Origin of the sequence: Streptomyces canus 299MFChir4.1 (assembly GCF_000383615.1) — a bacterium.
GTDB lineage: Bacteria > Actinomycetota > Actinomycetes > Streptomycetales > Streptomycetaceae > Streptomyces > Streptomyces canus_C.
In genome coordinates this window covers 171,097-224,229 of the sequence record NZ_KB911595.1, presented here as the reverse complement: position 1 = coordinate 224,229, position 53,133 = coordinate 171,097, and the positions used below count along the sequence as shown (strand labels likewise).

51 protein-coding genes and 2 riboswitches (1 of these 53 only partly in view) are annotated in these 53,133 nt (G+C 69.9%); of the genes, 32 read left to right on the top strand and 19 right to left on the bottom strand.

Annotated elements, in window-relative coordinates; all coding sequences use genetic code 11:
• Positions 1-200 precede the first annotated feature (200 nt).
• The 4 genes from H293_RS0127905 (at position 201) to H293_RS0127890 (ending at position 3,731) form a co-directional block, all read left to right on the top strand.
• Positions 201-968, top strand: a complete 768-nt coding sequence (locus tag H293_RS0127905; protein ID WP_020121121.1) for an enoyl-CoA hydratase/isomerase family protein — start codon at positions 201-203, stop codon at positions 966-968.
• Between the two features lie 157 nt (positions 969-1,125).
• Positions 1,126-1,734 (top strand): ATP-binding protein, encoded by a 609-nt coding sequence (locus H293_RS0127900; protein WP_078612680.1) that lies wholly within the window; start codon positions 1,126-1,128, stop codon positions 1,732-1,734.
• Positions 1,735-1,776: 42 nt separating this feature from the next.
• Entirely contained in the window at positions 1,777-2,523 is a 747-nt protein-coding gene (locus H293_RS0127895; RefSeq protein WP_028808256.1) for a polysaccharide deacetylase family protein, read from the top strand.
• Positions 2,523-3,731, top strand: a complete 1,209-nt coding sequence (locus H293_RS0127890; RefSeq protein WP_020121118.1) for a YncE family protein — start codon at positions 2,523-2,525, stop codon at positions 3,729-3,731. Before H293_RS0127895 ends, H293_RS0127890 begins: the two co-directional genes overlap by 1 nt.
• Here the strand turns inward: H293_RS0127890 and H293_RS50090 are convergent.
• On the bottom strand, positions 3,702-4,382 hold the full coding sequence (locus tag H293_RS50090) for a GNAT family N-acetyltransferase (RefSeq protein WP_020121117.1): 681 nt from the start codon (positions 4,380-4,382) through the stop codon (positions 3,702-3,704). The two genes, H293_RS0127890 and H293_RS50090, sit on opposite strands and share 30 nt — an antisense overlap.
• A gap of 173 nt (positions 4,383-4,555) precedes the next feature.
• Between H293_RS50090 and H293_RS0127880 the strand changes: the two genes are divergently transcribed.
• The gene (locus tag H293_RS0127880) at positions 4,556-4,774 is read left to right on the top strand and encodes an EF-hand domain-containing protein (RefSeq protein ID WP_020121116.1); all 219 of its coding nucleotides are present in this window, start codon (positions 4,556-4,558) and stop codon (positions 4,772-4,774) included.
• A gap of 47 nt (positions 4,775-4,821) precedes the next feature.
• On the opposite strand, the gene H293_RS0127875 is transcribed toward H293_RS0127880, so the two are convergent.
• Both H293_RS0127875 and H293_RS0127870 read right to left on the bottom strand, forming a co-directional pair.
• On the bottom strand, positions 4,822-5,616 hold the full coding sequence (locus H293_RS0127875) for an ABC transporter ATP-binding protein (RefSeq protein ID WP_020121115.1): 795 nt from the start codon (positions 5,614-5,616) through the stop codon (positions 4,822-4,824).
• On the bottom strand, positions 5,613-7,238 hold the full coding sequence (locus H293_RS0127870; protein WP_051138166.1) for a 2-isopropylmalate synthase: 1,626 nt from the start codon (positions 7,236-7,238) through the stop codon (positions 5,613-5,615). Before H293_RS0127870 ends, H293_RS0127875 begins: the two co-directional genes overlap by 4 nt.
• 246 nt (positions 7,239-7,484) lie before the next feature.
• Between H293_RS0127870 and H293_RS0127865 the strand changes: the two genes are divergently transcribed.
• Entirely contained in the window at positions 7,485-8,162 is a 678-nt protein-coding gene (locus H293_RS0127865) for a FadR/GntR family transcriptional regulator (protein WP_020121113.1), read from the top strand.
• On the opposite strand, the gene H293_RS0127860 is transcribed toward H293_RS0127865, so the two are convergent.
• Complete coding sequence (locus H293_RS0127860) at positions 8,159-8,701, bottom strand: MOSC domain-containing protein (RefSeq protein ID WP_020121112.1); 543 nt, start codon at positions 8,699-8,701, stop codon at positions 8,159-8,161. The two genes, H293_RS0127865 and H293_RS0127860, sit on opposite strands and share 4 nt — an antisense overlap.
• A 27-nt stretch (positions 8,702-8,728) precedes the next feature.
• A complete protein-coding gene (locus H293_RS0127855) occupies positions 8,729-9,286 on the bottom strand; it encodes a glycoside hydrolase family 25 protein (protein WP_020121111.1) in 558 nt (185 codons plus the stop codon).
• Between the two features lie 1,351 nt (positions 9,287-10,637).
• Between H293_RS0127855 and H293_RS0127850 the strand changes: the two genes are divergently transcribed.
• The 3 genes from H293_RS0127850 (at position 10,638) to H293_RS0127840 (ending at position 13,515) form a co-directional block, all read left to right on the top strand.
• Positions 10,638-11,513 (top strand): aminotransferase class I/II-fold pyridoxal phosphate-dependent enzyme, encoded by an 876-nt coding sequence (locus tag H293_RS0127850; protein WP_158694443.1) that lies wholly within the window; start codon positions 10,638-10,640, stop codon positions 11,511-11,513.
• Positions 11,514-11,715: 202 nt separating this feature from the next.
• Positions 11,716-12,792 (top strand): amidohydrolase family protein, encoded by a 1,077-nt coding sequence (locus tag H293_RS0127845; RefSeq protein WP_199790204.1) that lies wholly within the window; start codon positions 11,716-11,718, stop codon positions 12,790-12,792.
• Positions 12,793-12,870: 78 nt separating this feature from the next.
• Positions 12,871-13,515, top strand: coding sequence for a hypothetical protein (locus H293_RS0127840; RefSeq protein WP_020121108.1), 645 nt, complete (start codon positions 12,871-12,873; stop codon positions 13,513-13,515).
• 35 nt (positions 13,516-13,550) lie between these two features.
• Here H293_RS0127840 and H293_RS50085 read toward each other — a convergent pair whose 3' ends face one another.
• Together H293_RS50085 and H293_RS0127830 are read right to left on the bottom strand one after the other, a co-directional pair.
• Positions 13,551-14,099, bottom strand: coding sequence for an HIT family protein (locus tag H293_RS50085; RefSeq protein WP_020121107.1), 549 nt, complete (start codon positions 14,097-14,099; stop codon positions 13,551-13,553).
• Positions 14,100-14,124: 25 nt separating this feature from the next.
• Positions 14,125-15,225: a mannose-1-phosphate guanylyltransferase gene (locus H293_RS0127830; RefSeq protein ID WP_020121106.1), complete on the bottom strand. Its 1,101-nt coding sequence runs from the start codon at positions 15,223-15,225 to the stop codon at positions 14,125-14,127.
• A 165-nt stretch (positions 15,226-15,390) separates the two neighbouring features.
• On the opposite strand from H293_RS0127830, the gene H293_RS50080 reads away from it, so the two are divergent.
• Entirely contained in the window at positions 15,391-15,972 is a 582-nt protein-coding gene (locus H293_RS50080; protein ID WP_020121105.1) for a class I SAM-dependent methyltransferase, read from the top strand.
• Positions 15,973-16,001: 29 nt separating this feature from the next.
• A complete protein-coding gene (gene pgk, locus H293_RS0127820; protein ID WP_020121104.1) occupies positions 16,002-17,402 on the top strand; it encodes a phosphoglycerate kinase in 1,401 nt (466 codons plus the stop codon).
• Here the strand turns inward: pgk and H293_RS0127815 are convergent.
• From H293_RS0127815 to gcvT, 7 genes are all read right to left on the bottom strand, one after another.
• Positions 17,380-21,474, bottom strand: a complete 4,095-nt coding sequence (locus H293_RS0127815) for a HEAT repeat domain-containing protein (RefSeq protein WP_020121103.1) — start codon at positions 21,472-21,474, stop codon at positions 17,380-17,382. The genes pgk and H293_RS0127815 overlap by 23 nt on opposite strands.
• A gap of 485 nt (positions 21,475-21,959) precedes the next feature.
• On the bottom strand, positions 21,960-22,259 hold the full coding sequence (locus H293_RS0127805; protein WP_028808252.1) for a hypothetical protein: 300 nt from the start codon (positions 22,257-22,259) through the stop codon (positions 21,960-21,962).
• 76 nt (positions 22,260-22,335) lie between these two features.
• A complete protein-coding gene (locus H293_RS0127800; protein WP_020121100.1) occupies positions 22,336-22,845 on the bottom strand; it encodes a nucleoside-diphosphate kinase in 510 nt (169 codons plus the stop codon).
• Between the two features lie 285 nt (positions 22,846-23,130).
• On the bottom strand, positions 23,131-24,498 hold the full coding sequence (locus H293_RS0127795) for an L-serine ammonia-lyase (RefSeq protein WP_020121099.1): 1,368 nt from the start codon (positions 24,496-24,498) through the stop codon (positions 23,131-23,133).
• A gap of 56 nt (positions 24,499-24,554) precedes the next feature.
• Positions 24,555-25,835, bottom strand: coding sequence for a serine hydroxymethyltransferase (gene glyA, locus H293_RS0127790; RefSeq protein ID WP_020121098.1), 1,281 nt, complete (start codon positions 25,833-25,835; stop codon positions 24,555-24,557).
• Between the two features lie 14 nt (positions 25,836-25,849).
• Positions 25,850-26,227, bottom strand: coding sequence for a glycine cleavage system protein GcvH (gene gcvH, locus H293_RS0127785; protein ID WP_007384830.1), 378 nt, complete (start codon positions 26,225-26,227; stop codon positions 25,850-25,852).
• Between the two features lie 98 nt (positions 26,228-26,325).
• The gene (gcvT, locus tag H293_RS0127780) at positions 26,326-27,444 is read right to left on the bottom strand and encodes a glycine cleavage system aminomethyltransferase GcvT (RefSeq protein WP_020121097.1); all 1,119 of its coding nucleotides are present in this window, start codon (positions 27,442-27,444) and stop codon (positions 26,326-26,328) included.
• A gap of 51 nt (positions 27,445-27,495) precedes the next feature.
• Positions 27,496-27,598, bottom strand: a riboswitch (glycine riboswitch).
• Positions 27,599-27,695: riboswitch (glycine riboswitch) on the bottom strand. It lies immediately after the preceding riboswitch.
• Positions 27,696-27,877: 182 nt separating this feature from the next.
• Between gcvT and H293_RS0127775 the strand changes: the two genes are divergently transcribed.
• The 10 genes from H293_RS0127775 to H293_RS0127730 all read left to right on the top strand — a co-directional run bounded on the left by H293_RS0127775 (position 27,878) and on the right by H293_RS0127730 (position 39,190).
• Complete coding sequence (locus tag H293_RS0127775) at positions 27,878-28,546, top strand: AAA family ATPase (RefSeq protein WP_020121096.1); 669 nt, start codon at positions 27,878-27,880, stop codon at positions 28,544-28,546.
• 67 nt (positions 28,547-28,613) lie between these two features.
• On the top strand, positions 28,614-29,408 hold the full coding sequence (locus H293_RS0127770; protein WP_020121095.1) for an enhanced serine sensitivity protein SseB: 795 nt from the start codon (positions 28,614-28,616) through the stop codon (positions 29,406-29,408).
• A gap of 157 nt (positions 29,409-29,565) precedes the next feature.
• A complete protein-coding gene (locus H293_RS0127765) occupies positions 29,566-30,360 on the top strand; it encodes an enhanced serine sensitivity protein SseB C-terminal domain-containing protein (RefSeq protein WP_020121094.1) in 795 nt (264 codons plus the stop codon).
• Positions 30,361-30,695: 335 nt separating this feature from the next.
• The gene (locus tag H293_RS0127760) at positions 30,696-31,694 is read left to right on the top strand and encodes an ABC transporter permease (protein ID WP_020121093.1); all 999 of its coding nucleotides are present in this window, start codon (positions 30,696-30,698) and stop codon (positions 31,692-31,694) included.
• A gap of 60 nt (positions 31,695-31,754) precedes the next feature.
• Positions 31,755-33,503: an ABC transporter substrate-binding protein gene (locus H293_RS0127755; RefSeq protein WP_033415721.1), complete on the top strand. Its 1,749-nt coding sequence runs from the start codon at positions 31,755-31,757 to the stop codon at positions 33,501-33,503.
• Positions 33,504-33,572: 69 nt separating this feature from the next.
• Complete coding sequence (locus H293_RS0127750; RefSeq protein WP_020121091.1) at positions 33,573-34,580, top strand: ABC transporter permease; 1,008 nt, start codon at positions 33,573-33,575, stop codon at positions 34,578-34,580.
• Entirely contained in the window at positions 34,577-35,668 is a 1,092-nt protein-coding gene (locus H293_RS0127745) for an ABC transporter ATP-binding protein (RefSeq protein ID WP_020121090.1), read from the top strand. Before H293_RS0127750 ends, H293_RS0127745 begins: the two co-directional genes overlap by 4 nt.
• On the top strand, positions 35,665-37,020 hold the full coding sequence (locus H293_RS0127740; protein WP_020121089.1) for an ABC transporter ATP-binding protein: 1,356 nt from the start codon (positions 35,665-35,667) through the stop codon (positions 37,018-37,020). Before H293_RS0127745 ends, H293_RS0127740 begins: the two co-directional genes overlap by 4 nt.
• 98 nt (positions 37,021-37,118) lie before the next feature.
• Complete coding sequence (locus tag H293_RS0127735; protein WP_020121088.1) at positions 37,119-38,510, top strand: M1 family metallopeptidase; 1,392 nt, start codon at positions 37,119-37,121, stop codon at positions 38,508-38,510.
• A gap of 23 nt (positions 38,511-38,533) precedes the next feature.
• Complete coding sequence (locus tag H293_RS0127730; protein ID WP_020121087.1) at positions 38,534-39,190, top strand: trimeric intracellular cation channel family protein; 657 nt, start codon at positions 38,534-38,536, stop codon at positions 39,188-39,190.
• On the opposite strand, the gene H293_RS0127725 is transcribed toward H293_RS0127730, so the two are convergent.
• Complete coding sequence (locus H293_RS0127725) at positions 39,099-40,319, bottom strand: alpha/beta hydrolase (protein ID WP_020121086.1); 1,221 nt, start codon at positions 40,317-40,319, stop codon at positions 39,099-39,101. The genes H293_RS0127730 and H293_RS0127725 overlap by 92 nt on opposite strands.
• A gap of 146 nt (positions 40,320-40,465) precedes the next feature.
• Between H293_RS0127725 and H293_RS0127720 the strand changes: the two genes are divergently transcribed.
• The 3 genes from H293_RS0127720 to H293_RS0127710 all read left to right on the top strand — a co-directional run bounded on the left by H293_RS0127720 (position 40,466) and on the right by H293_RS0127710 (position 42,871).
• Positions 40,466-41,320, top strand: coding sequence for a thioesterase family protein (locus tag H293_RS0127720; protein WP_028808249.1), 855 nt, complete (start codon positions 40,466-40,468; stop codon positions 41,318-41,320).
• A 72-nt stretch (positions 41,321-41,392) separates the two neighbouring features.
• The gene (locus H293_RS0127715; protein WP_020121084.1) at positions 41,393-42,397 is read left to right on the top strand and encodes a helix-turn-helix transcriptional regulator; all 1,005 of its coding nucleotides are present in this window, start codon (positions 41,393-41,395) and stop codon (positions 42,395-42,397) included.
• 114 nt (positions 42,398-42,511) lie between these two features.
• The gene (locus H293_RS0127710) at positions 42,512-42,871 is read left to right on the top strand and encodes a hypothetical protein (RefSeq protein WP_020121083.1); all 360 of its coding nucleotides are present in this window, start codon (positions 42,512-42,514) and stop codon (positions 42,869-42,871) included.
• Positions 42,872-42,942: 71 nt separating this feature from the next.
• On the opposite strand, the gene H293_RS0127705 is transcribed toward H293_RS0127710, so the two are convergent.
• Complete coding sequence (locus H293_RS0127705; protein WP_020121082.1) at positions 42,943-43,569, bottom strand: TetR family transcriptional regulator; 627 nt, start codon at positions 43,567-43,569, stop codon at positions 42,943-42,945.
• 132 nt (positions 43,570-43,701) lie between these two features.
• Here H293_RS0127705 and H293_RS59280 point away from each other — a divergent pair, with 132 nt between their 5' ends.
• From H293_RS59280 to H293_RS0127690, 3 genes are all read left to right on the top strand, one after another.
• Positions 43,702-43,866, top strand: a complete 165-nt coding sequence (locus H293_RS59280) for a hypothetical protein (RefSeq protein ID WP_007384847.1) — start codon at positions 43,702-43,704, stop codon at positions 43,864-43,866.
• A gap of 35 nt (positions 43,867-43,901) precedes the next feature.
• Positions 43,902-44,168 (top strand): hypothetical protein, encoded by a 267-nt coding sequence (locus tag H293_RS0127695; protein ID WP_020121081.1) that lies wholly within the window; start codon positions 43,902-43,904, stop codon positions 44,166-44,168.
• Between the two features lie 66 nt (positions 44,169-44,234).
• Positions 44,235-45,404: a cysteine desulfurase family protein gene (locus H293_RS0127690; protein ID WP_020121080.1), complete on the top strand. Its 1,170-nt coding sequence runs from the start codon at positions 44,235-44,237 to the stop codon at positions 45,402-45,404.
• Positions 45,405-45,440: 36 nt separating this feature from the next.
• Here the strand turns inward: H293_RS0127690 and H293_RS0127685 are convergent, their stop codons facing one another.
• Positions 45,441-46,112, bottom strand: a complete 672-nt coding sequence (locus H293_RS0127685; protein ID WP_020121079.1) for an N-acetylmuramoyl-L-alanine amidase — start codon at positions 46,110-46,112, stop codon at positions 45,441-45,443.
• A 60-nt stretch (positions 46,113-46,172) separates the two neighbouring features.
• Between H293_RS0127685 and mnmA the strand changes: the two genes are divergently transcribed.
• Positions 46,173-47,297: a tRNA 2-thiouridine(34) synthase MnmA gene (mnmA, locus tag H293_RS0127680; RefSeq protein ID WP_028808248.1), complete on the top strand. Its 1,125-nt coding sequence runs from the start codon at positions 46,173-46,175 to the stop codon at positions 47,295-47,297.
• A 97-nt stretch (positions 47,298-47,394) separates the two neighbouring features.
• On the opposite strand, the gene H293_RS0127675 is transcribed toward mnmA, so the two are convergent.
• Together H293_RS0127675 and H293_RS0127670 are read right to left on the bottom strand one after the other, a co-directional pair.
• On the bottom strand, positions 47,395-48,177 hold the full coding sequence (locus tag H293_RS0127675; RefSeq protein WP_020121077.1) for an alpha/beta fold hydrolase: 783 nt from the start codon (positions 48,175-48,177) through the stop codon (positions 47,395-47,397).
• Positions 48,178-48,214: 37 nt separating this feature from the next.
• Positions 48,215-48,538 carry a DUF427 domain-containing protein gene (locus H293_RS0127670; RefSeq protein WP_020121076.1) on the bottom strand — a complete coding sequence of 108 codons (324 nt, stop codon included), beginning with the start codon at positions 48,536-48,538 and terminating at the stop codon, positions 48,215-48,217.
• A gap of 50 nt (positions 48,539-48,588) precedes the next feature.
• Between H293_RS0127670 and H293_RS0127665 the strand changes: the two genes are divergently transcribed.
• From H293_RS0127665 to ligA, 4 genes are all read left to right on the top strand, one after another.
• Positions 48,589-49,128 (top strand): LOG family protein, encoded by a 540-nt coding sequence (locus tag H293_RS0127665; protein WP_020121075.1) that lies wholly within the window; start codon positions 48,589-48,591, stop codon positions 49,126-49,128.
• Positions 49,129-49,151: 23 nt separating this feature from the next.
• Entirely contained in the window at positions 49,152-49,841 is a 690-nt protein-coding gene (locus H293_RS0127660; protein ID WP_020121074.1) for an SDR family oxidoreductase, read from the top strand.
• Between the two features lie 98 nt (positions 49,842-49,939).
• Positions 49,940-50,941, top strand: a complete 1,002-nt coding sequence (locus H293_RS0127655; RefSeq protein WP_020121073.1) for a methionine synthase — start codon at positions 49,940-49,942, stop codon at positions 50,939-50,941.
• A 15-nt stretch (positions 50,942-50,956) separates the two neighbouring features.
• Positions 50,957-53,133, top strand: partial view of an NAD-dependent DNA ligase LigA gene (ligA, locus tag H293_RS0127650; RefSeq protein WP_020121072.1) — the 5' portion only. 16 nt of this gene lie beyond the right edge of the window; 2,177 of the gene's 2,193 nt are visible here — the first part of the coding sequence; its start codon is at positions 50,957-50,959; its stop codon lies beyond the right edge, outside the window.

Here is a 53,133-nt window from a genome sequence, read left to right as displayed (position 1 = left end):
CCCGCCACGCGTCGTCAGCTCCCGTGCTGTGTCGGGGTCGGGGGCAACCTTCGGGCCCCGGACGGGTGTGGGCGACTGTTCCCCGCCGCGTCCCGATGGGCTCCTGTGCTGCCTCGGGGCCGGGGGCAAGCCTAGGGCCCCGGCCGGGTGTGAGCGACCGCACCCCGCCACGTCCCGTTAGCCCCCGTTAACCTGCTGGCATGACCGTGAATCTCGAAGTCGCCGAAGGCGTCGGCACCATCCGTCTCGACCGCCCGCCCATGAACGCGCTGGACGTGGCCACCCAGGACCGGCTCAAGGAGCTCGCCGAGGAGGCGACCCGGCGCGAGGACGTGCGCGCCGTGATCGTGTACGGCGGGGAGAAGGTGTTCGCGGCCGGCGCGGACATCAAGGAGATGCAGGCCATGGACCACACCGCGATGGTCCTGCGCGCCCGCGCCCTCCAGGACTCGTTCACGGCCGTGGCCCGCATCCCCAAGCCGGTCGTCGCGGCCGTCACCGGATACGCCCTGGGCGGCGGCTGCGAGCTCGCGCTGTGCGCGGACTTCAGGATCGCCGCGGAGAACGCCAAGCTGGGGCAGCCCGAGATCCTGCTCGGTCTGATCCCCGGCGCGGGCGGCACCCAGCGCCTCGCCCGGCTGGTCGGCTCGTCCAAGGCGAAGGACCTGATCTTCACCGGCCGTATGGTCAAGGCCGACGAGGCGCTGACGCTAGGCCTCGTGGACCGGGTCGTACCCGCAGACGAGGTGTACGCCGAGGCGCACGCCTGGGCGGCGAAGCTCGCGCAGGGACCGGCGATCGCGCTGCGCGCCGCGAAGGAGGCGATCGACACGGGTCTGGAGACCGACATCGAGACGGGCCTCGCGGTGGAACGCAACTGGTTCGCGGGCCTGTTCGCCACGGAGGACCGAGAGCGGGGCATGAAGAGCTTCGTCGAGGAGGGCCCCGGCAAGGCGAAATTCCTCTGAACCACTTGCAATTGACACGATGTCTGATCCGGGTCCCTCGATGGGGCGGATTATGGGAGCCTTAAAGCAACCTTAAGTCTGCCTTGTCGAGGGAGTCCGTCGATTGCCTCCCAGTGAGCCTCCGCCGCAGGTCAGAAGGGCTGTTGAGGCCGCCGAAGTGCCTTTGGCATATGCCGATCGGTCCCTTCGGAGCGGCGCATTCCGGGGGGCGTATTCGTCAGGAACGGCCCCGGAGAACGCTGTGGGCGGCCATGATGGGGGCATGGCGGGGCTGGAGGGTTTCGAACAGCCGCGGGGAGACAACCGTCTGACGGCGGCACGCTGGTCTCCGGCGGTCGAGGACGAGCACGCACTGAAGGCGCTCGAACTGTTCGGAAACCCCACCGAGGCCGAGGTCCCGCTGCCGTCCCGCCCGGAGTCCGCGGCGACCGCGCGCCGCTTGACCCAGGTGATCGTCCTTCGGCACTGGGGGCTCACCCCGAAGATGACCGAGGACGCGGTGTTGCTCGTGTCCGAACTCGTCGGCAACGCGGTGCGGCACACGGGGGCGCGGGTGTTCGGTCTGCGGATGCGACGCCGGCGGGGGTGGATCCGGATAGAGGTCCGTGACCCCTCGCGCGGACTGCCCTGTCTGATGCCGGTGCAGGAGACGGATGTCAGCGGGCGGGGACTGTTCCTCGTGGACAAGCTGTCCGACCGCTGGGGCGTCGACCTGCTGCCGCGCGGCAAGACGACGTGGTTCGAGATGCGGGTGGCCGAAAGGTAGCCGGTGGGTCGGTCAGCGGCAATCACCGGCATAACCCCTTAAATGGGGCGCGTGACCGCTACCGAACGTCGAGCCGTGCTGCTCGCCACCGCCGGGCTGGCGTTGGCCGCCGGATGTGCGACCAGGAACGCCGTCGCCCCTCCCGTGCACGCCTCCAGCAGGGCTCCGGCCCCGCCCGCGCCGCCCGCCCAGCCCGCCCAGCTCACCCACGGTCCCCGCGACCGTCCCCGGGTCGCCCTCACCTTCCACGGCGGCGGCGACCCCGCCACCGCCCGCGCCCTGCTCACCGAGGCCGAGAAGCACGGGGCGCGCGTCACCGTGCTGGCCGTCGGGACCTGGCTCGACGCACACCCCGACCTCGCCCGCCGGATCCGCGACGGCGGCCACGACCTCGGCAACCACACCCTCCGCCACCTCGACATCAACGCGATGTCCGAGGCCGAGGCCAGAGCGGAGATCGCCGGGTGCGCGGAGCGGCTGAAGCGGCTCACCGGGTCGGTGGGGTCCTGGTTCCGCCCCTCCCGTACGCCCACCGCCTCCCCCCTCGTGACGCGGCTGGCCCAGGAGGCCGGCTACCCCCACGTCCTCTCCTACGACGTCGACTCCCTCGACTTCACCTCGCCCGGCGCCGCCGCCGTCGCCCGCAAGGTCCTCGCCGAGATCCGCGAAGGATCCGTGGTGAGCCTGCACTTCGGGTACGACGACACGGTCGCCGCCCTCCCCGTCGTACTGGAAGAACTCGACCGGCGCGGCCTGGCCGCGGTGACCACCACGGAGTTGTTCAGCTGATGCCTCCCACCCCACTGCAGCGCACCCTCGTCAAGAGCACCCTGATCGCGGGCGCCGCGTTCCTCGCCCTCGCCGCCTGCGGCACCGGGGCCAAGGACGGGGCGGACCAGGCCCGTGGCACCAAGGCGGCCGTCCCCGCCCCGGCGAAACCGGCGAAACCGGTCAAGGCACAGGTCCACGGGCTGCCCGGGATGCCCCCCGTCCTGGACCCGCGGGACGTCTACGCCGCCGACCGCCCGAACAAGCTGTCACCGGTGGTCAAGGACTTCCCGTCGCGGGTCTACGTGCCCAACACCGAGTCCGACACCGTCTCCGTGATCGACCCGAAGACGTACGAGATCATCGACACGATCCATGTCGGGCGGCAGCCCCAACACGTCGTGCCCTCCTGGGACATGAAGACCCTCTGGGTCAACAACGACCGCGGGAACACCCTGACCCCGATCGACCCGAGCACCGGGAGGGCGGGCAAGCCCGTCGAGGTGCACGACCCGTACAACCTCTACTTCACGCCGAACGGCAGATACGCCGTCGTGATGGCCTCCCTCGACCGTGAACTCGTCTTCCGCGACCCGCACACCATGGAGCGGAAGAAGACCGTTCCGGTCAGCTGCTACGGCGTCAACCACGCCGACTTCTCCCTGGACGGGAGGTACTTCATCGTGTCCTGCGAGTTCAGCGGAGAACTGCTGAAGGTCGACACCGAGAAGATGAAGGTGATCGGGCAGCAGAAGCTCCCCTTCGCCGGGGCCATGCCGCAGGACGTCAAGGTCTCGCCGGACGGGAAGCGGTTCTACGTCGCGGACATGATGGCCGACGGGATGTGGGTCCTGGACGGCGACACCTTCGGCAAGCCGACGCTGCTGCCCACCGGCAAGGGCACCCACGGCCTCTACATCAGCCGCGACTCCCGCGAGATGTACATCTCCAACCGCGGCGAAGGGACCGTCTCCGTCTTCGATTTCGCCGAGAACAGGCTCACCAAGAAGTGGCGCCTGCCCGGCGGCGGCAGCCCCGACATGGGCGGCGTCTCCGCCGACGGCAAGGTCCTGTGGCTGTCCGGCCGCTACAACGCCGAGGTCTACGCCATCGACACCCGCACCGGCGCCCAGCTCGCCCGCGTCAAGGTCGGCAGCGGACCGCACGGACTCGCGGTGTACCCCCAGCCGGGGCGGTACTCACTCGGCCACACCGGCATCTTCCGCTGAGCCGTCGACGCCCCGCGGGGCCGGGGCCAGCAGCACCGCCTCCGCGCCCACCGGACGGTAACCGGCCGCCTGGAACGCCCGCATGCTGCGGGCGTTCCCCGGGGAGACCTGGGCCCACAGCGGCTCCGCGACCAGATGCCTGGCCGCGGTCACCAGCGCCCGCCCGAGCCCCCGGTGCCGTACGTCCTCGTCCACCTCGACCGAGACCTCCAGCCGGCCGCCGACGCCCCGCCCCGTCACCAGCACCCCGCCCTCCGCCGTCCAGGCGCGAACGTCGTCGCGCCGTCTGCGGGCGTACGCGATGCGGGGATGGTTCGCGTCCTCGATCTCCCGCAGCGCGAACGGCGGTCCGCCCGGGAGCGGGTCACCGACCAGCATCGCGTCGACGGTCTCCGACCTGCGCCCGGTCCGGTCCAGGAAGGCGGTCAGGAACCGCGGGTTCAGGGTCGCGGCCAGCGGGTCGCAGTCCAGGCCGCGCAGGGTGGCGTGGACCCACGCGGGATCCTCGTCGGTGAACACGACCGAGTGCGCCGTGAAGGACAGCACGCCGGCGTCCCGGTGACACGCCTGCGGTACGACCGTCGTGCCGCCGTCCGCGGGCGGGAACACCCCGCGGGCCGCCGCGTCGAGAATGTCCCGCAAGGTCTCCATCACACCGCTCCCCGAGTCCGCGCCCTTTGGAAGGCCCACAGTCGCAGACATGATCGAGCACGGCACCGCCGTTTCCCCGGTGGGCGCCGCACCGGAGGTCGGGCCGGGCCGCTAATCTGACCTGCGGCAGCAAGCCAGCAGGACACGACAAAGGCAAGAAAAGGGGCGGACCGGTGGCGCACATCGACATCGAGGAAGCACGCAAGCAGTTCGAGCGGATCGATGCGGACGGTGACGGCACCATCACCGCCGCCGAGTTCAAGTCCGCCCTGGCCCAGGGCGGCGACTGGAACGTGACCGAGTCGGTCGCCGAGGCGATCATCAAGAGCCGCGACCTGAACGGCGACAAGCTCCTGTCGTTCGACGAGTTCTGGGCCTTCCTGAACAAGTAGGGCCGACGCGGAAGGGGGCGCCCCGAAGCCGAAGGGCGCCCCCTTCGTCATGCCCGGCCCCGGCTCCGCAGCCTGACCGTCCAGCGGCCGTCGTGGCGCTCCAGGACCAGCGGCAGGTCGAAGCACTTGCCGACCTGGTCCCCGGTGAGCACCCGGGATGCCGGGCCCCGCGCGAGGACCCGGCCCTCGCGCAGCAGCATCGCGTGGGTGGTTCCGGGCGGGAGTTCCTCCAGGTGGTGGGTGACCAGGACCGTCGCCAGCGTCGGATGCCCGCGGCGCAGGGCATCCAGAGCGTCGATCAGCTGCTCGCGGCCCGGCAGGTCGAGGCCGGTCGCCGGTTCGTCGAGCAGCAGCAGTCGCGGCTCCGGCATCAGCGCGCGGGCGATGAGCGCACGGCCGCGCTGCCCGTGCGAGAGGGTCGGCCAGCGGGCGTCGGCGAGGTCGCCGAGGCCGAGGGTGCCGATGAGCCGGCCGGCCCTGTCCCGCTGTTCCTGCGTCGGCCGCCAACGGGGGAGCGGGGCCACGGAGTTGGTCAGCCCGGTCAGGACGACGTCCCGGACCCGCAGAGGTGCGGTGAGCGGATGACGCGGATCGACATGACCGACCTGGGCGCGCAGCTCCCGCAGATCGACCCGGCCGAGCCGGCGGCCCAGTACCTCGACCGTGCCGCGGGTGGGGTGCACCAGGGCGCCCAGCAGGCTGAGCAGCGTGGACTTGCCCGCGCCGTTGGCACCCAGCAGCGCCCAGTGCTCGCCCGCCCGGACGGTCAGCGAGACCTCCTGGAGGATCGGCCTGCCGTCCCGGACGACGTGCACGTCCTCGGCGCGCAGGACCTCCCTCACCGCAGCGCCCGGTTCGTCGCGGACAGCACGGCCCGGACGGCGGCGGCCGGGCCCACACCGGCGCCCCAGGCCGTCCTACGGCCGTTGACGCGGCACTCGGCGTAGGCCGCCGTGCCGTCCTCGGCGAAGTCGACCACCTCGACGGCGTACCCGGCACCGGCGAGCGCGTCCACGAAGGCCGAGAGCGCACTGCCGCCCGTGCCCTCGTGGTCGCCGACGCGGTCGTCGCACTCCAGGGTGCCGACGAAGCGGTGGACGCCGGGCGCCTCCTCGTACGCCGTCGCGTCGCGCAGCCGGACCTCGCCCTCCGTGAGATAGCGGGCCCGGAACAGCTCGTACAGCTCCTTCGGGTTCATCTCCCGGCCGCTCGTGTCGGTGGCCTCCTGGACGGCCCGGGAGAAGTCGGGGCGCATGCGGGGCGGCAGGTCGAGGCCGTGGCAGGTGCGCAGCAGATACGCCGCCCCGCCCTTGCCCGACTGGGAGTTGACGCGGATGACCGCCTCGTAGGTGCGCCCGATGTCGGCCGGGTCGATCGGCAGGTACGGGACCTGCCAGGGCTCGTCCGGGTGCTCGTCCCGGCGGGCGAGCCCCTTGCTGATGGCGTCCTGGTGGGTGCCGGAGAAGGCGGTGTGGACCAGGTCGCCGGCGTACGGGTGGCGGGGGTGCACCGGCAGCCGGTTGCAGTGCTCGACGGTCGCCTTCACCGCGTCGATGTCGCCGAAGTCGACCATGGGGTCCACCCCCTGGGCGTACAGGTTCATCGCGAGGGTCACCAGGTCGACGTTGCCGGTGCGCTCGCCGTTGCCGAACAGGCAGCCCTCCACCCGCTGGGCGCCGGCCAGCACGGCGAGTTCGGCGCAGGCGACGCCGGTGCCGCGGTCGTTGTGCGGGTGGACGGAGAGGATCACGCTGTCGCGGCGGGCCAGATGGCGGTGGACGTACTCGATCTGGTCGGCGTAGACGTTCGGGGTGGCGATCTCGACGGTCGCGGGCAGGTTGTGGGTGACGGGCCGGTCCGGGCTCGCGTCCCACAGCTCCGTCAGCCCGTCGCACAGCTCCAGGACGAAGTCCGGCTCGGTGAGGTTGAAGGTCTCGGGGGAGAACTGGAAGCGCACGGCTGTGCCGTGGAGCCGGTCGGCCCGCCGTGCCATGTGCGCGGCCGCCTTCCGCACGGTCCGCCACACCTGCTTCCGGTCCCGGCCGAGGACCACGTCCCGCCACACCGGTGAGGTCGCGATGTACAGATGGACGACGGCACGCGGCAGGCCCGCGATCGCGTCGAAGGTCCGGTCGATCAGGTCGGGGCGGGCCGGGGTGAAGACGACCGGAGTGACGTCGTCGGGGACGGCGCCGCCGGTCACCAGGTGCCGTACGAAGTCGAAGTCGGTGCGGCTCGCGGAGGGATAGCCGACCTCGATCTCCTTGAAGCCGGTGCGCACCAGCAGCTCGAAGAAGCGGCTCTTGCGGGCGGTGTCCATCGGCTCGGCGAGGGCCTGGTTGCCGTCGCGCAGGTCTACGGGGACCCAGAGGGGGGCGCGCTCGATGCGGGCGCAGGGCCAGGCGCGGTCGGTGACGGGGACGTGGACGCGGTCCTGGAAGGGGAGGTAGCGGTGGAACGGCATGGGGCTGGGGCGCTGGGGGTTCCAGACGGAGGTCACGGGGTGTCCTTCGGCTCGGTCGCTCGACGGAGACCGGCAGCACGGCGTCCCGCGGCGGGGTGCCGGTCGCGTCAGGCCCCGCCGCGGCAGCCGAGGAGAAGGAGACCGCGGAAGATCACGGGAGGTAGGCTAGTCACTCCTCAGGTCCTCAGACAAGTGACAATTGACGGAGTTCCCGTTTTTCGCCCCGCACGAGTTGGTGAACCAGAGATGCCGCTAGGCCCCGTCCGTCCCAGCCCCCTGGTCGAACAGGCCGCCGAGCGGCTGCGCGCGCAGATCACCGCCGGGCACTGGCCCGTGGGCGCGAAACTGCCGGGCGAGACGACGCTGGCGAAGGAACTCGGCGTCGGCCGCTCCACGGTCCGCGAGGCGCTGCGGGCGCTGGCCGGGGCGGGGCTGGTGCGGCCGCGCCAGGGCGCGGGGGTCTTCGTCACCGCGACGGAGGCGGTGGCGGACTGGCCCACGCGGCTGCGCCGGGCCGCGGTCACCGACGTCTACGAGGTCCGCATGGCGGTGGAGGTCCACGCGGCCCGCCTCGCCGCGCGCCGCCGTACCCCCGAGGACGTGGCGGTGATGGAACGCGCGCTGGAGGGCCGGCGGGCGGCCTCCACGTCCTCCGACGCGGACTTCGTCGACGCGGACATCACCTTCCACGCGGCGGTGGTCGCCGCCGCGCACAACCCCGTACTCGCCGACCTGTTCAGGGAGTTCAGTCCCGTCCTGCGCGAGGGCCTGGTCGAGCTGCTGGCCCTGACCGGCCTGCGCGACGACGACCCCAATACCGCGGACGAGGCCCACGCGGCACTGGTCCGCGCGGTGGCGGACGGGGACGCGGAGGGGGCGGCGGAGATCCTGCGGGCGGAGCTGGAGGATCCGTTCGCGGGCTAGACGATGTCCAGCGGCTGGTGCGGCCCCTCGGGCAGCTCGACCCCCACGGCATCCCCGGCCCGCACCACGCCCCCTCTGACCACGACACTCATGATCCCGGACCGGAACAGCGCCCGGCCGTCCTCACTCCGGCCCACGACCTGCTTCATCAGCCCCTTCTGGAACCGGTCGATCTGCGCGCACGGATTCCGCAGCCCGGTCACCTCGACGACGGCCTCGCCGCCCAGGTGCAGCAGGGTCCCCGTCGGCAGCCCCAGCAGATCGACGCCACGCGTCGTCACGTTCTCCCCGAGCTCCCCGGCCGCCACCTCGAAGCCGGCCCGGCGCACCTCGTCGAACAGTTCCTCGTGCATGAGGTGCACCTGCCGGAGGTTCGGCTGCGAGGGGTCCTTCCTCATCCGGAACCGGTGCTTGACCGTCGCCCCGCCATGAACATCCCCCTCCACCCCGAACCCGGCGAGCAGGGTGATGCTCTCCCGGTTCGGCTTCGTGAAGGAGTACGTCCCGTTGCTGCTGACCGCAGTGATCTTCCCGCCCATGAGGCAAGCCTACGAGCGGGGCGCGGGTCAGGCGTCGGTGGCCCACTCGCGCAGGGCCGCCTTGCTCGCGAAGTCGGCGACGTTCTTGTCCACCGGGTCGTCGGTGTACTGGTGGAAGCGCCACTTCGCCTTGATACGGGGCTTGCCCGCCGTGACGTAGTCGGCGATCCAGAGACCGTCGCCGGCGTACGAGGTGGTGTCGACGTTCAGCCAGAAGTGCCGGTTCGTGTAGAGAACGACCCGGTTGTTCGGGCGGAGCTGCCGCACCTTGCGGATGAAGGAGTCCTTCTCCGCGTTGCTCGCGTGGGTGCCGTCGCCGGTGGTCTCCCAGTCGACCGCGAGGATGTCGCCGCCCTTCTCGGGGGCGTGTTTGACGAAGTACTCGGCCTGCGCGGTGAGGTTGCCGGGCCACAGGAAGTGGTAGAAGCCGACGACCAGCCCGGCGTCACGGGCGTGCTTGGTCTGCGCAGAGAACTTCGGGTTGGTGTAGGAGCGGCCCTCCGTCGCCTTGATGAAGGCGAAGGAGAGCCCTTCGGTGCTGAAGGCGGAGGACTGGTAGGCGCTGACATCGATGCCGCGGAGCATGTGGGGGCTCCCTGAAGTGAGAGTGGGGGAACGGGAGTTGATGATGCCCCACTTGCCCGGCCCGGGAACCACGACCGCGCCCGTGCCCCGGTCCGAGCGACCCGGCAGCCTCGCCGACCTCAGCATCCGTGCGGTCGGAGGAGGAGAATACGGGGGACACGCCGTAAAGGTCTGTCATGCCCGGAGTACGGCGAATGAACGCGGGGCAGCACGACGTGATCGTGCATGGATCGACGCGCGGAGTGCTCGGCGTGGGCGGGCAGGACACGAATTGCTGGGTTCCTGCACACCCTGGGGGAGGAGTGGACCGACGCACCCCTGGATCTGCGTTCATGGTGCCGCAGTATCCGGTTTGGGGGTTGAGGGCTCGGATGTGTTGAAGTCTTTCGGGGTGGGTGATGCCCGGAATGTCATTCTGGGACTCTTCGGATGGCGCGATGATGCATATGCCGGTTTCCTATGAGCGGTCGCGACCTCGACTGAAACGGTGGCAAGCCGGCGGGAGCTGATGCGGTTTCGCAGTACTCCCCTGGCTCCGCGTCCCGGCCACGAGCCGACCCTGAGGCCATTGCCGCGCTCGTGGAACTTGTGGCCCTGGTCGCGGCGTCCCGCAGACCGCGGGACACAGCAGCGTCCGCAAACACGATGGCCCACGGATCGTAGGGCGCGACGGGATCGGCGAGTTCGTCCAGCGCCTCCTCCAGCTGCGCGGGCGGAGACCGCGACATCTGCGGGAGCGCCATCCGGTCGCGGCGCTGTCGGTCGTATGTCCCCGCTCCCTTCGAGAATTGCGGCCGCGTCGCCGCCACCCCCTCCGCGACCTGGACAGCGCCGGCGTCCCGACCCGCCAGGACACACTGAGGACCGTGCATCTGACTCGGCTGTCCGTATGAGAGGCGTCCGCCGTCTCTGGCAGTCCCGCGGGGGCAGTCGGACACCTCGGTGAACTGGTGATGGTCGACATGGACACGGTTGTCCTGCGCATCGTGCGCGTTGACCGCCGCGACAACTCGACTCCCTGTACAGGGCTTTGGGATGCCGAAACGGTCGCTGGGAGCCCTCTCGTGCCCCACATGCCCGCTAAACTTCGCACCGGTCCGGTGACGAGGAGGGGGCCTTGACCGCAACGTCAGGCAACAACTCCACGGAGCGGACGGGCGAGCCCGTGCGACTGCCGATGGATCTGTGCGACAACGCCCCTGACTGGCACCGGTGGGTCGCCCAACAGGTAGGAGCAGCTGGTGGCGGTGCGCGGGACCCCGAGGCGGCGCTCCGCGCCTTCGTGGCAGAGCGGTTCGGCCCCGACGTCCTTGACACACACGACTGGGCCTACACACCAGGCAGCGGCCGTATGCTCGATCACCTGCTCGGATCGGTACCCAGGACACAGCGCGGCGCGGTTCTCCCGACATATCAGCGGGTGGCCGGCGCGCTGCCGGACGGCGCTCCGGTCACCTCGATCGACGTCGCCGCGCCCGACTGGTCCCGGGCTCACTTCACACCACCGACTCACGAGCCGCGCCTCCTTGTCGTCAACGCCTTGCACTCCAACCCCCTTGCGTCCAGCCTGTCGCCCGGGTTCCTGACCGACGTCGCGGGGTATGCCCAAAGCACGGGGCTGCTGCTGGTGGAGGACGATCCGTTCCGTGGGATAAGCCCGCGGGACGACCGGTGGCCGACACTGCTGTCGCTACATCCGCGGGGCACCGTCTATCTGGGCAGCTGGACGAAGGTACTGGGGTGGCCGGCCAAGATCGGTTTCGTCGGTTGGCCGCGTGGCTGCCACGGCGCCGAGAAGCTGCGTGCCGCCGCGCCGACTGCCGAAGCGTCCGCTCTCGTCGATCTCGCGGCGGTGCTGGCGACTGACCGGGCGGTCGGGATCCGTCGCCGACGCGATGCCCTGCTCACGTCCCGCCGCGCCGCCTTGGCCGCGATCCTGCGCAGGCTCGACTGGCCATTCGTTCAGCCGAGCGGCGGCGCCCATCTCGCGCTGCTCACCCGACAAGACGTGCGGTTGCGAGACATCCTGGCGGCCGAACGGATCGGCGGGCTGGACGCCGTGCAGTTCTATCCGCGGTCCGCCCCACGGCCGTCCCGACCCTTCCTTCGGCTAGGGCTGTCCAACGTGACCGAGCAGGACTGGGACGACCTGATGGCCGCTCTGGAACGCGTACTGGCCCCCTTGGAGGCCGACTTCCGCGATTTCGGTTCGGTGGACGACCAGTGAGCGAGAGCGCTCGAAGTGAGCGCCGGGGCTGACCGCTCCACCTGCTACGGCCGCCCTTCATCCGACGGAGGAAGCGATGATGGCATTACGTGCAGCCCGCCTGTTCGACGGAGTCAGGGGCGTGTACCTGAGGTCCCCGCTCATCGTGGTCGAGGACGGTGTCATCGTCGCGGTGGACGAGTGCGGGGCTTCCCCGGCCGGGATGCCGGTCGTCGACCTGGGTGAGTGCACCCTCCTGCCCGGTCTCGTCGACGCCCATGTGCACCTTGTGCTGCCCGGGGTGCCCGATCCTGTCGCCGCGGCTGCTGTACCGGAGGCCACGTTGCTCATGAACGCCCGCCGTGCGGCGGCAACTTGCCTCGACGTCGGGATCACCACGGTCCGCGACCTCGGAGACCGCGACTACGTGACCCTCCGGATCCGGGAAGAAATCGCACTCCGTCCTGATACGGGGCCGCATCTCATGGTGTCCGGACCGCCGATCACCACCGCTCGGGGCCACTGCTGGTTTCTCGGCGGTGCGCTGGAGAGCCCTGCCGGACTGACCGAGGCCGTCCGGGTCCGTGCAACGCGTGGCGTCGACCTCATCAAGATCATGGCCAGCGGCGGCGAGATCACCCCCGGGAGCCGCTCGTGGCAGCCGCAGTACACGGCAGCCGAATTGCGATCGGTGGTCGTCGAGTCGCACCGGCTGGGGCTTCCGGTAGCCGCCCACGCGCACGCGGTCGACGCCATGGAGCGGGCGTTGGCGGCCGGTGTGGACACCGTCGAACACGGCACGTTCCGTACGCCGACCGGCGTGGAGCCGGATCGACAGCTGATCGAGCGCGTCGCCGAGGCGGGTCTGCCTGTGACCGTAACCACGGGGTTCTCTCCGGCTGGCCCGCCGCTCGACGAATCGGCCCGCGTGCGGATCGTGCAGACTCTCGCAGCGGCCGTCGACATGCGGGACGCCGGCGTGCGGATCGTGTGTGCCAGCGATGCCGGCATTTCCGACCAGAAGCAGCACGGGCTGCTGCCTCACGGAGTCATCCGGCTGGTCGAGGCCGGCTTTTCGCCGGCGGAGGCGCTACGGGCCGCCACATCGACCGCTGCTGAAGCGTGTGGTCTCGCACGGAAGGGACGTGTTGCCCGCGGCTTTGACGCGGATCTCCTCGCGGTGACCGGTGACCCGCTCAGCGACATCACCGCGATCCTGGCCGTCGCGGCCGTCTACCGCGGCGGTCGGCGTGTGCGGTGCTTCGGGTCGAAGAACACTCCAGAATTCCGCTTCCAATAGGCCCGAACCTCTCTGGAGTTAGATCTCCTGCAAGTGTACGCTCATTCCAACGCTGGAACGGAAAGGGGATCTTCGTCCGTGATTGTTTCCTATCGGCACGATTTCGTCTTTGCCTCGAACCCCAAAGCCGCGTCGACCAGTATTGAGACCGCCCTCGTCGCCTTCCAGGAGCGAGCCGACCTGGACGCGATCGAGTGCCCGGGTTACTACACGGCACGACATATGCCTGCGGTGGAAATACGAGAGCGGATTGGTCCGAGCCAATGGGACCGCATGTTCACCTTCGGGGTGGTACGCCATCCCTGTGACTGGTTGGTGTCCCAGTTGACGTACAACTACCGCCGCCTGGGTCTTCCGGTGCCGCACGGGCGTCGGCTGACGGACCGTGACGTACGGCACGTCCACGCCATTCTGACCGACAGGCGGGGCCAGCCGGCCAGCGCCAGCGGGAGCCAGTGGGCATTCCTGTGCTCGGAGGCCCGCGCCCCGGTTGTCAGTGCCGTCGTCACGCTCGAGAGTCTCGACGAGGGCTGGTCCGGGCTGCTGGACCGGGTCGACGCTGCGATCCCGCCGCTTGAGCGGCTGAATCGGACCGGTCATCCGGACTGGACCGACTGGCTCGACAGCAGCGCCCGCCGAGCCGTCGAGGCGCTGTGGGAAGACGATTTCGACCTGTACCGGCAGGCCGGAACATCGAAGATGGTGGACGGGCGCAGCGCCTGATTCCCTCTTCGTCCGTTCCCGCCGTAGTCACCGTCTCAGTCCTCCTGTGACAGGGCCTGTGCGACGGCCTCGCCCGCGCCCTCCACCTCGGTCGGCGAGCGCGATTCCAGGATTTCGGCCCAGGTCGGCAGGAACGAACCGCGGAACTGCTGGAAACCCAGCGGCCGGGCATGGAACCAGACATGGAAGTGAGCGTGCCCGTCCCCGGACCGATAGAGATGAACGCGACCGACGTTCCCGAGTCCGAGGATCGCTCGCTCTATGCGGGCGCACAACGGCCCGAACTCGGAGATCAATTCGCTCGGCATATCGGCGAACGATTCCCAGTGTGCTCGAGTATGCAGAATTACGGTGCCCGGAAACGGCGTGGGTCGACGCAATCGGAGTCGCCAATTCCGGTCGGTCCAGATGAATTCCTTCTCCGGGGCCGCGCAGAATTCACAGTTCTCCGGTCCCGACTCGCCCGGCCGGACGAGCTCCACGGCCTCGCCGACGAGGTCCTGGGGAAACACCGGCGACTTGAACGGAAACGTGGGAAACGCTGTGATGCCCGTCAGGTCGTCCTTGGGTCGGAACTGCGTCATGGCAAAGAATCCTAGACCGGCTCGCTCACCGATACAGCTCTTCGACCTCGGCCAGTCGAGCCACCACGGCGCGCATCTGCTGGAGGTCGTCGCGCCGTGCCACCATCAGGGCGTCGTCGGTGTCCACGACGATGCTGTCGGTGATACCGACGAGCGCGATCGCCCGCGGAGAGGTCTGAATGACGAGGTTGCGCGCGCTGTCCGTGGTGACGATAAGGCGGGTGTCCGGGACCACCACGACGTTTCCAGCGTCGTCCGTCGACCGTGCGGCCAGGACTGTGTACAGCTGGTCCCAGCTCCCGAGGTCGCTCCAGCCGAACGATGCGGCCACCACGAGGAGGTTGCGTGCCCGCTGGGTCAGCGCGTAGTCGATCGAGACCGCTTCGGCGTCGGCGTACACCTCGTCGACGAACGCCTGCCCGGTGCCGTCGGCAGGCCACAACAGACCGCTGAGTCGTGGGACGTGCGTCGCGAGGCCGGTCTCGAACGTGTCGACGTGGAACGTGTAGTAGTTGGCGTTCCAGAGGTACCGGCCCGACGCGACGAACGAACGTGCCAGACCTCTGCTGGGCTTCTCCGTGAAGCTCAGAGCGCGGTGGACCGTGGGCCCACCGGCTTCCCGGCCGCCGTCCCCCAGTTCGATATAGCCGAAGCCGGTGTTGGCCGATGTCGGCACGACTCCGGCCACCACGATGACGGGCCGGGCGGCGGCGCAGGTCGCTGCGGCCATGACCATCGCGCGGAACTCCGCCGCCTGCCCAACATAGTGATCAGACGGCAGATTGACGATCACGGCGTCAGGGCGGCGCGCCCGGATCAGCGCGGCCGCTACGGCCATGGCCGGCGCGGTGTTGAGCGCTCGTGGTTCGACGAGCAGATTCTCCGGCGGCAGTTCGGGAAGCTGTGCGCGCACCAGACCGGCGTACCGCCGACCCGTGACGACGATGACCCGCTCGATCGGCACCAGGCCGTCGAGCAGTAGGACGGTTTCCTGCAGCATGGTGCGGCCGCTGCCGGTCAGATCCAGAAACTGCTTGGGCCGCTGGGAGGTCGACAACGGCCACAGCCGTGTCCCGGACCCCCCCGCCAAGATGATTGCGTGCAGTGCGTCCAAGTCGAACCTCATGCCGTCCACCGTCCTCACCCGAATGGAGGGACTCGCACACAACGGTCAAACGTGCCACGCAAGTTGGGTCCGGGCGGTACCCTACAACGGCGGTTTCGAGCCCTGCGGTGATTCTCACCCAGGCCCGTCGAACCGCTGGGCCCGCCGCGTCGAAGGAGTCGTTCCATGCCCGAGCACCGCGACTACGACTACAACGAAGAGGCGCGGAACTACGACGCGACCCGGGGCGGCGACGCCCGCGCGACCGCCGCGGCGAACGCCGTTCACGAGCTCTTGCCGGCCGGATCGCGGATCCTCGACATCGGCGGTGGCACCGGCCTTGTGGCGAACTTCCTGCTCAAGCTTGGCCACGAGGTCACGGTCATCGACTCCTCCGCCGAGATGATTCGGATGTGCGAGGCCCGCGGAACCGTGCCCGCGGTGCACGCCGACGCGACCTCATTGCCCTTCCCCTCCAGCAGCATCGACAATGCGATCATGATCTGGCTGCTGCACATCGTCGAGGACCCGGCCCCGTTCATTGCGGAGATGGCGCGGGTGCTGAAGCCCGGCGGACGGTTTGTCACCACGGTGGACAAGCTCCAGAGCAGCAAACCGGGCCACACCCGGGCGCGGACCGACGCTCCTGAACTCATCTCCCGGCTGTGCCAGGAAGCCGGCTTGGCCGAACAGGCGCCGTCGAGTTTCGTCGGCTACGGCCAGCAGGGCGAACCGGTGTACCAGCTAGCGGTCTTCGAGCGTATCTAGAGCGCGCCGCGACGGCGTACGGACCGACGATGATCAGTCATGAGGCGCATCCAGGTCGGCCCTGGAGCGACGGCCTGCCATCGAGCAGCGGCCTGCGGACCCTGGATGACTTGGGCAAGGACACGCTTGGCGGCAGACGCGTTCTCATTACCGCTGACATTGACGTGGCCCGTCGACAGACGAGCAACGAATCGCACTTCAAGATCGCGCGACTGGCCGAAACGGTTGAGTATCTGTTGCAGCGCAACGCCGCCGTCCTGGTGCTGGGCGCTCAGGGCGGCACATCCGTGCGGGTCCTCGAACCTGGGAACACCCAGGGCCTGGAGTGGCACCGCAAGGCGCTCGCCCGCGCTCTGCCCGACGGCCGGGCCGTCACCCGCTTCGACCGGCTAGACGATCTCTCGGCTGTAGCCCCCGCCCCTGGCACGGTTGCCCTGCTACCTAACCTGGTCGAGCTGAGCCGGGAGGACGACGTTCCTCCGTCCGGTGAGAACGCCCTCGACGAGGCGCTGCTCCCCACGCTGCTGCGGAGCCACTTCGACGTCTTCGTCCTCGATGACTTCAGGTCCACCGTCCGGGCACTGCCCTCCAACGTCGGGCTCGCCGCCCACAAGCCCCGCGCGGTGGGCCTCGGTCTCCAGGGCGACCTCGACAGCCTGGCGCGGCTGGTGGCGCGCAGCCGCGCCCTACGTGACGACAGTGGGTTGAGCCGGGTCTGCTTCATCGGCAGCTCTCGTCCCGAGGACGTCACCGTGGCCCGCTCCCTGCTCACCGCTGATGTGTTCGACCGGATCGTGCTGGGGCCGATGCCGTCACTGACGGTTTATCAGGAACTGGGTTATGCCTTGGGGGCGGGGCCGACCGCGGATCTCGAGTCCCTCGTTCGGACCCACAGGGCTGTGGTGGCACCCGGCGCGGTACCCAGCTTCGCGCCGGACCACCACGACCGCCTCGTCCTGCCGACCGACTTCATGGTGGCGAACCGGGCCGGGCGGGGTAAGGCGCGCCGCGTCACCCCGGAGGGCTTGGGCGAACTCGCGGAGGACGACCGCATCATGGCGATCGGCCCTGAGACTCTGAAAGCCTTCGCCGAGGAGACGCGCCAAGCCGGGCTGATCTTCCACTTCGGCATGATGAGCGCGGGCCAACGCCCGTACGTCGCCTACACCGAGGCGGTGATTCGCGCCAACCTCGAGTCGAAGGCCGAGGTCTACATGGCTGGCGATCACATCCTGGAGATCGCTTACGACATCGGGCTGGCGTCGGCGCTGCGCGGTCGTAGCACCGGTGCCCAGACCGCCAGTTCGCTGCTGAGTGGCGTACGGGTGCCTGGGCTGGCGCCGTTTCGGAAGACCGATGCCGATGGCGTGCCGAGCGACCACGACAGGACTGGGGACCCGGACAGGACTACCCCCACGTCAGGCCGATGACCTCCGCCGCCACCCGGCGCACCGTCGGGTCCGGGTCATCGGTCGCACTCCGTGCCACGAGCGGGCGGGTATCGGTGTTGTCCGGCCAGAAATAGGCGAGGGTCTCCACGGCCGTCAGCCTGACAGAGGCATGCGGATCGTTCACGGCCAGGTCCGCAACCAGCCGGAAGGTCTCTCCGGGGTCGCCACAGCCTGCCGCCAGTCCGCGCAGGGCGGCCCCGCGTACGGACGCGGCGGCATCCGTACGGGCCAGCTCCGCAAGGCCTGCGGCGACGCGCGGATCCGACGGATGTCCGATGGCCAGTGCCTGAACGGCGCTCTGCCGGACACCGAGGCTCTGGTCGCGCACCGATCGGTCCAGAACCAGCGGTACCGTCTCGGCGCGCTGCGGCCAGGCCTGTGTCAGCAGAAGCACGGACACCTGGCGGACGGCCCAGTCCGAATCCTGTTCGGAGGCCGCAGCCACCAGCTGTCGTACACCGGGGTCGCTGGGCCAGGTGGCAGCCAAAGCCCGCAGTGCCGCTCGCCGGATCGACTCCTCTGGGTCCTCGGCGGCGTGAGCCCGAAGCACCCGTCGGGTGTTGGGATCATCGCGCCAACCGGAGGCCAGACAGCCGAGGGCGGCGCGGCGGACGATGTCGCTGTCGTCTGACTCGGCCAGGTCGATGATGAGGCGGTGGGTCTCCGGCAGATCCGACCAATTCCGGGCGATGCAGGAAAGCGCAGCGCGGCGTACGTCCTCGTCGTGGTCCTCGGCGGCTCGCACAAGGACGACTTCGTGTACCGCCGCGTCGTCCGGCCACTGCACGCCGAGCGTTTCGATGGCGTGCGCGCGTACCGCCCAGTCGGCGTCGTCGATTGCCCACCGCAGGAGACCGGCCCGAGTGGCCGCCTCGTCGTCCTCGGTGTCGGCCAGCATGGTCACGATCGCCTGACGTACCGAAGGGCTCGGATCCGTCGCATACGCCGTGAACAGCAGCTCATAGGCGTCCGGGTGGTCCACCAGCGGCGAACTGGCTCCGAGGAGCGCCGCGATCCGCACGTCCTCGTCGTCGTCGCCGGTGGCGCGTTCCACCAACAACGGCAGGGTGTCAGGGTGGTGCGACCATACGCCAGCCAGAGACTTGAGCGCGGCTCCACGGACAGTCCAGTGCGCGTCGCCAACTGCGCGGCCGATGAGCAGGTTCCGGGTGCGGCCGGCCCCCGGCCAGGCGGTGACCATTCCCTCCAGCGCCGCTTTACGCACCCCGGCGTCGCCGTCGTCGACGGCACGTCCGGCGAGCACGTCCCGGACGTCGGCGCCACCCACCGCGAGCACCGAAAGCGCGCGGACGGCGGACTGCCGGACAGCCCGGTGAGGATCCTCGGTCGCGCGCTCCACGATGAGGGCGAGGGACTCCGCGCTGCCATGCGCGGTCGACGCGATGCCGTCGACGGCGGCCCTGCGCACAACGGCGTCGGCGTCCTCCTGCAGGCGGTCGCGGACAAGGGCTTCGGCCTCCGGGTCGGCGCCGAACCCGTTGGACAGGGTGGTCACTGCCGCCGCTCGCACCCTCGAGTCGGCGTCCAGCTCTGCCCGTCGCAGTACGACAGCCCGAAACTCGGGATGGACCGGCCACAAGCCGTCCAGGAGTTCTACGCAGGCCCGCCGAACCATCGGCTCCGGGTCGGTTTCGGCGCGGTGTTCCAGCAGGGTGCGGACAGTCGGCTCGGCCCACCAGCGGGAGACCAGTGCGTTGATGCAAGTGCGGCGCACCTCGCCTGCCGGATCGGTATCGGCACGCTGTACCAACTGCGCGTACACCGCGGCGTCGCGTTCCCAGTGGTCTGCCAGGACCTCGGCCGCGGCGGCGCGGACGAGCGGATCGTGATTGAGACGGGTATCCCGGGTCAGTTCGGCCTTGTCGCCCAGCGGCGCGTTCATCCGGGCGGCCAACTGGGCCACGGGACCCGAGAGAGACTTGCCCGCTCCGGCGTACCAGGTGCGGAAGAGCCGTGCACCGAACCATCGGTGACCGAGCGCCGTGAAGGTAGGCAGGGCTGCCTCCTGCAACGCCGCTTGGAGCGCGCCGTCGGGGTTCGCGTCGAGCATCAGCAGCAGTTCGAAGATCCTCGCCATGACGGCGTCGACCTGGGCTGCCAGCCGTACGCTCGGCCGGACCTCGTGCAGGGCACGGATTGCCAGCAGGCTGCCGGCGGGCATGTGAGCCTCGTCGAAGCGCCAGGCCTGGTCCGCGGTGAGTAGCCGGCCGATGATCGCGGCCGCGAACCGCTCCTTCATCCGGACGACGAGCAGGAGGACCTCCGACCAGGCCGGGTCGGGGCCATGTTCCTCGAACAGCGTCAGGAGGTCCTTTTCGTCCATGAGCCGGTCGTCGAACCGGGTAACGATGTCGAGGGCGGCGAGGTACTCGAGGAAGGCGCGGTGGACGAAACCGTACATTCCGGCGCCGAATCGGGACAGGATGTAGTTGCGGGTGCGCAGTTGGTCGATCATCGAGTGGGCGGCGGTTCGGGCAACCGGCCGCTGGTAGCCGCGCTCGTCTCGAAGGTAGATCTCGAACGCGTCTTGGAGGTCCTGTTCGGTGATCCGGTTGCCGCCGATGCTCGCTTTGCCGAGCAGCATGGTGCGTGCCAGGATCCGCAGGAGGTCGAGTTTGTCGTCATACAGCAACCCCTCCTGGTTGGGGAAGCTGTGTGCCTCCACGTCCCAGTGCTCCACCAGCAGTGAGACCGCGAACTCGTAGACGTGCACGCGATCGCGCGGCAGCTCGCGGCGGCGTCCCATGATGCAGAGCAGCGTGAGCAGCAGGGGGTTTCCGGCGAGTTCGTGCACAGCCGACGAACTGCCCACGGCCGAGATCAGACGGCCTTTCAGCCGCTCACCCTCGGCGCGGTCGTCGGCGCAGGCGATCTCGTACCAAGCGGTGACGAACGAGGAGATCTGGCCGACGTCGAGGTCCTGCAACTGGTACAACTCGAAGCCGGCGTCGTCGAGAGTCTGGCGGTGGTAGCCGACCGGCCGGGACGTGACCACCGTGCGCGCGTTGGGATAGCGGCGCGCGAACTCGCGGATCTCGCGGCACACGGCGTTTCTCCGGTCCCGGTCGAACACCTCGTCGAGTCCGTCGAAGACGACGACCACGGGGCGGCCACTTTCCAGGTACGGATTCAGCACGGACGCTGGCAGCCCTAGCCCCTGGGTGCGATGGAGTTGGTTGATGAAGTCGACGAACGAGGTGAGGCCGGTGGCGCTGTAGATCCGGAGTTCTACCAGGAGGGGCAGGGTGCCGGCCAGCGCGGGCAACGGATCGACGGCGACGCCGATGTGGCCGGTCACGGCGGCCGAGTGGAGTTCAGCCAGCCTGAGGACCAGATAGCGGGCGATCGTCGACTTTCCCGATCCGGGATCGCCGAGCAGCACCAGGTGTCGGTGGTCCGGGCCCGCTATCAGGCCGAGCACGGGGCGGGTCGGCTGCCACTGGTCGGTGAGCGCAGAGCCGAGGATCTCCGACTCCAGATCCCGCGGCATGCCACGCGGATCGGCCTCCTCGCCGAGGAGGAGACGCCGGCGGAACTCCCTGGGCAACTCGACTGCGGGCGGGTCTGCGCGGGCCAGCGGCGGGGTGAAGACCTCCTGGAGCGGCACCCGCAGACGGTCCTCGACGTTGGTCATGGTCAACAGCATCTCCAGGTTGAGCTGCTGGTAGTACTCCTGGATGCGCCGCAGGTAGTCGCCCAGTCGGTGGTCCTGAGGCGACGGGGTCTCGGGGTCCGGTGCGTCCGCGGACGGGAGGGCCGCCGTGCGGGCCCGCTCCCACGCGGCCAGCCACTGGGCCACGTCGGGGCCGGCGACCTGGCACACGGCGAGAAACGTCAGCAGCTTCCCCCGGCCCGGCAGGCGCTTGCCGGTGACGATCTCACCGACGGTGCTTTTGCCAAGGGACTCCCACGCAGGCCCGTCCTGCCTGCGTGGCAGGCTCTGCGCGATCCTGTCCATCGCCTCGTACGACAGGCCGCGACGCAGCCTCAGTCCGTCCAGGCAGATGGCCAGCTGGCCAGGTGTGTTCACTCTCGAGGGATCAACGCCCGGAACCGGCGCCGGCTGGTTCATGAGCCCTCCCGTTCTGCCCTCCGACGCTCCCATGCCCCTCCGGTACACGGCCCGGAAGGCCTCTGGCCGACCGTACATCGTTGCAGCTCACCGGAGGCAACGTAGCTGCACAGACTCCGAGTTGCTCCGACGCCGTACCGGAGGGCCGGGTCGGAACCGTCCACTGGACACGTCCACCCGGGGTGCAGGCGCCAGCCCCCTGACGTCACCAGGAGATCCCGATGCAGCAGTGGCTCGATGTCCTTTCCGTAGTAGGCGATGCGCTCAACCTAGTAGCTGTGCTGACCGACCTGGTCACGGCGGTGCTCGACAACCGCATGCGCCGCAGGACGGACGGCTGATCCGCACGTCCCGGTCTCGCACCGGGTGCCGCGAGGGTGGCGTGGACGACTTCGGAAGTCCACGCCACGGCGCGGAGGGCGGTCAGGCCAGAGTCGGATCCGTCAAGCCGGGGTCCCGAAGCGTCCGCGTACGACCCCGTCGTGCAGGTAGGTAGGCAGCGGAACACCGCCTGCCGTGAGGCGCTTCGTGGCCACCTGCTCCTCGGTGTCGCTCGGGAAGCCGTCCAAGAGGTGGAGGCACTGCTTCACCCATTCGCGTGACCGATTCCAGTTGCCGAGTTCGCGGTGGAGCACGGCGAGCGCGTAGGCGGTCTCTGTGGCGGCCCATCGATCGTCGCCCATTTCGCGCAGGAAGCCGGCCTCCAGCTCATCGATGGAGGCGACGCGGGTCTCGCTGGTCATGGTGCCCTCTTTCATACGGTGAACTCCCGGTGAGGTTCAACGCAGTGACAGTCCGAGGGTGACGCTCCCTCGCGGCTTAATAAGTGAAGACCTCGGCGAGGGTGCGGTAGTCGTGCAGTTCGCCCTTGTCGAACCAAAGCCCTACTTCCATGTCCGCCTCCTCCTTGTTCCCGGACGCGTGGACCAGATTCGCCACGGCCTTGCCGGAGGCGAGGCTGGCCGACCTGCTGTAGTGGGAGAAGTCGCCACGGACCGTCCCGGCCGCCGCCTCGTTCGGGTAGGTGCTGCCGACGATCTTCCGCACCGTGGCCACTGCGTCGGCGCCCTCCAGGACGAGCGCGATGACGGGAGTCTGCTGCATGAACGTGGAGGTCATCCCATACACCTGTGGGCCGAGTCGTTCCTCGAGGTCGAAGTAGTGGCGCCGGGTGAACTCGGCGTCCATCTGCTTCATCTTGACACCGACGATTTTCAGCGCCGCATCCTCGAACCTGGAAATGATCTTCCCTGCGAAGCCGCGTACCACAGCATCCGGTTTCAGCAGTACGAGAGTGCGCTCCACCGGCTGCTCCTGCATCTGGCCCATGGCTTCCCTTTCAGCTTTAGAACAGGCGACTTGACGGACGCTCAGAGCGCCACCGGTCCTGAGGCTACCGGCGCCCGGAACGCTGTCTGCCGGACATGCGAAGATCCTCGATCTCGGAGCGCGTCAGATCGGTGCATGAGCTACGCGCAGGCAGAGGCGCGCGCCGCCGCGTGAGCGCGTACCAGGAATGACAGTTGCAGGGTTCTCGCCCGGTCGCTGACGTCAGCCGGTCAGGGGGTCGAAGAGCGCCGAAGGTTACGAACGCCCTGCTCAGGGCCCGCCCCCTCAGCACTCGATGATGTTCACCGCGAGCCCGCCCCGCGCCGTCTCCTTGTACTTCACGCTCATGTCCGCCCCGGTGTCCTTCATCGTCTTGATGACCTTGTCCAGGGACACCATGTGCGAGCCGTCCCCGCGCAGCGCCATCTTCGCCGCCGTGACCGCCTTCACCGCGGCCATGCCGTTGCGCTCGATGCAGGGGATCTGGACCAGGCCGCCGACCGGGTCGCAGGTCAGGCCCAGGTTGTGCTCCATGCCGATCTCGGCCGCGTTCTCGACCTGTTCGGGAGAGCCGCCGAGGACCTCCGCCAGCGCGCCCGCCGCCATCGAGCAGGCCGAGCCGACCTCGCCCTGGCAGCCGACCTCGGCGCCGGAGATGGAGGCGTTCTCCTTGAAGAGCATGCCGATGGCGCCGGCCGCGAGGAGGAAGCGGACCACGCCGTCCTCGTCCGCGCCGGGAACGAAGTTCATGTAGTAGTGCAGGACCGCGGGGATGATGCCGGCCGCGCCGTTCGTCGGGGCCGTCACCACCCGGCCGCCGGCCGCGTTCTCCTCGTTGACCGCCATCGCGTACAGCGTGATCCACTCCATGGAGTGGGCCAACGCATCGCCCTCCGCCCGCAGTTGACGTGCCGTCATGGCGGCGCGGCGGCGTACCCGCAGGCCGCCCGGCAGGATGCCCTCCTGGGACATGCCCCGGGACACACAGGACTGCATCACGCGCCAGATCTCCAGCAGCCCGGCCCGTATCTCGTCCTCGGTGCGCCAGGCGCGCTCGTTCTCCAGCATCAGGGAGGAGATCGACAGGCCGGTCTCCTTGGTCAGGCGCAGCAACTCGTCACCCGTGCGGAAGGGGTACTTCAGCACCGTGTCGTCGAGCTTGATGCGGTCCTCGCCGACCGCGTCCTCGTCCACGACGAAGCCGCCGCCGACCGAGTAGTACGTCTTGGAGAGCAGTTCCGCGCCCGAGGCGTCGTACGCCCACACGGTCATGCCGTTCGCGTGGTACGGGAGTGCCTTGCGGCGGTGCAGGACCAGGTCGTCGTCGAAGGAGAACGGGATCTCGCGTTCGCCGAGCAGCTTCAGGACGCCCGCGGCCTTGATCTCCGCCACCCGGTCGTCCGCGGTCGCCACGTCCACCGTGCGCGGGGACGCCCCCTCCAGGCCGAGCAGCACCGCCTTCGGGGTGCCGTGGCCGTGGCCGGTCGCGCCCAGGGAGCCGTAGAGCTCGCAGCGGACCGAGGCGACGGCCGGCAGCAGGTCCTCGTTGCGCAGGCGGCGGGCGAACATGCGGGCCGCGCGCATCGGGCCGACCGTGTGGGAGCTCGACGGGCCGATGCCGATCGAGAACAGGTCGAAGACCGAGATGGCCACGGGAACTCCTTCACAAAAGGCGGGGGCACACGTCGTCGGGTGCCCCCACCGCGGAACTACTTGTTCAGACCGGCGTACAGCGGGTGCTTGTCGGCGAGGGCCTTGACCCTGGCCTTCAGTGCCTCCACGTCGGCCTTCCCGAAGGGAGAGGGCGTCTTCAGCGTCTCGGCGATGACGTCCGCGACCTCGGCGAAGTCCTCGGCCGTGAAGCCGCGGGTGGCCAGGGCGGGCGTGCCGATCCGCAGGCCCGACGTCACCATCGGCGGGCGCGGGTCGTTCGGGACGGCGTTGCGGTTGACCGTGATGCCGACCTCGTGGAGACGGTCCTCGGCCTGCCTGCCGTCCAGCTCGGACTCGCGCAGGTCGACGAGGATGAGGTGCACGTCGGTGCCGCCGGAGAGCACGTTGACCCCGGCCTCCCGGGCGTCGTCGGCCGTCAGACGCTCGGCGAGGATGCGCGCACCGTCCACCGTACGCCGCTGGCGCTCCTTGAACTCCTCGGAGGCGGCGACCTTGAAGGACACCGCCTTCGCCGCGATCACGTGCTCCAGGGGACCGCCCTGGAAGCCCGGGAACACGGAGGAGTTCAGCTTCTTCGCGAACTCCTGCTTGGCGAGGATGATCCCGCCGCGCGGTCCGCCCAGCGTCTTGTGGGTGGTGGAGGTGACCACGTCCGCGTGCTCGACGGGGTTCGGGTGCAGCCCCGCGGCCACCAGGCCGGCGAAGTGCGCCATGTCGACCCACAGGTACGCCTCGACCTCGTCGGCGATCCGGCGGAACTCCGCGAAGTCCAGCTGCCGCGGGTAGGCGGACCAGCCCGCGATGATCACCTTCGGGCGGTGCTCCTTGGCGAGCTTCTCCAGTTCGGCCATGTCGACCAGACCGGTCGCCGGGTCCACGTGGTACGCGACCACGTTGAACTGCTTGCCGGAGAAGTTCAGCCGCATCCCGTGGGTCAGGTGACCGCCGTGGGCGAGGTCGAGGCCGAGGATGGTGTCGCCCGGCTGGGCCAGCGCGAACAGGGCGGCCTGGTTCGCGGAGGCACCGGAGTGGGGCTGCACGTTGGCGTACTCGGCGCCGAACAGCTCCTTGACCCGGTCGATCGCGATCTGCTCGGCCACGTCGACGTGCTCGCAGCCGCCGTAGTAGCGGCGGCCCGGGTAGCCCTCGGCGTACTTGTTGGTGAGGACCGAGCCCTGGGCCTCCATGACCGCGAGCGGAGCGAAGTTCTCCGAGGCGATCATCTCGAGGGTGGACTGCTGACGGTCCAGCTCGGCGTCGACCGCGGCGGCGATCTCCGGGTCGAGCTCGTGCAGGGGCGTGTTCAGTGCGGACATCAGGTGCGGACTCCTCAGCCGGCGGAAAAGGCGGTGTACTCGTCGGCGGAGAGCAGGTCGGCCGGCTCCTCGGCAACGCGCACCTTGAACAGCCAGCCGCCCTCGAAGGGGGCGGAGTTCACCAGTGCGGGGTCGCTGACGACGTCCTCGTTGACCTCGGTGACCTCACCGGAGACGGGGGAGTACAGGTCGGAGACCGACTTGGTCGACTCCAGCTCGCCGCAGGTCTCGCCCGCGGTCACCGTGTCACCGACCTCCGGGAGCTGGACGAAGACGACATCGCCGAGCGCGTTGGCCGCGTGCTCCGTGATGCCGACCGTCGAGACGCCGTCCTCGGCGCCCGACAGCCACTCGTGCTCCTTGCTGTAGCGCAGCTGCTGGGGGTTGCTCATGGCCTGAATTCTCCTGTACGCGGGGGAGTGCTGGTGAAGGGGGGACTGCGGAGGGCGTGCGTGAGCAGCGACTCTGTGCTCAGCATCGCCTACGGCGACTACTTCTGGCGCTTGTAGAACGGCAGCGCCACGACCTCGTACGGCTCGTGGCTGCCCCGGATGTCCACACCGACACCGGTCGTGCCGGGCGTAGCGTGCGCGGCGTCGACGTACGCCATCGCGATCGGCCTGCCGAGCGTGGGGGAGGGGGCGCCGGAGGTGACCTCGCCGATCACCTCGCCGCCCGCGACGACCGCGTACCCGGCGCGCGGGACACGACGCCCCTCGGCGACCAGACCGACGAGGACGCGGGGCGGAGCGGCGGCGGCGCGCTCAGCAGCCTGCTGGAGTGCCTCCCGCCCGACGAAGTCCCCGTCCTTCTCGAACTTCACGACCCGCCCGAGCCCGGCGTCGAAGGGGGTCAGCTCCCGCGACAGCTCGTGCCCGTAGAGCGGCATGCCCGCCTCAAGGCGCAGCGTGTCCCGGCAGGACAGTCCGCACGGGACCAGGCCGACGCCCTCGCCCGCCTTGGTCAGGGCCTGCCACAGCTCGACCGCGTGCTCCGGCTTCACGAACAGCTCGAAGCCGTCCTCGCCGGTGTACCCGGTGCGCGCGATCAGCGCCGGAACTCCGGCGACCGTGCCCGGCAGACCGGCGTAGTACTTCAGGCCGTCGAGGTCCGCGTCGGTCAGGGACGCGAGGATCCCGGGGGACTCCGGTCCCTGTACGGCGATCAGGGCGTACGCGTCCCGGTCGTCGCGCACCTCGGCGTCGAAGCCGGCCGCGCGCTCGGTCAGCGCGTCGAGGACGACCTGGGCGTTGGAGGCGTTGGCGACCACCATGAACTCGGTCTCGCCGAGCCGGTAGACGATCAGGTCGTCCAGGATGCCGCCGTCGGCCTGGCAGATCATGGTGTAGCGGGCCCGGCCGACGCCGACGGAGGCGATGTTGCCGACGAGGGCGAAGTTCAGCAGCTGCGCGGCCTGCGGTCCGGTCACGGTGATCTCGCCCATGTGGGAGAGGTCGAAGAGCCCGGCTTTCGTACGTACCGCGTTGTGTTCGTCGCGCTCGGAGCCGTACCGCAGGGGCATGTCCCAGCCGGCGAAGTCGGTCATCGTCGCACCGAGCGAGCGGTGCAGGGCGTCGAGTGCGGTGAGACGGGGTTCAGGACTGCTCATCGGACGGTCGTCTCCAAGGATCCCAGGACATGGGTGTGACGGGCGAGGTATTCCTCCCCATCTGTCATCGGAACCTGAGAGGTTCGCCATGAAGAACATGGCTTGCACCGTGGGTGGGGCCGCGTCGAGTGGGCGGCCCGCTTTTCAGATGTGCCTCGCCCGCGCGGTAACGGGGCCTGAGAGATTCAAGGGAGGGACTTGCTCCTTCGGCGCCCGGGTACATGTACCCGGGACTCTCCCGCGCGGATTCAAGCGGCCGGTATGCAGTTGGCGCGGACATCATTGCACGCCTCGGACGCCGACGGCAGGGCCGCACTGACCCCTTCCTTTTGTAACCGGCTTGTGGCGGTACGCGTACAGAAACGCGAGAGATCATCCATTACCTTCTCTTTACGCTCGGTGGGGAGGGGAACCCCGACCCCGGAGGAGGACGATGACGGTGAACAGGACCACGGCGTACGCGACGACCTCGGCCCTCGCGCTGCCCGAGCAGCCCGCGGCCCCGGCCGTCGAGGCCCGCGGCGCCCGCCCGGTCGTCCGTGACCTGCGCGACCGCGCCGGCCACAGCCCGCACGCCCTGCTCTTCGGCCCCGGAGACCTCGTCGTCATCACCGGCCTGCCCGGCAGCGGCAAGTCCACGCTGATGAAGCGCGCGGTCACGGGCATCCGGGTCGACTCCCAGGACACCCGCGACCGCTGGGACGCCCGGCTGTCCCGCTTACTGCCGTACGCCGTCTACCGCCCCCTGGTCCGGCTCGCGCACTACGCCGGACTGCGCCGCGCCCTGCGCTCCGGCCAGGGGGTCGTGGTGCACGACTGCGGGACGCAGGCCTGGGTGCGGGGCTGGCTGGCCCGCGAGGCCCGGCGCCGGGGCGGCATCCTGCATCTGCTGCTGCTCGACGTCACGGCGGACACCGCGCTGGACGGTCAGCGCGAGCGCGGCCGGGGGGTCTCGCGGTACGCCTTCCTGCGGCACCGGGGGGCCGCCGCCCGGCTGATCCGCTCCGTGGAGCGCGGTGATCTGCCCCAGGGCTGCGGCTCGGCGGTGCTGATCGACCGGGACGCGGCGGACGTCCTGCGGCGGATCGGGTTCACGGGCTGAGTCGCGAACCGCCCGCACCCGCTAGCCTTTCAGCCACATCAGTGGTTCACAGCAGGCGGTCAGACAGATGGACTTCCCAGCGGATCTTCCCGCGGACTTCCCGGCACACTCGGCACACCCCCATCCGCACGGCGGCTGGCCCGGCAACGAGCTGGAGGAGGTGCTCTCGGCCTCCCTCGGCATGCCCTCGGCGGGCGGGCGGATCATCGAGGTGCTCGGCCGCAGCTTCGTCTGGGTCCCCCTGCCGAACGGCGGCGGCCCGCACAGCGGCCCCCTCGACCTGCCCACCCTGGAGATCGCGGGCCAGGCGTTCGTCCCGGTCTTCAGCTCCGAGGAGCAGTTCCGCCAGGTCGTCGGCAGCCATCTGTCGTACACCATCGCCCCGGCGGTCGAGTTCGCCCGCGGCCTGCCCCCGCATGTGGGCATCGCGGTGAACCCGGACGGTGTGGTCGGCGTCCCGCTGCCGCCCGCCGCCGTCGCCGATCTGTGCCGGGTGGGCCGGACCCCGCTGGACGGGTCCGGCACCGGCGGCCGGGTCAAGCTCTACGAGCCGGACTGGCAGGACGACCCGGTCGACTTCCTGGCAGCCGCGTCCGCCGAGTTCGCGGCCACGGGCGTGGTCCTGACGGCCCGCCGCTGCCTGGCCGCCATCGAGACCGCCGACCCGGTCATGTTCGTGGGCGTGGAACTCTCCCAGTGGGAGGGCGACCTGCGCACCCTGCCGATGGACGCCCTCGGCAGGGCCCTGGGCACCACTCCGGTGAAGTGGCCGGTCAACCTGGTCCTGCTGGACGTGGCGGACGACCCGGTGGGCCACTGGATGCGAGGACAGGTGCGGCCCTTCTACACGCGGGGGACCTGACTCCCCAGGGGCGTGGGGCTGTGCCGATATGCGGCTCCGCCGCGGGGCGCGCCGAGCCACGGACAACGCGCACCCGCCGACGACGCGCAGGTCCCGACCCGGTGGGCGCTTAAGCTGGTTTCATACTTGGGGAACTTTCAAGAAGGGGCGATACGACGTGAGCGCCAGCGGCACCGCGACCGGCACGGTCGAGCACATGCTGCGCCAGGTGACCCCCGGGCGCTACGACGCCTACGAGGCGCTGCTGCGCGCTCTCGCGACCCCGAACAACGGCCAGATCTGGATGCTCCTGTGGCACGGCCAGTCCGGCTCCCCGGACGCCCAGTACGGAAACATGGAGGTCGACGGCTACGGCTACGCCCCCTGTGTGACCTCGGCCCAGGAGCTGAGCGCCAGCGGCTGGAACCGCTCGTACGAAGTGGTCGACGGCCTCGACGTGGCCCGCACGCTCTATCCCGACCACTACGGCCTCTGGCTCAACCCGCACGCCCCCGGCGGCGGGGTCGGCATCCCCTGGCTCGATCTGCGCCGCATCGCGACCGGCCTGGAGCGCCAGCCCGCGGGGCCGCTCAGGCTCGCCGAACCCGCTATCGAGATCCCCCAGTTCTACGCCCTGCTCGTGCAGAACGCGCACCGCACCCCGGCGGTCCGCTCGCTGCGCCGCGCCTGGGTGCAGCCGGCGCTCGGGGCTCCGTATCTCGCCATCGGCCTGGACGTGTACGACACCAGTCCCTCGGCCGTGGACTCGGTGCGCGCGATGATGCAGCAGTCCATCGGCGCCGTCCCGGAGGGACTGCCGGTGTCGACCGTGGCGATGTCCGACGAGTACGACCCGGTGGCCCTGTGGATGCGCGCCGGTGCCCGTCCGTTCTACGACCGCGAGGCCCACGGATCACCCGCCCAGGCACCGGCGGCCGGGTACGGCTACCCGCCTGCCCGTGGTGGTTACTGAGAGCGATGGCAACCCATTCGCCTCGTTTGAGTAACAGCCACATTTCTTCGCGCGTAGATAGCGGCGGATCACCACGAACGTGTCCTATCGTGCCGTTTTGTCCCAACTGACATACGTCCGAGGGGCGTTACCCGTTGTTCGGATAACGGAATCCCTCGTACTGCATCACGGTTACGCATACTTTCGGCGCCAGGCCTGGCGGGTGATCGCAGCGAAGCTGAAGACTCCCCAGGCAGACGCAGGATCAGTAGTCCCTGCGAGCTGAGCAAGTCGACAAAGCCGTAATCCACGGCAGGTGTAGGCCGGTCACCACCGGCGAGAGGGGTCGGGTCACTGTGACCGCACCGATCGAGACCACCGGGGCGCAGGCCGAGGCGCAGCCGGAGGCTGTCCTCGTCGGCGTCGACAAGGGGCAGATCGAGGGCCGTTCCCTGGGGCAGATCGCCTGGTCCCGGTTCAAGAAGGACAGGGTGGCGGTCGCCGGTGGCGTGATCGTCATCCTGCTGATCCTCCTCGCGTTGCTCTCGCGGCCCATCCAGGCCATGTTCGGGCTGGACCCGAACGCCCTGCACCAGGATCTGATCGACCCGAACACCTCGCTGCCCAAGGGCGACTTCGGCGGTATGAGCTGGTCGCACCCGCTCGGCGTGGAGCCGAAGTTCGGCCGCGACATCGCCACCCGCATCCTCGAAGGCTCCTGGGTCTCGCTGGTCGTCGCCTTCGGCGCCACGATCCTGTCCAACACCATCGGCGCCGTGCTCGGCGTGGTCGCCGGCTACTACGGCGGCCGGGTCGACACGATCATCAGCCGGCTCATGGACACCTTCCTGGCGTTCCCGCTCCTGCTGTTCGCCATCGCCATCTCGGCCACGCTGCAGGGCGGCGCCTTCGGCCTGGAGGGTCTGCCGCTGCACATCAGCGTGCTGATCTTCGTCATCGGCTTCTTCAACTGGCCCTACCTGGGCCGCATCGTGCGCGGCCAGACCCTGGCCCTGCGCGAGCGGGAGTTCGTCGACGCCTCGCGCGGGATGGGGGCCAAGGGGCCGTACATCCTCTTCCGGGAGCTGCTGCCGAACCTCGTCGGCCCGATCATCGTCTACTCGACGCTGCTCATCCCGACCAACATCCTCTTCGAGGCGTCGCTGAGCTTCCTCGGCGTCGGCATCCAGCCTCCCCAGGCCTCCTGGGGCGGCATGCTCAACCAGGCCGTCACCTACTACCAGGTCGACGCGCAGTTCCTGATCGTGCCTGGTCTGGCCATCTTCGTGACCGTCCTGGCGTTCAACCTGCTCGGCGACGGTCTCCGAGACGCTCTCGACCCGCGCAGCCGCTGACCCGCGACTCGCGGTGAGAGTCCACAAGATTTCCGACAATTGAAGGGGAAGCAGACCATCATGCGAAGGTCAGCGCTGGCCGCAGTGGCGGCCATCGGCAGTGCGAGCCTGTTGCTCTCGGCTTGCAGCAAGGCCGATGACAACGGTGGAGACGGGAACAAGTCGGCTGGGGCCAACGCAGCGACCAAGGGCGTCGTCAATGCCTCCACCCAGAAGGGTGGGACGGTCACGTACGAGTACTCCGACGTCCCGGACTCCTTCGATCCCGGCAACACGTACTACGCCTACATGTACAACCTCAGCCGGCTGTACGCCCGCCCGCTGATGACCTTCCAGCCCGGTCCGGGCGAGGAGGGCAACAAGCTGGTCCCGGACCTCGCCGAGAAGGCGGGCGAGCCGAGCGACGGCGGCAAGACCTGGACGTACAAGATCCGCTCCGGTCTGAAGTACCAGGACGGCACCGCGATCACCTCGAAGGACGTCAAGTACGCCGTCGAGCGCTCCAACTTCGCGCGTGACGTGCTCTCCCTCGGCCCGAACTACTTCCAGCAGTTCATGCAGGGCGGCAAGGCCTACAAGGGCCCCTACAAGGACAAGAGCCCCGAGGGCCTGAAGTCCATCGAGACGCCGGACGACACCACGATCGTCTTCAAGCTCAACCGTCCCTTCCAGGAGTTCGACTACCTGGTCGCGACGCCGCAGACGGCGCCGGTCCCGCAGGCCAAGGACACCGGCATCGACTACGTCAAGAGCATCGTGTCCTCGGGCTCGTACAAGTTCCAGAGCTACGACGAGGGCAAGCAGGCCGTCCTCGTCAAGAACGAGAACTGGGACCCGAAGACCGACCCGCTGCGCAAGCAGTACCCGGACAAGATCGTCGTCAAGCTCAAGGTCAACGCCGAGACGATCGACCAGGACGTCCAGGCCGGTGACGCGATCGACCTCGGTGGTACCGGTGTCCAGGCCGCGACCCAGGCCAAGGTCGTCAACGACGCCAAGCTGAAGGCCAACACGGACAACACCTACGGTGGCCGTCTGGTCTACATGGCGATCAACAACCAGGTCGCGCCGTTCGACAAGGTCGAGTGCCGCAAGGCCGTCGAGTACGCCGTCGACAAGGTCTCGGTGCAGACCGCCGAGGGCGGCCCGATCCGCGGTGACATCGCCACGACCGTGCTGCCCCCGGACATCACCGGCTACGCGAAGGCCGACGTCTACGCGACCACCGGCAACAAGGGTGACGCCGCCAAGGCCAAGGAGCAGCTGAAGGCCTGCGGCAAGACGACGATCAGCACCAACATCTCGGCGCGCAGCGACCGCCCGCAGGAGATCGACGCGGCCACCGCGATCATCGCCTCGCTGAAGAAGGTCGGCATCAACGCCAGCCTGAAGCAGTACCCGTCGGGCAAGTACTTCACCGACTACGCGGGTGTGCCGACGTTCGACAAGAAGCAGAACATCGGCCTGCACATGATGCAGTGGGGTGCCGACTGGAACTCCGGTTACGGCTTCCTCCAGCAGATCCTGCACGGTGACGCGATCGGCGCGTCCGGCAACACCAACCTCTCGTATCTGAACGACAAGCAGATCAACGAGATGCTGGAGAAGGCCATCGCCACCGAGGACGACACCACCCGCAACGGCCTGTACGGGCAGATCGACAAGCGCGCCATGGACCTGGCTGCGCTCGTCCCGCTGACCTACTTCAAGGTCCTGCTGTACCGCCCGTCCGGCTACACCAACCTGGTGTCCACGTCGGCCTTCAGCGGTCAGTACGACTACCTCAACATCGGCACGACCAAGAAGTAGCCCCGGAAGGCAGGTGAAGGCATTGGTGCCCGTGGGCCTCACGGCCCGCGGGCACCAGCGCCGGTCCCCGTGATCTCGTACATCCTCCGTCGGACGTTCGCGGCAGTGATCCTGCTGCTGGTCGTCACCGCGGTCACCTTCGCGATCTTCTTCCTGCTGCCGCGGCTGGCCGGCCAGACCGCCGACCAGCTCGCGCAGCAGTACATCGGAAAGAGTCCGACGAAGGCAGACATCGCCGCGGTCAAGCAGAACCTCGGTCTGGACGAGCCCCTGTATGCCCAGTACTGGCACTTCATCAAGGGGATCGTGGCCGGAGCCACCTACAACCTGGGGCCCACGACGGCGCACTGTGACGCGCCGTGCTTCGGCTACTCCTTCAAGACCCACGAGGCGGTCTGGCCGCAGCTGACCTCACGCATTCCGGTGACCTTCTCGCTGGCGGCCGGTGCCGCCGTGCTGTGGCTGGTCTCCGGTGTGGTGATCGGCGTGATCTCCGCGCTCAAGCCCCGCAGCTTCTTCGACCGCACCTTCATGGGCGTCGCGCTCGCCGGTGTCTCGCTGCCCATGTTCTTCACGGGCAGCCTGGCGATCCTGCTCTTCACCTATCAGTGGCCGATCTTTGGTCGCACCTACGTGCCGTTCACCGAGAATCCGGCCCAGTGGGCCAACACGCTCTTCCCGGCTTGGTGCTCGCTCGCGCTGCTGTACTCCGCCATCTACGCGCGCCTGACCCGCTCGGGCATGCTGGAGACGATGAACGAGGACTTCATCCGCACCGCCCGCGCCAAGGGACTGCGGGAGCGCAACGTGGTGACCCGGCACGGGCTGCGGGCCGCGCTGACCCCGATCATCACCGTCTTCGGCATGGACCTCGGTCTGCTGCTCGGCGGTGCCGTGATCACCGAGACGGTGTTCTCGCTGCCCGGCATCGGCCAGTACGCGGTGCAGGGCATCACCGACAACGACCTGCCCCCGATCCTCGGCGTCACCCTGCTCGCCGCGCTCTTCGTCGTGATCGCAAATCTCCTGGTGGACCTCTTGTACGCCGCCGCCGACCCGCGGGTGAGGCTCTCGTGACCGAACTCTCCAAGACCGGTGCCGCCCTGGGCGAGCCGGCTCCGGGGAACGCCCCCGACGCCTTCCTCGCGGTCCGCGACCTCAAGGTGCACTTCCCGACCGACGACGGACTGGTCAAGTCCGTCGACGGGCTCAGCTTCCAGGTGGAGAAGGGCAAGACCCTCTGCATCGTGGGCGAGTCGGGCTCCGGCAAGTCCGTCACCTCGCTGGCGATCATGGGCCTGCACCGGCTCGGCGCGCGCGGCAAGAACGTCCAGATGTCCGGCGAGATCTGGCTGGACGGCAAGGAGCTGGTCTCCGCCGACCCGGACGAGGTGCGCCGGCTGCGTGGCCGCGAGATGGCGATGATCTTCCAGGACCCGCTGTCCGCGATGCACCCGTACTACACGATCGGCAACCAGATCGTGGAGGCGTACCGGGTCCACCACGACGTCAGCAAGAAGGTCGCGCGCAAGCGGGCCGTCGAGATGCTCGACCGGGTCGGTATCCCCGAGCCGGACAAGCGCGTCGACGGCTACCCGCACGAGTTCTCCGGCGGTATGCGCCAGCGCGCGATGATCGCCATGGCGCTCGTCAACAACCCCGAACTGCTGATCGCGGACGAGCCGACGACCGCCCTGGACGTCACCGTCCAGGCGCAGATCCTCGACCTGATCCGGGACCTGCAGAAGGAGTTCGGCTCCGCGGTCGTCCTCATCACCCACGACCTGGGTGTGGTCGCCGAGATCGCCGACGACGTCCTGGTGATGTACGGCGGCCGGTGCGTGGAGCGCGGCAGCGTCGACGACGTCTTCGAGCGCCCGCAGCACCCGTACACCTGGGGTCTGCTGGGCTCGATGCCGCGCATCGACCGGGAGACCTCCGAGCGGCTCATCCCCGTCAAGGGCCAGCCGCCGAGCCTCATCAACGTCCCCTCGGGCTGCGCCTTCCACCCCCGCTGCCCGTACGCGGACATCCCCAAGGGCGATGTCACCCGTACCGTGCGCCCGGAGCTCCAGCAGGTCGGCGGCGGGCACTACTCCGCCTGCCACCTCTCGCCGGAGGACCGCACGCGGATCTGGACCGAAGAGATTGCGCCGAAGCTGTGAGTGAGACGAAGAAGACGGATGCGGACGTGACGACCGCCCCCGACGAGCGCGAGATACTGCTCAAGGTCGAGGGCCTCCAGAAGCACTTCCCGATCCGCAAGGGCGTCCTCCAGCGCCAGGTCGGCGCGGTCAAGGCGGTCGACGGCATCGACTTCGAGGTGCGCAAGGGCGAGACCCTCGGCGTGGTCGGCGAGTCGGGCTGCGGCAAGTCGACCATGGGCCGGGTCATCACCCGTCTCCAGGAGCCGACCGGTGGCTCGATCCACTTCGAGGGCCAGGACATCACGCGGCTGAACGCGGCCGGGATGCGTCCGCTTCGGCGGGACATCCAGATGATCTTCCAGGACCCGTACGGCTCCCTGAACCCGCGGCACACCATCGGCGGCATCGTCTCGGCGCCGTTCCGGCTCCAGGGCGTGGAGCCCGAGGGCGGGGTGAAGCGGGAGGTCCAGCGCCTGCTGGAGCTGGTGGGCCTGAGCCCAGAGCACTACAACCGCTACCCGCACGAGTTCTCCGGCGGCCAGCGTCAGCGCATCGGCATCGCGCGGGCCCTGGCCCTGAAGCCGAAGCTGGTCGTGGCGGACGAGCCGGTCTCGGCCCTCGATGTGTCGATCCAGGCGCAGGTCGTGAACCTGATGGACGACCTCCAGGAGGAGCTCGGCCTCACGTACGTGATCATCGCGCACGACCTGTCCGTCGTACGGCACGTCTCGGACCGCATCGCGGTGATGTACCTCGGCAAGATCGTCGAACTCGCCGACCGCACCGCGCTGTACGAGGCGCCGATGCACCCGTACACCAAGGCCCTGATGTCGGCGGTCCCGGTGCCGGACCCCAAGCGCCGGGGCGCCAAGTCCGAACGCATCCTGCTGCGCGGCGACGTCCCGTCCCCGATCTCCCCTCCCTCCGGCTGCCGCTTCCACACGCGGTGCTGGAAGGCGACGGAGATCTGCAAGACCACCGAGCCGCAGCTGGTCGAGCTGCGTCCCGGCCAGCGCGTGGCCTGCCACCACCCCGAGAACTTCGCGGACCAGGCCCCGCAGGACACCGTGCTGCTGTCGGCCGCCAAGGAGGCGGCCGAACTGGTCGCCGAGGAGGTCCGCGCCGAGTCGGCAAAGACGTCGGCCGCGGTCGCGGCGGTGGCGGCGGGGTCCGCCGAGGAGACCGGCGCCGAGGCTGCCGGGAAGACGGCGGACACGGCGGAGCAGCCGGAGGCGGAGGTCGCGGCGGACGTCGAGGCCACGGCCCCGAAGACGGGCCCGGGCGCCAAGACCGCCCCCGCGGCACCGTTGAAGACCGGCGAGGCGAGCACCGAACCGGAAGCCGACCGTCAGGACCCAACTGACAAGTAACGCATGACGAGTTGGCAAAGTCATGCACATGCCCGAACGGGAGAGTGAAGAGTCGTCCGTGTCCGACTTATCGGTACACGCTCGAGAGGGACGACACCATGGCACTCTCCCGTTCGGCACGTTTAGGAGCCGTCGCGACCGCGGCGGCTTCCTTCTTTGTCATCGCGGCGGCCCCGGGCCCGAAACCCGGCGCCCCCGGCATCGGCGACGCCTACTTCCCGAACCTCGGCAACGGCGGCTTCGACGCCCGGCACTACGCCCTCGACGTGGCGTACAACCCGGACACCGACCGTCTGGACGGCCGTACGACACTCACCGCCGGCGCCACCCAGAACCTCTCCTCCTTCGATCTGGATCTCCAGAGACTCGTGGTCACCGCGGTCGAAGTGAACGGCAGACGCGCCCAGTTCAGCCGGGACGGCGACGAGATACGCATCACCCCGCGCCAATCCCTGCGCAAGGGCCAGGAGTTCACGGTCGCCGTCACCTACGGCGGGATCCCCGAACCCCTCAACGGCCCCATCGTCTTCGGCTCCGACTACGGCTGGATGAAGACTCCCGACGGCGTCTTCGTCGCCTGTGAACCCAACGCCGCCTCCACCTGGTTCCCGTCCAGCGACCATCCCGCGGACAAGGCCACCTACGACATCCGCATCCAGACCCCGAAGGGCCTGACCGCGGTCTCCAACGGCCGGCTCGTGTCGACGTACGACAAGGGCGGCTCGACGTACACCCACTGGCGCGAGAAGAAGCCGATGGCGACCTACCTGGCGACCGCCACCATCGGGAAGTTCGACGTCCGCACCGGGAAGACCCCCGGCGGCATCCCCATCTACACGGCCATCGACCCGGTGCTGGCGAACAGCAACGGCGTCGATGTGTACGCCGTCACCGCCGAGGCCACCGACTACTGGTCGCAGGTCTTCGGGCCGTACCCCTTCGAGGAGACCGGCGCGATCGTCGACGACATGCCGCAGGCCGGGTTCTCGCTGGAGGTGCAGACCAAGCCGGCCTACTCGGCGGTGCGCAGCGAGACGACGATCGTGCACGAGCTGGCCCACCAGTGGTTCGGGGACAGCGTCTCGGTCGCGCACTGGAAGGACATCTGGCTCAACGAGGGCTTCGCGACCTACGCCCAGTGGCTGTGGGCCGAGCACAAGGGCACCCGCAGCGCCCATGACTCCTTCGTCGCCGCGTACGACGGCCGCCCCGCCGACAGCGCCTTCTGGCAGACCACCGTCGGTGACCCGCAGCGGGACACGATGTTCGCGTCCGCGGTCTACCAGCGAGGCGCGATGACCCTCCAGGCGCTGCGCGAACGGATCGGCGACAAGGCGTTCTTCGAGCTGCTGCCGGCCTGGACGAGGCTCCACCGCTACGGCAACGCGAACACGGCCGAATTCATCGGCCTCGCCGACAAGATCAGCGGACAGCAACTGGACGACCTGTTCCACACCTGGCTGTTCACGACGGGCAAGCCGGCCCGGTAGCAGCCGCTGCGCAAGAATGCGGTGTGCTCCAGCAACTGTTCAGTCCCTCCGTCCAGCACACGCTCGACCTCGTCGGCATCTTCGTGTTCGCCATCTCCGGCGCGCTGCTGGCCGTCCGCAAGAACTTCGACGTCTTCGGCATCGCCGTCCTCGCCGAGGTCACCGCGCTGGGCGGAGGGCTGTTCCGGGACCTGATCATCGGCGCGGTACCGCCCGCCGCCTTCACGGATCTCGGCTACTTCATCACCCCGCTGCTCGCCGCCCTCCTGGTCTTCTTCCTGCACCCGCACGTGGAGCGCATCCAGGTCGGCGTGAACGTCTTCGACGCGGCCGGCCTCGGCCTGTTCTGCGTCGCCGGGACGACCAAGGCGTACGAGTACGGGCTCGGCCTCACCCAGTCCGCGACCCTCGGTCTCGCCACCGCCGTCGGCGGCGGTGTGCTCAGGGACGTGCTCGCCAACGAGGTGCCCTCACTGCTGCGCTGGGACCGCGACCTGTACGCGGTCCCGGCGATCGTCGGCGCCACCATGGTCGTCCTGTGCATCCGCTACGACGCCCTCAGTCCGTTCACCAGCGGGCTCGCGGCCCTCACCGCCTTCGTACTGCGCCTGCTCGCGATGCGGTTCCACTGGCGAGCTCCGCGGGCCTGGAACCGCCGGTCGACCGTGCGTGAGGAGTAGCGCCCGCCCGGCCGTGCAGCAGCCCCATCTCCTCGGTCAGCCAGCGGAACGCCGGAACCACCTGCGGCTTCCACAGCGCCATGTTGTGGCCGCCCGCGCTCTTCGGGATGCAGACGACGTGCACGGTCGTCGGCGCCTTCGCGACCTGTTCCAGGCCCATGGCCGCCTCGTAGCCGTCGCCCGGCTGACCGGACTGGTAGAGCGCGATCGCGGGCGGGGTGCGGGCCTCGCGCAGCAGCAGGTACGGGTTGTTGGCGCGGCGCAGGGCGGGGGTCTCGGCGGCCAGCGAGTTGCGTTCGCCGATCGGGTCGTTGTAGCCGGACATGCTGACCGCGGCCCGGTAGCGGTCGGGGTGCGCGACGGCGAGCTTGGTCGCGCAGTGGCCGCCCGCCGAGTACCCGGCCGCGGCCCAGCCCGCCGGACCGGACTGGGCGCGGAAGTTGTCCGTGACCATCTTCGGCACGTCGACGCTGAGCCAGGTGTCGGCGTCGACCGTGCCCGTGATGTTGGCGCACCCGGTGTCGACCCCGGCCAGCAGGTTCATGCGCGGGGCGACCAGGATGAACGGCGCCACCTTGCCGTCCCGCATCAGCGGCCGGAGCTGGTTGACCGCGTGCAGTGACCCGAACCAGGCCTTCGCCGAGCCGGGATAGCCCGAGAGCAGCTCCACCACGGGGAACGTGTGGTGCCGGTAGGCGGGCTCGCCGTACTGCGGCGGCAGCCAGACGTAGACCTCGGCGTTCACACCCGAGACCCGGCCCTTGAGCTGGGTCACCCGCACGCCCTTCATGCCGGGTCCGGAGGCGTTGGTGAAGTGCTGCCTCACCTTGGGCAACCGCTTCAGCGAGATGCCGCCGGTGCCGTCGGCGCCCAGGTTCGCGGCCTGCTGGACGTGGTTGCCGGTGCCGAGCAGGTCGGCCCAGTTGTCGTAGAGGCTGTTCTGGTTGTTGACCAGCACGAAGACGAGAGCGACGGCCGTGCCCTGGGCGAACAGCACCATCAGTACGCGGGCGGCGGCGCGTGCGATCCGGGGCCCCCGCAACCGCGACCACAGGGCCAGCGGCAGCACGACGGCGACGACGGACAGCACGATCAGGGTGTAGAGGAACGTGGTCCCGGTGAGGCTCATGTCCCTGTAGAGGAGGTTGCCGGGTGCGGGGTTTACGGGCGAGTACGGACGCTTACCGAGAAATAGCGCGGGTCTCACCTGGGACGAATGACCGACCCCCGGGAGGAAAGCTACCGCTTAGTAGTTAGTTGTTGTACCGTTCAGGCATGCCAGAAGCAGCCTCCGCCACGCGCGCGACGATCGGCGACAGCGAGTTCGACAGGGACACCGCGGCCGCCCGCCGCGCCCCTGGCGTCTACGACATCGACCTCTCCGCGGGCTGGACGATCATCAGCGCCGTCAACGGTGGCTACCTCCTGGCCGTCCTGGGCCGCGCCCTCGCGGACGCCCTGCCGCACACCGACCCGTTCACGATCTCCGCGCACTACCTGACCGCGTCCCAGCCCGGACCGGCGGTGATCCGCACGGACGTCGTCCGCACCGGCCGCACCCTCTCCACCGGCCAGGCCTCGCTCTTCCAGTACGACGACGAGGGCAAGGAGGTCGAGCGCATCCGCGCCCTCGCCTCCTACGGCGACCTCGACTCCCTCCCCGACGACGTCCGTACGTCGGCGAAGCCGCCCGTGTTCCCGCCGATGGACCAGTGCTTCGGTCCCGAGGACGGGCCCGTCCCCGTCGACGGCAGCTCCGCCATCACCGACCGGCTGATGCTCAAGCTGGACCCGTCGACCCTGGGCTGGGCCCTCGGCGCGCCCTCCGGCAAGGGCGAGATGCGGTCCTGGTTCGGGCTCGCCGACGGCCGGGACGCCGACCCCTTCTCGCTGCTGCTCGCGGTGGATGCGCTCCCGCCCACGGCCTTCGGGATCGGCCTCAAGGGCTGGGTGCCCACGGTCGAACTCACCGTCCACGTCCGCTGCCGCCCCGCCCCCGGCCCCCTGCGCGTCGCCATCAGCACCCGCAACCTCGCCGGCGGCTTCCTGGAGGAGGACGCCGAGGTCTGGGACAGCGCGGACAGGTTGGTGGCACAGTCGCGTCAACTCGCCAGGGTCAGGTTGTCCTGACCCACCCGGGGGCGCGGGGCTGCTTCGGCATGCGGCTCCGCCGCGGGGCGCGTCACGCGAGATCCTGTCCCCGTGAAGTCCGACCGTCTCCTGTCGATCCTGCTGCTTCTGCAGACCCGGGGCCGGGTGCCCGCGCATGAACTCGCCGCCCGGCTCGAGGTGTCCGTGCGGACCATCTACCGGGACGTGGAGGCCCTGTCCGCCTCCGGGGTGCCCGTGTACGCCGAGCGCGGGCGACACGGCGGCATCGAACTCCTCGCCGGATTCCGCACGGACGTCACCGGCCTGACCGCCGACGAGTCCCGCGCCCTGTTCATCCTGGCCGCCCAGGGCGCCCACGCGGCCCTCGGCCTGGACTCCGCCCTCGGCTCGGCGCTGCGCAAGGTGATGGCCGCACTGCCCGCCCCGCACCGCCCGGCGGCCGAGGCCACCTCCCGCCGCGTCCTGGTCGACGCCACCCGCTGGAAGGGCGGGCCGCAGCGGTCCGTGGACCTGGCGGCCCTCCAGGACGCCGTCTTCGCCGACCGCCGGCTGCGGCTGCGGTACCGGCACAGCGGGGAGCGCGAGACACGGACGTACACCGTGGACCCGTACGGTCTCGTCGCCAAGGCGGGTGTCTGGTACCTGGTCGCCGACCGGCGGGGCCTCCCGCGGCTGTTCCGGGCCGACCGGGTGCGCTCCGCGGCCGTGCTGGACGAACCCGTCAGGCGTCGGCCCGGTGTCGAACTCGCCGAGGTCTGGGAGGTGTTGCGCCGCCAGGTCGAGGAACGCCCCGGCGGCATCGACGTCACCGTCCGGGTCCGACGCGACCGACTCGACCTGTTCGTACGGCTGATGGCCCCGTATCTGACCGAACTCCCCGAGGGCGACGGCGAGGACGCGTGGGTGACGGCCCGGCTCTCGCTCGGCGTGGTCGGTGAGGCCCGTCAACTCCTGCAGTTCTCCGACCGCGTGGAGGTCCTCTCGCCGCCCGAGGTACGCGAGGAGGTGGCCCGCGCGGCCGCCTCTGTCACGGACCTGTACCAGCGGGTGGGTGAGCGGTCCGTACAGAACCCCAGCTCGCAGGAGCTGCTTTAGCCGCGCTTTGCCTCCCGCACAGGCGGGGGACAGGCCGGCCCCACCGAAGGCTCAGGGGCCGTTGCGACAGTTCCCGACCTCAGGACTTCCTCATCCTCTCCGGAGCTGTCTCTCATGAAGCGTGTGCGTCTCCTCCCCGCCGTGGCCCTGCTGGCGCTCTCGCCCCTCGCCCTGGTGGCCTGCGGCTCGGGCGACTCGTCGTCGTCCTCGAACAGCGGCACCTCGGGCGGGCAGAACTGTCAGGCCCCCACCGGCAACGCGTCCGGCATGCCCAGCGGTGCCCCCTCGGGCGCCCCCATCGGAAACGCCACCGCCCGGCCGTCGGGCGCGCCCAGCGGCACCCCCTCCGGCATGCCGAGCGGCGGGCCCGGCGGCGGCATGGGCGGCTGCGGCGGTCCCGGCGGCGGCGCGGGCGGCGCGGCCCCGAGCGGCTCGCCCAGCGGTGCGCCGAGCGCGGCGGCGACGAAGAGCTGACATGGTGCAGGACGCCGTACGGCAGGGGCGGTACTCCGGGTGAGCGGGGGTGCCGCCCTCCTGTGCGGTGACTAATCCAGCCAGTGCTGGCGGCCGATGCTGATCAGCCGCATCTGACGCTCCGCCACCTGGCAGACCCGGTCCCGTTCCTCCGGGGTCGCCTCCAGGGCCTCCAGGAACAGGGAAGCCGTGATCAGCATCTGGTCGACGTAGAGGTTGGCCAGCATCAGCAGGTCGTCCTCGCTCCAGCCGCCGGACACCGGGTCCTTGGCCAGCTCGTCCCTCACCTCCTGCCCGAACCGGGCCAGTTGCTCCCGGATGGCCTCCCGGACCGGCTGGACTCCGCCATGTCGTTCGCGGGCGATAAACCGGACGTGGGCGGGGTACGCGTCTACATGGCCGGCGATCAACTCGATGGCGCGCTTGATGCGTTGGCCGTGGTCGTCGGCCGTGGACACCGTCGTCCGGATCATCGGGTGCAGGCTGCCCAACGCCTCCTCGACGAGGGCCGTACCGAGATCCGCGGTGGAGCGGAAGTGCCGGTAGAAGGCGGTCGGCGCGATGCCGACGGCACGCGTGACCTCGCGCAGGCCCAGGCTGCTCAAGCTCTGTTCCTCCAGCAGTCCCAGGGCCGCGTCCAGGAGCGCCTGCCGGGTCTTCTGCTTCTGTGCCTGCCGGAGGCCGAGGGTGTGACTCATGTCATCCAGTTAACAACTGTTCTCTGTGATTGGAAAGCCGGACAGGCGCTAGACTCTAGAGTCAGTGAACAAGTGTAACTACAACTGTTCACCCAAACGTAACGACCGCCGAATCGGAGGGGGATCCGTCCCATGCTGTTCCTCGTCGCCGCACTCATGCTCCTCGGCGTCGTCCTGGGCACCGTCGCCCACGCGCCGCTCACCTTCACCGCCGTCGCCGCCGTCGTGATCGCCGCCTGGCTGGGCATCTTCGCGCTCCGCGAGCGCCACGCCCGCCGCCGCACCTCGGCCCACTGACCCCCGCCACGCCGTCCCCAGGAGCACTGATCACCATGCAGCTCACCGCGCAGGCCACCCGACAGACCGGTGCCCGTGACGCCGACGGCATGGCCGTGGCGTCCTTCATCCTCGGCCTCGTCGGCCTTCTCGTCCTCAACGTCTTCCTCGGCCCGATCGCCATCGTCCTGGCCTCGGTGGCCCTGTGGCGCGGCACCGCCCGCCGCGGCCGTGCCTACCTGGGCCTCGGCCTCGGAGTGGCCGACCTGCTGGTCCTGGTGGCCTTCATGCAGCTGGACAACACGCCGTCCTGGAGCTTCTGAGCCCGTCGGCGGCGGCCGGTCCTGGCCTGAGGGTGCTCACCCGCGACCCGTAGAATCGGCGTCACCATGGCATACCTCGACCACGCCGCGACCACCCCGATGCTCCCCGAGGCGGTCGAGGCACTCACCGCGCACCTCGGCGCCACCGGCAACGCCTCTTCCCTCCACGCCTCCGGCCGCAGGGCCCGCCGTACGGTCGAGGAATCCCGCGAGACCCTCGCGGAGGCACTCGGCGCCCGGCCCAGCGAGATCGTCCTCACCTCCGGCGGCACGGAGGCCGACAACCTCGCCGTGAAGGGCCTGTACTGGTCCCGGCGCGACGCGGACCCCGCAAGGACGCGGGTCCTCGCCAGCCCCGTCGAACACCACGCCGTCCTCGACGCCGTCCACTGGCTCGGCGAACACGAGGGCGCCACCGTCGAGTACCTCCCCGTCGACAAGCACGGCCGGGTCCACCCCGAGGCCCTGCGCGAGGCCATCGCCCGGAATCCCGACGACGTCGCCCTCGCCACGGTCATGTGGGCCAACAACGAGATCGGCACGGTCCTGCCGGTCCGCGAACTCGCCGAGGTCAGCGGCGAGTTCGGCGTCCCGCTGCACGCCGACGCGGTTCAGGCCTTCGGTCAGGTCCCCGTCGACTTCGCCGCCTCCGGCCTCGCCGCGATGGCGGTGTCGGGCCACAAGATCGGCGGCCCGTACGGCATCGGCGCGCTCGTGCTCGGCCGGGAGTGGACCCCCGTCCCCGTCCTGCACGGCGGCGGTCAGGAGCGCCACGTCCGCTCCGGCACCCTCGACGTCCCCGCCATCGCCTCCTTCGCGGTCGCCGGCCGCCTCGCCGCCGAACAGCGCGAGTGGTTCGAGGCCGAGATCGGCGCCCTGCGCGACTCCCTGGTCGAGGCGGTCCGTACGGCGGTCCCGGACGCGATCCTCGGCGGCGACCCGGCGCCAGGAGGGCGGCTCCCGGCCAACGCCCACTTCACCTTCCCCGGCTGCGAGGGCGACTCCCTGCTCCTGCTCCTGGACGCGCAGGGCATCGAGTGCTCCACCGGCTCCGCCTGCACCGCGGGCGTCGCCCAGCCCAGCCACGTCCTGCTGGCCACCGGCACCGACCCCGACCTGGCCCGCGGCACCCTGCGCTTCTCCCTCGGCCACACCTCCACCGAGGCGGACGTCGAGGCGGTCGCGAAGGCCATCGGCCCGGCGGTGGAACGCGCCCGCGCGGCGGGGCTGACGTGACGCTCCCGAGGCGGGGTGCGTGAGGGAACCGAGGGCTCACACCTGCGTGAGGGCCCGCCTGGCCTGCCGCACCGACTTCATGTACCGGTCCCAGTCCCAGTGCTTGCCCGGGTCGGTGTGGTCCGTCCCCGGCACCTCCACATGGCCGATGATGTGCTCGCGGTCGACGGGGATGGCGTACCGCGCGCATATCCGGGCCGTGAGCCGCGCCGAGGCCGCGTACATCGCGTCCGTGAAGTCCTCGGGCCGGTCGACGAAGCCCTCGTGCTCGATGCCCACACTGCGTTCGTTGTAGGCGCGGTTGCCCGCGTGGTACGCCACGTCCAGCTCGCGGATCATCTGCGTGATGTACCCGTCCTTGCGGACGACGTAGTGCGCGGCCGCCCCGTGGCCCGGGTCCTGGAACACCTTCACCGCGCTCGCGAAACTGCCCTGGGTGACATGGATGACCACCATGTCTATGCCGTAGTCGTCGGGCCGGTCCGCGCGCCGCCAGTTCGCGTCGGAGGCCGCCACCCACTGCGCGCCGCCGAAGTCGACCGCGCCCTCGACCCGCGGCTTCTCCACTCCCGGAGCCCGCCACCACAGCCGCGCCAGCTCGTCGCGGGCCAGCACCGCCGTGCCCACGGCGGCCGCCGCCCCGCCGATGAGCAGGGCCCGCCGGCCGATGCGCCGGTCGGCGTCCCCGGAACCCTCTGTCGCCCCCATGTGGTCGTCAACGGATACCCGGCCGCCCCGGTTCCCGCGTCCCCGTACTCTTGAAGGGTTATGACTGACACCACGCAGCGCCCTCTTCGCGTTCTCGCCGCCATGTCCGGAGGAGTGGACTCCGCCGTCGCCGCCGCCCGTGCCGCCGAAGCCGGCCACGACGTGACCGGCGTCCACCTCGCGCTCTCCGCGAACCCTCAATCGTTCCGCACGGGCGCGCGTGGCTGTTGCACCATCGAGGACTCGCGCGACGCCCGCCGGGCCGCCGACGTCATCGGCATCCCGTTCTACGTCTGGGACCTCGCCGATCGCTTCCGCGAGGACGTCGTCGAGGACTTCGTCGCCGAGTACGAGGCCGGCCGCACCCCGAACCCCTGCCTGCGCTGCAACGAGAAGATCAAGTTCGCCGCGCTGCTCGACAAGGCGCTCGCGCTGGGCTTCGACGCGGTGTGCACGGGCCACTACGCGAAGGTCGTCACGCTCGCGGACGGCTCCCGGGAGCTGCACCGCGCCTCCGACATGGCGAAGGACCAGTCGTACGTCCTCGGCGTCCTGGACGAGAAGCAGCTGGCGCACGCCCTGTTCCCGCTCGGCGACACGGTCACCACCAAGGACGAGATCCGCGCCGAGGCCGAGCGCCGGGGCCTCGCGGTCGCCAAGAAGCCCGACTCGCACGACATCTGCTTCATCGCCGACGGTGACACCCAGGGCTTCCTCGCCTCGCGCCTCGGCCGGGCGGAGGGCGACATCGTCGACGAGTCGGGCGCGAAGGTCGGCACCCACGAGGGCGCGTACGGCTTCACCATCGGCCAGCGCAAGGGGCTGCGCATCGGCACCCCGGCCGCCGACGGCAAGCCGCGCTATGTCCTCGACATCTCTCCGGTGAACAACACGGTGACCGTCGGCCCGGCCGCCGCCCTGGACGTGACCGCCCTCAGCGCGATCAAGCCCCGCTGGTGCGGTGCGGCCCCGGTCGGCCCCGGCACCTACACCGCCCAGCTCCGCGCCCACGGCGGCGAGACCGAGGTCACCGCGGAGCTGGTGGACGGCGCGTTGCAGGTGTCGTTCGCGGAGCCCGTCCGCGGGGTGGCCCCGGGCCAGGCGATCGTGCTGTACGACGACACGCGCGTGGTGGGCTCGGCGACGATCGCGTCCACGGTGCGGGTGGCGGCGGGCGTGGCCTGACCCGTCCGGCGAGCATGCGCGCGCCCTGCGCTGCGTGACGCCACCACGCGCGCGTACTGGGGACAGGTAAGTCCCGCCACGCGCGCGTGCCCGATCGTCAGCCCGCGAAGAACTCCGTCAAAACCGGCCCCAGGGCGGTCGGGTCGACCATGTGGGTCTGGCCCTCCAGGACACGGTACGAGCCCTTCGGGGCCGCCTCCGCGACCGCCCTGGTGCCCTCACGCATCCACTCGGGGCTCGCGCCGCCCGCGACCGCCAGCACCGGGACCGTGATCGCGGCCAGCCGGTCCCGGGGGACCAGGCCGCCGGCCATGACCGCGTTGTCGTAGGCGAGCGTCGGGGCGACCGCCTCCATGCCGGGCCACATGGGGGACTGGCGGGCGCCCTGGATCATCTCCTCGCCCATGCCGGTGAGCCGCAGGAACAGTTCCACCGCGTCCCCGCGCCGCCCCTCGGCGAGCGCCGCGTCGAGGCTTCGGGTGTACTCGGCGTTCCCCTCGGCGCCGCCGTCGAGGAAGTCCGCGAACGGTGTCTCGTACACGGCGACCCGCCGGACCGGCAGCCCGCTCGCCGCGGCCTCCAGGACCAGCGCACCGCCGGACGAGATGCCGCACAGGCTCGCCTCGCCGCCCGCCGTCTCGATGAGCGCGGCGAGGTCGTCGACCTCACGGGCCACCGCGTAGGGGGCCGTGTCGCCGCTCGCACCGCGGCCCCGGCGGTCGTACACGAGCACGTCGAACCGCTCGGCCAGCGGCACCGCCAGGGGCGCGACCGTACCGCCCGTGGACATCGCGCCGCTGACGAGGATGACCGCCGGGCCCTGCCCGGTGCGTTCGTACGCGATCGGAGTGCCGTCGCGCGAGAGGGTCTTCTTGTCCATGTCTGTGGAGACTGCCGTACGACGGCGAAGTCATCGGTCAGGACACGTCGACCTCGTAGAAACAGAGGTGGTCCTTGATCTCGGCGACGGCGGGCTTCGGCTCGGGATAGGACCACACCAGGTCCGGCGCGTCCGGCAGCGACCAGTAGGACGCGGTGCCCTTGAACGGGCAGTAGGTGTGGGTGTCGGAAGGGGTCAGCAGGTCGAGTCGTACGTCCTCGGCGGGGAGGTAGTACCGCGGCGGACAGCCCGTCTCGCGCAGCACGAGGGCCCGTTCGCTCTCCGCCAGAATCTGGTCGCCGTGCGCCACGCGCACGTGCCGGTCGACTTGCTCGATGGTGATCGTGTGTCCTTCGGTCATACCGGAGAAGCACTCGCGGGCCCCCGGTTCTTCCCGCGTACGGTGACCTCATGCGAATCTGCGTCTTCCTCTCCGCCGCCGACCTCGACGACCGCTACACGCGCCCCGCGCGGGAGTTCGCGAAGCTGCTGGGCAAGGGCGGGCACACCCTGGTGTGGGGCGGTTCGGACGTGGGCCTGATGAAGGTCGTCGCGGACGGAGTGCAGGAGGCGGGCGGGCGGCTCGTCGGGGTCTCGGTGGAGTTCCTGGCCGCCAAGGTGCGGCCGGGCGTCGACGAGATGGTGATCACGAAGGACCTCGCCGAACGCAAGAGGCTGCTCCTGGAGAAGGCCGACGCCGTGGTGATCATGGTGGGCGGCACGGGCACCCTCGACGAGGCGACCGAGATCCTGGAGCTGAAGAAGCACGGGCACACCGAGAAGCCGGTCGTCCTGCTGAACACGGCGGGTTTCTACGACGGGCTCAAGGAGCAGTTCCGGCGCATGGAGGACGAGGGCTTCCTGCCCCGCCCGCTCACCGACCTGGTGTTCTTCGCTGAGGAGCCGGTGGGGGCGCTGGCGTACCTGGAGGAGTCGCTCGGTACCCGCTGACGCCGTGATGCGAGCATGGCGGCATGGCGACACATGTGATCACCGGAGCGGGCTCCGGCATCGGCGCGGCGGTGGCACGGCGGCTGCACGCGCGCGGGGACGAACTCGTGCTGCACGCGCGTGACGCGGGCCGCGCGAAGGAGCTGGCGGCCCAGTTCCCCGGGGCGCGGACCCTGGTCGGGGACCTGGCCGACCCCGACAAGCTGAGCTGGGCCTTCTCGCACCAGACGCTGCCGGACCAAGTGGACTCCCTGCTGCACATCGCCGGCGTGGTCGACCTCGGCCCGGTCGGCGACCTGACCCCGAAGGCCTGGCGCCACCAGCTGAACGTCAACCTGATCGCTCCGGCCGAGCTGACCCGCCACTTCCTGCCGCAACTGCGGGCGGCCCGGGGCCAGGTGGTGTTCGTGAACTCGGGCGCGGGTCTGAACGCGCACGCCGACTGGTCCGCGTACGCCGCCTCCAAGCACGGCCTCAAGGCTCTGGCGGACTCCCTGCGCCACGAGGAGCACGCGAACGGCATCCGGGTCACCTCGGTCTACCCCGGCCGCACGGCGAGCCCCATGCAGGCCAAGGTCCATCAGCAGGAGGGCAAGGAGTACGACCCCTCGCGGTGGATCGACCCCGAGTCGGTCGCGACGGCGATCCTGACGGCGATCGACCTCCCGCGCGACGCGGAGATCAACGACCTGACGGTCAGGCCCGGTCGCTGACGGCTGCGGTGGGGGCGAGATCCACGCGAGAACCGGGGGCGAGATCCACGCGAGAACCGGGGCGCGGTCCACGCGGGTCACCTACGTAGGCTTCGTACGTGACCGCAGACTTCAGCTTCGCCCCCGCCACCGGCATCGGCTCCCTCCCCGGCGGCGACGCCCGAGAGGCCGCCAGGACCGCCACCGGCTCCTTCGAGGACTTCCCGTTCCTGCCCGAGCTGCCCGCCCGCGGCCCCGGCGCCGACATGATCGGCCGCACCGCGGGAATGCTCGTCGAGCTGTACGCGCGCGTGGAACCCAGCGGATGGCGGATCGGGGACCGGCCGGGCCGGGACACCAAGCGGGCGCGGTCCTGGCTGGGGGAGGACCTCGACGCGCTGGAGGAGTTCACCCAGGGGTACGAGGGCCAGGTGAAGGTGCAGGCCGTCGGGCCCTGGACGCTCGCCGCCGCCCTGGAACTGAGGAACGGCGAGGTCGCCCTCTCCGACCCCGGCGCCTGCCGGGACCTCGCCGCCTCGCTCGCGGAGGGGCTGCGGCTGCACCTGGAGGACGTCCGGAACCGGGTCCCCGGTGCGCGGATCGTGCTTCAGCTCGACGAGCCCTCCCTCATCGCCGTGCTGCGCGGGCATGTCAGGTCCGCCAGCGGCTACCGGACCCACCGGGCCCTGGACCGGCAGCTCGTCGAGGCCACCCTGCGCGAAGTCGTCGGGGTTCACGCGGACGGCCCCGTCGTGGTCCACTCGTGCGCACCGGACGTCCCCTTCGCCCTGCTGCGGAGGGCGGGTGCGGCGGCGGTCTCCTTCGACTTCTCGCTCCTCACCGAGCGTGACGACGACGCGATCGGCGAGGCGGTGGAAGGGGGCACGAGGCTCTTCGCCGGTGTCGTGCCTGGCACGGACACCGCATTGTCAGACCCTGCCGGTAGCGTCATGGGTGTCAGGACGCTGTGGCGCAGGCTGGGGCTGCATCCGGGACTTCTCGCGGAGGCGGTCACGGTCACTCCGTCGTGCGGACTCGCGGGGGCCTCCCCCGAGTACGCGCGCAAGGCTCTCGCCCACTGCGCCCAGGCGGCGAGATCCCTCGCGGACAACCCAGAGTAACGGGAGGACAACACGGTGGCCGGCGACAAGCAAGCGGAGACGACGGTGCCCTCGGAGGCACGGGAGAAGCACGCGCAGCTCGCTGAGCAGATCGAGGAGCACCGCTTCCGGTACTACGTGAACGACGCGCCGGTCATCAGCGACGCTGACTTCGACAAGCTCCTGCGCTCCCTCGAATCCCTTGAGGAGGAGTACCCCGAGCTGCGCACCCCCGACTCACCGACCCAGAAGGTGGCGGGGGCGTACGAGACCGAGTTCACCTCCGTCCAGCACCGCTCCCGCATGCTCTCCCTGGACAACGCCTTCAGCGACGAGGAGCTGGCGGCCTGGGCGGAGCGGGTGGCCAAGGATGTCGGCACCACCGACTACCACCTGCTGTGCGAGCTCAAGGTCGACGGCCTCGCCGTCAACCTCACGTACGAGCACGGCCGCCTCACCCGCGCGGCCACCCGCGGCGACGGCCGCACCGGCGAGGACATCACGCCCAACGTCCGCACGATCGCCGAGATCCCGGACCGTCTCACCGGCGACAAGGTCCCCGACCTCGTGGAGATCCGCGGCGAGGTCTACTTCCCGATGGAGAAGTTCGAGGAGCTCAACGCCCGTCTGGTCGAGGCCGGCGACAAACCCTTCGCCAACCCGCGCAACGCGGCGGCCGGTTCCCTGCGCCAGAAGGACCCGCGCGTCACCGCCACCCGCCCGCTCCACATGGTCGTGCACGGCATCGGCGTCCTGGAGGGCTTCGAGGGCATGACCCGGCTCTCCCAGGGCTACGATCTCCTCAAGTCCTGGGGCCTGCCCACCGCCAAGCACAACAAGGTGGTCGACGGCCTCGACGGCGTCCGCGAGTTCATCGCCTACTTCGGCGAGAACCGCCACTCCGTGGAGCACGAGATCGACGGGGCCGTCGTCAAGCTCGACGAGATCCCCCTCCAGGGACGCCTCGGCTCCACCTCCCGCGCCCCGCGCTGGGCGATCGCGTACAAGTACGCGCCCGAGGAGGTCAACACCAAGCTCATCAACATCCGCGTGGGCGTGGGCCGTACGGGCCGGGTCACGCCGTACGCCCAGGTCGAGCCGGTGACGGTGGCCGGCTCCGAGGTCGAGTTCGCCACCCTGCACAACCAGGACGTCGTCAAGCTGAAGGGCGTCCTCATCGGCGACACCGTGGTGCTGCGCAAGGCCGGTGACGTCATCCCGGAGATCCTCGGCCCGGTGGTGGACCTGCGGGACGGCAGCGAGCGCGAGTTCGTGATGCCGAGCGAGTGCCCCGAGTGCGGCACCGCGCTCAGGCCCATGAAGGAGGGCGACGTCGATCTGCGCTGCCCCAACGCCCGCACCTGCCCCGCCCAGTTGCGCGAGCGCCTGTTCTATCTCGCGGGCCGCAAGTCGCTGGACATCGAGCACTTCGGATATGTCGCCGCCGCCGCGCTCACCCGGCCGCTGGAGCCCTCGGAACCGCCGCTGACCGACGAGGGCGACCTGTTCGACCTCACCATCGAGCAGCTGCTGCCCATCAAGGCGTACGTGCTCGACCAGGACAGCGGTCTGCCCAAGCGCGACCCGAAGACCGGCGAGGAGAAGGTCGCCACCGTCTTCGCCAACCAGCAGGGCGAGCCCAAGAAGAACGCCCTCGCCATGCTGGAGAACATCGCCTCTGCCAAGGAGCGCCCGCTCGCCCGCGTCCTGACCGGCCTGTCCATCCGCCACGTGGGCCCGGTCGCCGCCGAGGCGCTGGCGCGCAACTTCCGCTCGATCGACCGCATCGAGCAGGCGAGCGAGGAGGAGCTGGCGAACACCGACGGTGTCGGCTCCATCATCGCGAAGTCCCTGAAGGAGTGGTTCGCTAAGGACTGGCACCAGGAGATCCTGCGCAAGTGGAAGGCCGCGGGCGTGCGGATGGAGGAGGAGGGCTCGGGGGAGGACGAGGGCCCGCGTCCCCTCGAAGGGCTCACCGTCGTCGTCACCGGCACCCTGGAGCGCTTCACCCGGGACGGGGCCAAAGAGGCGCTGCAGTCCAGGGGGGCGAAAGTGACCGGTTCGGTTTCGAAGAAGACGTCTTTCGTCGTCGTGGGTGACAATCCTGGGTCGAAATATGACAGGGCGATGCAACTCAAGGTGCCTGTTCTGAACGAGGACGGCTTCGACGTCCTGCTGAACCAGGGCCCCGAAGCGGCCGCCGATGTGGCGCT

What these genes read in the sequence shown, in the direction of transcription:
- H293_RS0127905 (WP_020121121.1), top strand. Translation starts at nt 201, where the DNA reads ATGACCGTGAATCTCGAAGTCGCCGAAGGCGTCGGCACCATCCGTCTC.
- H293_RS0127895 (WP_028808256.1), top strand. Translation starts at nt 1,777, where the DNA reads ATGGGGCGCGTGACCGCTACCGAACGTCGAGCCGTGCTGCTCGCCACC.
- H293_RS0127890 (WP_020121118.1), top strand. Translation starts at nt 2,523, where the DNA reads ATGCCTCCCACCCCACTGCAGCGCACCCTCGTCAAGAGCACCCTGATC.
- H293_RS50090 (WP_020121117.1), bottom strand. Translation starts at nt 4,382, where the DNA reads ATGGAGACCTTGCGGGACATTCTCGACGCGGCGGCCCGCGGGGTGTTC.
- H293_RS0127870 (WP_051138166.1), bottom strand. Translation starts at nt 7,238, where the DNA reads ATGCCGTTCCACCGCTACCTCCCCTTCCAGGACCGCGTCCACGTCCCC.
- H293_RS0127865 (WP_020121113.1), top strand. Translation starts at nt 7,485, where the DNA reads ATGCCGCTAGGCCCCGTCCGTCCCAGCCCCCTGGTCGAACAGGCCGCC.
- H293_RS0127860 (WP_020121112.1), bottom strand. Translation starts at nt 8,701, where the DNA reads ATGGGCGGGAAGATCACTGCGGTCAGCAGCAACGGGACGTACTCCTTC.
- H293_RS0127855 (WP_020121111.1), bottom strand. Translation starts at nt 9,286, where the DNA reads ATGCTCCGCGGCATCGATGTCAGCGCCTACCAGTCCTCCGCCTTCAGC.
- H293_RS0127850 (WP_158694443.1), top strand. Translation starts at nt 10,638, where the DNA reads ATGCTCGATCACCTGCTCGGATCGGTACCCAGGACACAGCGCGGCGCG.
- H293_RS0127845 (WP_199790204.1), top strand. Translation starts at nt 11,716, where the DNA reads ATGCCGGTCGTCGACCTGGGTGAGTGCACCCTCCTGCCCGGTCTCGTC.
- H293_RS50085 (WP_020121107.1), bottom strand. Translation starts at nt 14,099, where the DNA reads ATGACGCAGTTCCGACCCAAGGACGACCTGACGGGCATCACAGCGTTT.
- H293_RS0127830 (WP_020121106.1), bottom strand. Translation starts at nt 15,225, where the DNA reads ATGAGGTTCGACTTGGACGCACTGCACGCAATCATCTTGGCGGGGGGG.
- H293_RS50080 (WP_020121105.1), top strand. Translation starts at nt 15,391, where the DNA reads ATGCCCGAGCACCGCGACTACGACTACAACGAAGAGGCGCGGAACTAC.
- pgk (WP_020121104.1), top strand. Translation starts at nt 16,002, where the DNA reads ATGATCAGTCATGAGGCGCATCCAGGTCGGCCCTGGAGCGACGGCCTG.
- H293_RS0127805 (WP_028808252.1), bottom strand. Translation starts at nt 22,259, where the DNA reads ATGACCAGCGAGACCCGCGTCGCCTCCATCGATGAGCTGGAGGCCGGC.
- H293_RS0127800 (WP_020121100.1), bottom strand. Translation starts at nt 22,845, where the DNA reads ATGGGCCAGATGCAGGAGCAGCCGGTGGAGCGCACTCTCGTACTGCTG.
- glyA (WP_020121098.1), bottom strand. Translation starts at nt 25,835, where the DNA reads ATGTCCGCACTGAACACGCCCCTGCACGAGCTCGACCCGGAGATCGCC.
- gcvH (WP_007384830.1), bottom strand. Translation starts at nt 26,227, where the DNA reads ATGAGCAACCCCCAGCAGCTGCGCTACAGCAAGGAGCACGAGTGGCTG.
- gcvT (WP_020121097.1), bottom strand. Translation starts at nt 27,444, where the DNA reads ATGAGCAGTCCTGAACCCCGTCTCACCGCACTCGACGCCCTGCACCGC.
- H293_RS0127775 (WP_020121096.1), top strand. Translation starts at nt 27,878, where the DNA reads ATGACGGTGAACAGGACCACGGCGTACGCGACGACCTCGGCCCTCGCG.
- H293_RS0127770 (WP_020121095.1), top strand. Translation starts at nt 28,614, where the DNA reads ATGGACTTCCCAGCGGATCTTCCCGCGGACTTCCCGGCACACTCGGCA.
- H293_RS0127755 (WP_033415721.1), top strand. Translation starts at nt 31,755, where the DNA reads ATGCGAAGGTCAGCGCTGGCCGCAGTGGCGGCCATCGGCAGTGCGAGC.
- H293_RS0127735 (WP_020121088.1), top strand. Translation starts at nt 37,119, where the DNA reads ATGGCACTCTCCCGTTCGGCACGTTTAGGAGCCGTCGCGACCGCGGCG.
- H293_RS0127725 (WP_020121086.1), bottom strand. Translation starts at nt 40,319, where the DNA reads ATGAGCCTCACCGGGACCACGTTCCTCTACACCCTGATCGTGCTGTCC.
- H293_RS0127720 (WP_028808249.1), top strand. Translation starts at nt 40,466, where the DNA reads ATGCCAGAAGCAGCCTCCGCCACGCGCGCGACGATCGGCGACAGCGAG.
- H293_RS0127710 (WP_020121083.1), top strand. Translation starts at nt 42,512, where the DNA reads ATGAAGCGTGTGCGTCTCCTCCCCGCCGTGGCCCTGCTGGCGCTCTCG.
- H293_RS0127705 (WP_020121082.1), bottom strand. Translation starts at nt 43,569, where the DNA reads ATGAGTCACACCCTCGGCCTCCGGCAGGCACAGAAGCAGAAGACCCGG.
- H293_RS59280 (WP_007384847.1), top strand. Translation starts at nt 43,702, where the DNA reads ATGCTGTTCCTCGTCGCCGCACTCATGCTCCTCGGCGTCGTCCTGGGC.
- H293_RS0127695 (WP_020121081.1), top strand. Translation starts at nt 43,902, where the DNA reads ATGCAGCTCACCGCGCAGGCCACCCGACAGACCGGTGCCCGTGACGCC.
- H293_RS0127690 (WP_020121080.1), top strand. Translation starts at nt 44,235, where the DNA reads ATGGCATACCTCGACCACGCCGCGACCACCCCGATGCTCCCCGAGGCG.
- H293_RS0127685 (WP_020121079.1), bottom strand. Translation starts at nt 46,112, where the DNA reads ATGGGGGCGACAGAGGGTTCCGGGGACGCCGACCGGCGCATCGGCCGG.
- mnmA (WP_028808248.1), top strand. Translation starts at nt 46,173, where the DNA reads ATGACTGACACCACGCAGCGCCCTCTTCGCGTTCTCGCCGCCATGTCC.
- H293_RS0127675 (WP_020121077.1), bottom strand. Translation starts at nt 48,177, where the DNA reads ATGGACAAGAAGACCCTCTCGCGCGACGGCACTCCGATCGCGTACGAA.
- H293_RS0127670 (WP_020121076.1), bottom strand. Translation starts at nt 48,538, where the DNA reads ATGACCGAAGGACACACGATCACCATCGAGCAAGTCGACCGGCACGTG.
- H293_RS0127665 (WP_020121075.1), top strand. Translation starts at nt 48,589, where the DNA reads ATGCGAATCTGCGTCTTCCTCTCCGCCGCCGACCTCGACGACCGCTAC.
- H293_RS0127660 (WP_020121074.1), top strand. Translation starts at nt 49,152, where the DNA reads ATGGCGACACATGTGATCACCGGAGCGGGCTCCGGCATCGGCGCGGCG.